51 protein-coding genes, 21 tRNA genes, 2 rRNA genes, 1 riboswitch and 1 other annotated feature (1 of these 76 running past the window's edge) are annotated in these 57671 nt (G+C 43.4%); of the genes, 52 read left to right on the forward strand and 22 right to left on the reverse strand.

What is annotated here, in order from left to right; translation table 11 throughout:
* The 23 genes from J7J00_RS18205 to J7J00_RS18315 all read left to right on the forward strand — a co-directional run.
* Positions 1-115: ribosomal RNA gene (locus tag J7J00_RS18205) — 23S ribosomal RNA — on the forward strand; the annotation flags it as partial.
* 118 nt (positions 116-233) lie between these two features.
* Positions 234-349 (forward strand): 5S ribosomal RNA (gene rrf / locus J7J00_RS18210).
* Positions 350-360: 11 nt separating this feature from the next.
* A tRNA-Val gene (locus J7J00_RS18215) sits at positions 361-436 on the forward strand.
* Between the two features lie 10 nt (positions 437-446).
* A tRNA-Thr gene (locus J7J00_RS18220) sits at positions 447-522 on the forward strand.
* Positions 523-542: 20 nt separating this feature from the next.
* Positions 543-618 (forward strand) — tRNA-Lys (locus J7J00_RS18225).
* A gap of 8 nt (positions 619-626) precedes the next feature.
* A tRNA-Leu gene (locus J7J00_RS18230) sits at positions 627-708 on the forward strand.
* A 6-nt stretch (positions 709-714) separates the two neighbouring features.
* Positions 715-789, forward strand: a tRNA-Gly gene (locus tag J7J00_RS18235).
* Between the two features lie 12 nt (positions 790-801).
* Positions 802-890, forward strand: a tRNA-Leu gene (locus J7J00_RS18240).
* A gap of 9 nt (positions 891-899) precedes the next feature.
* Positions 900-976 (forward strand) — tRNA-Arg (locus tag J7J00_RS18245).
* Between the two features lie 11 nt (positions 977-987).
* A tRNA-Pro gene (locus tag J7J00_RS18250) sits at positions 988-1064 on the forward strand.
* A gap of 17 nt (positions 1065-1081) precedes the next feature.
* A tRNA-Ala gene (locus tag J7J00_RS18255) sits at positions 1082-1157 on the forward strand.
* Between the two features lie 28 nt (positions 1158-1185).
* Positions 1186-1262 (forward strand) — tRNA-Met (locus J7J00_RS18260).
* 10 nt (positions 1263-1272) lie between these two features.
* Positions 1273-1349 (forward strand) — tRNA-Ile (locus J7J00_RS18265).
* A gap of 21 nt (positions 1350-1370) precedes the next feature.
* A tRNA-Ser gene (locus J7J00_RS18270) sits at positions 1371-1463 on the forward strand.
* A gap of 104 nt (positions 1464-1567) precedes the next feature.
* Positions 1568-1641 (forward strand) — tRNA-Met (locus J7J00_RS18275).
* A 6-nt stretch (positions 1642-1647) separates the two neighbouring features.
* Positions 1648-1723 (forward strand) — tRNA-Asp (locus J7J00_RS18280).
* 23 nt (positions 1724-1746) lie between these two features.
* Positions 1747-1822: transfer RNA gene (locus J7J00_RS18285), tRNA-Phe, on the forward strand.
* A 10-nt stretch (positions 1823-1832) separates the two neighbouring features.
* Positions 1833-1908 (forward strand) — tRNA-His (locus tag J7J00_RS18290).
* 4 nt (positions 1909-1912) lie between these two features.
* Positions 1913-1986 (forward strand) — tRNA-Gly (locus tag J7J00_RS18295).
* A gap of 5 nt (positions 1987-1991) precedes the next feature.
* A tRNA-Ile gene (locus J7J00_RS18300) sits at positions 1992-2068 on the forward strand.
* A 10-nt stretch (positions 2069-2078) separates the two neighbouring features.
* Positions 2079-2153 (forward strand) — tRNA-Asn (locus J7J00_RS18305).
* 1 nt (position 2154) lies between these two features.
* Positions 2155-2245, forward strand: a tRNA-Ser gene (locus J7J00_RS18310).
* Positions 2246-2248: 3 nt separating this feature from the next.
* Positions 2249-2320: transfer RNA gene (locus J7J00_RS18315), tRNA-Glu, on the forward strand.
* Between the two features lie 41 nt (positions 2321-2361).
* Here J7J00_RS18315 and J7J00_RS18320 read toward each other — a convergent pair.
* Complete coding sequence (locus tag J7J00_RS18320) at positions 2362-3111, reverse strand: TraR/DksA C4-type zinc finger protein (RefSeq protein ID WP_214793170.1); 750 nt, start codon at positions 3109-3111, stop codon at positions 2362-2364.
* A 145-nt stretch (positions 3112-3256) separates the two neighbouring features.
* Positions 3257-4177, reverse strand: coding sequence for a 1,4-dihydroxy-2-naphthoate polyprenyltransferase (locus tag J7J00_RS18325; protein WP_144529331.1), 921 nt, complete (start codon positions 4175-4177; stop codon positions 3257-3259).
* Positions 4178-4476: 299 nt separating this feature from the next.
* Here J7J00_RS18325 and J7J00_RS18330 point away from each other — a divergent pair, with 299 nt between their 5' ends.
* From J7J00_RS18330 to J7J00_RS18360, 7 genes are all read left to right on the forward strand, one after another.
* A complete protein-coding gene (locus tag J7J00_RS18330) occupies positions 4477-5886 on the forward strand; it encodes an isochorismate synthase (RefSeq protein ID WP_214793173.1) in 1410 nt (469 codons plus the stop codon).
* A complete protein-coding gene (gene menD / locus J7J00_RS18335) occupies positions 5879-7630 on the forward strand; it encodes a 2-succinyl-5-enolpyruvyl-6-hydroxy-3-cyclohexene-1-carboxylic-acid synthase (protein ID WP_214793176.1) in 1752 nt (583 codons plus the stop codon). Before J7J00_RS18330 ends, menD begins: the two co-directional genes overlap by 8 nt.
* Complete coding sequence (menH, locus tag J7J00_RS18340) at positions 7627-8448, forward strand: 2-succinyl-6-hydroxy-2,4-cyclohexadiene-1-carboxylate synthase (protein WP_214793179.1); 822 nt, start codon at positions 7627-7629, stop codon at positions 8446-8448. The genes menD and menH overlap by 4 nt, the downstream gene beginning before the upstream one ends.
* A 7-nt stretch (positions 8449-8455) precedes the next feature.
* Positions 8456-9268: a 1,4-dihydroxy-2-naphthoyl-CoA synthase gene (gene menB, locus J7J00_RS18345; protein ID WP_370662606.1), complete on the forward strand. Its 813-nt coding sequence runs from the start codon at positions 8456-8458 to the stop codon at positions 9266-9268.
* Between the two features lie 86 nt (positions 9269-9354).
* On the forward strand, positions 9355-10833 hold the full coding sequence (locus J7J00_RS18350; protein WP_214793183.1) for an o-succinylbenzoate--CoA ligase: 1479 nt from the start codon (positions 9355-9357) through the stop codon (positions 10831-10833).
* Positions 10830-11933: an o-succinylbenzoate synthase gene (gene menC, locus J7J00_RS18355; RefSeq protein WP_214793186.1), complete on the forward strand. Its 1104-nt coding sequence runs from the start codon at positions 10830-10832 to the stop codon at positions 11931-11933. The genes J7J00_RS18350 and menC overlap by 4 nt, the downstream gene beginning before the upstream one ends.
* A 384-nt stretch (positions 11934-12317) precedes the next feature.
* Positions 12318-12464 (forward strand): hypothetical protein, encoded by a 147-nt coding sequence (locus tag J7J00_RS18360; protein ID WP_179890951.1) that lies wholly within the window; start codon positions 12318-12320, stop codon positions 12462-12464.
* A 47-nt stretch (positions 12465-12511) separates the two neighbouring features.
* Here the strand turns inward: J7J00_RS18360 and J7J00_RS18365 are convergent, their stop codons facing one another.
* Together J7J00_RS18365 and J7J00_RS18370 are read right to left on the reverse strand one after the other, a co-directional pair.
* Entirely contained in the window at positions 12512-13207 is a 696-nt protein-coding gene (locus J7J00_RS18365) for a response regulator (RefSeq protein ID WP_214793189.1), read from the reverse strand.
* Positions 13200-14810: an ATP-binding protein gene (locus J7J00_RS18370; protein WP_214793191.1), complete on the reverse strand. Its 1611-nt coding sequence runs from the start codon at positions 14808-14810 to the stop codon at positions 13200-13202. Before J7J00_RS18370 ends, J7J00_RS18365 begins: the two co-directional genes overlap by 8 nt.
* Before the next feature lie 140 nt (positions 14811-14950).
* Between J7J00_RS18370 and J7J00_RS18375 the strand changes: the two genes are divergently transcribed.
* Positions 14951-16015 (forward strand): DctP family TRAP transporter solute-binding subunit, encoded by a 1065-nt coding sequence (locus J7J00_RS18375; protein WP_214793193.1) that lies wholly within the window; start codon positions 14951-14953, stop codon positions 16013-16015.
* Positions 16016-16078: 63 nt separating this feature from the next.
* Here the strand turns inward: J7J00_RS18375 and J7J00_RS18380 are convergent, their stop codons facing one another.
* Together J7J00_RS18380 and yidD are read right to left on the reverse strand one after the other, a co-directional pair.
* On the reverse strand, positions 16079-17029 hold the full coding sequence (locus J7J00_RS18380; protein ID WP_214793196.1) for a metal ABC transporter solute-binding protein, Zn/Mn family: 951 nt from the start codon (positions 17027-17029) through the stop codon (positions 16079-16081).
* Between the two features lie 121 nt (positions 17030-17150).
* A complete protein-coding gene (yidD, locus tag J7J00_RS18385) occupies positions 17151-17372 on the reverse strand; it encodes a membrane protein insertion efficiency factor YidD (protein WP_396020583.1) in 222 nt (73 codons plus the stop codon).
* A gap of 209 nt (positions 17373-17581) precedes the next feature.
* Between yidD and J7J00_RS18390 the strand changes: the two genes are divergently transcribed.
* Positions 17582-18055: an S-ribosylhomocysteine lyase gene (locus J7J00_RS18390; RefSeq protein ID WP_137019600.1), complete on the forward strand. Its 474-nt coding sequence runs from the start codon at positions 17582-17584 to the stop codon at positions 18053-18055.
* A 38-nt stretch (positions 18056-18093) separates the two neighbouring features.
* On the opposite strand, the gene ytzI is transcribed toward J7J00_RS18390, so the two are convergent.
* Positions 18094-18249: a YtzI protein gene (gene ytzI / locus J7J00_RS18395; RefSeq protein ID WP_214793202.1), complete on the reverse strand. Its 156-nt coding sequence runs from the start codon at positions 18247-18249 to the stop codon at positions 18094-18096.
* Positions 18250-18373: 124 nt separating this feature from the next.
* On the opposite strand from ytzI, the gene J7J00_RS18400 reads away from it, so the two are divergent.
* Positions 18374-18814: a Dps family protein gene (locus J7J00_RS18400; protein ID WP_214793206.1), complete on the forward strand. Its 441-nt coding sequence runs from the start codon at positions 18374-18376 to the stop codon at positions 18812-18814.
* A 95-nt stretch (positions 18815-18909) separates the two neighbouring features.
* Here J7J00_RS18400 and J7J00_RS18405 read toward each other — a convergent pair whose 3' ends face one another.
* Positions 18910-19176: a DUF6154 family protein gene (locus tag J7J00_RS18405; protein ID WP_396020578.1), complete on the reverse strand. Its 267-nt coding sequence runs from the start codon at positions 19174-19176 to the stop codon at positions 18910-18912.
* 226 nt (positions 19177-19402) lie between these two features.
* On the opposite strand from J7J00_RS18405, the gene J7J00_RS18410 reads away from it, so the two are divergent.
* Positions 19403-19753 carry a hydrolase gene (locus J7J00_RS18410; protein ID WP_179890953.1) on the forward strand — a complete coding sequence of 117 codons (351 nt, stop codon included), beginning with the start codon at positions 19403-19405 and terminating at the stop codon, positions 19751-19753.
* 114 nt (positions 19754-19867) lie between these two features.
* Entirely contained in the window at positions 19868-20338 is a 471-nt protein-coding gene (gene ytkD, locus J7J00_RS18415; RefSeq protein WP_214793212.1) for an RNA deprotection pyrophosphohydrolase, read from the forward strand.
* 261 nt (positions 20339-20599) lie between these two features.
* On the opposite strand, the gene J7J00_RS18420 is transcribed toward ytkD, so the two are convergent.
* The 3 genes from J7J00_RS18420 to J7J00_RS18430 are packed head-to-tail and all read right to left on the reverse strand — an operon-like array spanning position 20600 to position 23180.
* Positions 20600-21391 carry an ABC transporter permease gene (locus J7J00_RS18420; protein ID WP_260398182.1) on the reverse strand — a complete coding sequence of 264 codons (792 nt, stop codon included), beginning with the start codon at positions 21389-21391 and terminating at the stop codon, positions 20600-20602.
* Positions 21381-22151, reverse strand: a complete 771-nt coding sequence (locus tag J7J00_RS18425; RefSeq protein ID WP_214793217.1) for an ABC transporter ATP-binding protein — start codon at positions 22149-22151, stop codon at positions 21381-21383. Before J7J00_RS18425 ends, J7J00_RS18420 begins: the two co-directional genes overlap by 11 nt.
* Positions 22152-22178: 27 nt before the next feature.
* Positions 22179-23180 (reverse strand): ABC transporter substrate-binding protein, encoded by a 1002-nt coding sequence (locus tag J7J00_RS18430; RefSeq protein ID WP_396020580.1) that lies wholly within the window; start codon positions 23178-23180, stop codon positions 22179-22181.
* Between the two features lie 135 nt (positions 23181-23315).
* On the opposite strand from J7J00_RS18430, the gene J7J00_RS18435 reads away from it, so the two are divergent.
* The 4 genes from J7J00_RS18435 to J7J00_RS18450 all read left to right on the forward strand — a co-directional run bounded on the left by J7J00_RS18435 (position 23316) and on the right by J7J00_RS18450 (position 25958).
* The gene (locus tag J7J00_RS18435) at positions 23316-24104 is read left to right on the forward strand and encodes an alpha/beta hydrolase family protein (RefSeq protein WP_241594698.1); all 789 of its coding nucleotides are present in this window, start codon (positions 23316-23318) and stop codon (positions 24102-24104) included.
* 41 nt (positions 24105-24145) lie between these two features.
* The gene (locus J7J00_RS18440) at positions 24146-24388 is read left to right on the forward strand and encodes a DUF2584 domain-containing protein (protein ID WP_076370015.1); all 243 of its coding nucleotides are present in this window, start codon (positions 24146-24148) and stop codon (positions 24386-24388) included.
* A gap of 293 nt (positions 24389-24681) precedes the next feature.
* A complete protein-coding gene (locus tag J7J00_RS18445; protein WP_214793333.1) occupies positions 24682-25146 on the forward strand; it encodes a 2-thiouracil desulfurase family protein in 465 nt (154 codons plus the stop codon).
* 41 nt (positions 25147-25187) lie between these two features.
* A complete protein-coding gene (locus J7J00_RS18450; RefSeq protein ID WP_214793223.1) occupies positions 25188-25958 on the forward strand; it encodes a sulfite exporter TauE/SafE family protein in 771 nt (256 codons plus the stop codon).
* 167 nt (positions 25959-26125) lie between these two features.
* On the opposite strand, the gene J7J00_RS18455 is transcribed toward J7J00_RS18450, so the two are convergent.
* Together J7J00_RS18455 and wecB are read right to left on the reverse strand one after the other, a co-directional pair.
* On the reverse strand, positions 26126-26314 hold the full coding sequence (locus tag J7J00_RS18455; RefSeq protein WP_214793226.1) for a Fe3+ hydroxamate ABC transporter substrate-binding protein: 189 nt from the start codon (positions 26312-26314) through the stop codon (positions 26126-26128).
* A 170-nt stretch (positions 26315-26484) separates the two neighbouring features.
* Positions 26485-27627: a non-hydrolyzing UDP-N-acetylglucosamine 2-epimerase gene (gene wecB, locus J7J00_RS18460; protein ID WP_214793230.1), complete on the reverse strand. Its 1143-nt coding sequence runs from the start codon at positions 27625-27627 to the stop codon at positions 26485-26487.
* Between the two features lie 190 nt (positions 27628-27817).
* Between wecB and J7J00_RS18465 the strand changes: the two genes are divergently transcribed.
* The 3 genes from J7J00_RS18465 to J7J00_RS18475 are packed head-to-tail and all read left to right on the forward strand — an operon-like array spanning position 27818 to position 31706.
* Positions 27818-29023 (forward strand): glycosyltransferase family 4 protein, encoded by a 1206-nt coding sequence (locus J7J00_RS18465; protein WP_396020582.1) that lies wholly within the window; start codon positions 27818-27820, stop codon positions 29021-29023.
* A gap of 23 nt (positions 29024-29046) precedes the next feature.
* Positions 29047-30363, forward strand: a complete 1317-nt coding sequence (locus J7J00_RS18470) for a glycosyltransferase (protein ID WP_286201452.1) — start codon at positions 29047-29049, stop codon at positions 30361-30363.
* Between the two features lie 41 nt (positions 30364-30404).
* A complete protein-coding gene (locus J7J00_RS18475; RefSeq protein ID WP_214793233.1) occupies positions 30405-31706 on the forward strand; it encodes a nucleotide sugar dehydrogenase in 1302 nt (433 codons plus the stop codon).
* 530 nt (positions 31707-32236) lie between these two features.
* Here J7J00_RS18475 and pckA read toward each other — a convergent pair.
* Positions 32237-33823 carry a phosphoenolpyruvate carboxykinase (ATP) gene (pckA, locus tag J7J00_RS18480; RefSeq protein ID WP_214793236.1) on the reverse strand — a complete coding sequence of 529 codons (1587 nt, stop codon included), beginning with the start codon at positions 33821-33823 and terminating at the stop codon, positions 32237-32239.
* A gap of 417 nt (positions 33824-34240) precedes the next feature.
* Positions 34241-34402, forward strand: a riboswitch (SAM riboswitch).
* Between the two features lie 162 nt (positions 34403-34564).
* Here pckA and metK point away from each other — a divergent pair.
* A complete protein-coding gene (gene metK / locus J7J00_RS18485; protein ID WP_214793239.1) occupies positions 34565-35758 on the forward strand; it encodes a methionine adenosyltransferase in 1194 nt (397 codons plus the stop codon).
* Between the two features lie 838 nt (positions 35759-36596).
* On the opposite strand, the gene J7J00_RS18490 is transcribed toward metK, so the two are convergent.
* A complete protein-coding gene (locus tag J7J00_RS18490; RefSeq protein WP_063234974.1) occupies positions 36597-37115 on the reverse strand; it encodes a gamma carbonic anhydrase in 519 nt (172 codons plus the stop codon).
* A 210-nt stretch (positions 37116-37325) separates the two neighbouring features.
* On the opposite strand from J7J00_RS18490, the gene J7J00_RS18495 reads away from it, so the two are divergent.
* A complete protein-coding gene (locus tag J7J00_RS18495) occupies positions 37326-38129 on the forward strand; it encodes an alpha/beta hydrolase (RefSeq protein ID WP_214793242.1) in 804 nt (267 codons plus the stop codon).
* Between the two features lie 70 nt (positions 38130-38199).
* Here the strand turns inward: J7J00_RS18495 and J7J00_RS18500 are convergent, their stop codons facing one another.
* The 3 genes from J7J00_RS18500 to mnmL all read right to left on the reverse strand — a co-directional run bounded on the left by J7J00_RS18500 (position 38200) and on the right by mnmL (position 40262).
* Entirely contained in the window at positions 38200-38595 is a 396-nt protein-coding gene (locus J7J00_RS18500; RefSeq protein ID WP_214793245.1) for a hypothetical protein, read from the reverse strand.
* A gap of 138 nt (positions 38596-38733) precedes the next feature.
* A complete protein-coding gene (gene mnmM / locus J7J00_RS18505; protein WP_214793247.1) occupies positions 38734-39306 on the reverse strand; it encodes a tRNA 5-(aminomethyl)-2-thiouridylate-methyltransferase MnmM in 573 nt (190 codons plus the stop codon).
* On the reverse strand, positions 39303-40262 hold the full coding sequence (gene mnmL / locus J7J00_RS18510) for a tRNA modification radical SAM protein MnmL/YtqA (protein WP_214793250.1): 960 nt from the start codon (positions 40260-40262) through the stop codon (positions 39303-39305). Before mnmL ends, mnmM begins: the two co-directional genes overlap by 4 nt.
* Positions 40263-40430: 168 nt before the next feature.
* On the opposite strand from mnmL, the gene J7J00_RS18515 reads away from it, so the two are divergent.
* From J7J00_RS18515 to J7J00_RS29055, 6 genes are all read left to right on the forward strand, one after another.
* Complete coding sequence (locus tag J7J00_RS18515; protein WP_214793253.1) at positions 40431-40937, forward strand: SMI1/KNR4 family protein; 507 nt, start codon at positions 40431-40433, stop codon at positions 40935-40937.
* Positions 40938-41032: 95 nt separating this feature from the next.
* Positions 41033-41296 (forward strand): DUF2524 family protein, encoded by a 264-nt coding sequence (locus J7J00_RS18520; protein WP_214793256.1) that lies wholly within the window; start codon positions 41033-41035, stop codon positions 41294-41296.
* A gap of 155 nt (positions 41297-41451) precedes the next feature.
* Positions 41452-41683: a binding site (T-box leader), on the forward strand.
* A gap of 53 nt (positions 41684-41736) precedes the next feature.
* Positions 41737-44151: a leucine--tRNA ligase gene (leuS, locus tag J7J00_RS18525; protein ID WP_214793259.1), complete on the forward strand. Its 2415-nt coding sequence runs from the start codon at positions 41737-41739 to the stop codon at positions 44149-44151.
* A gap of 326 nt (positions 44152-44477) precedes the next feature.
* Positions 44478-47645, forward strand: coding sequence for a S8 family peptidase (locus tag J7J00_RS18530; protein ID WP_309487202.1), 3168 nt, complete (start codon positions 44478-44480; stop codon positions 47643-47645).
* Positions 47646-47878: 233 nt separating this feature from the next.
* Positions 47879-48109, forward strand: coding sequence for a DUF2712 domain-containing protein (locus tag J7J00_RS29050; protein WP_214793262.1), 231 nt, complete (start codon positions 47879-47881; stop codon positions 48107-48109).
* 3 nt (positions 48110-48112) lie between these two features.
* Positions 48113-48442 (forward strand): DUF2712 domain-containing protein, encoded by a 330-nt coding sequence (locus J7J00_RS29055; protein WP_483861520.1) that lies wholly within the window; start codon positions 48113-48115, stop codon positions 48440-48442.
* A 619-nt stretch (positions 48443-49061) separates the two neighbouring features.
* Here the strand turns inward: J7J00_RS29055 and J7J00_RS18545 are convergent.
* The 3 genes from J7J00_RS18545 to gltC form a co-directional block, all read right to left on the reverse strand.
* Entirely contained in the window at positions 49062-49661 is a 600-nt protein-coding gene (locus tag J7J00_RS18545; protein ID WP_214793269.1) for a hypothetical protein, read from the reverse strand.
* Positions 49662-49790: 129 nt separating this feature from the next.
* Positions 49791-50285, reverse strand: coding sequence for a spore coat protein (locus tag J7J00_RS18550; protein ID WP_214793272.1), 495 nt, complete (start codon positions 50283-50285; stop codon positions 49791-49793).
* A 134-nt stretch (positions 50286-50419) separates the two neighbouring features.
* Positions 50420-51322: a glutamate biosynthesis transcriptional regulator GltC gene (gltC, locus tag J7J00_RS18555; protein ID WP_214793275.1), complete on the reverse strand. Its 903-nt coding sequence runs from the start codon at positions 51320-51322 to the stop codon at positions 50420-50422.
* Between the two features lie 133 nt (positions 51323-51455).
* On the opposite strand from gltC, the gene gltB reads away from it, so the two are divergent.
* Both gltB and gltD read left to right on the forward strand, forming a co-directional pair.
* The gene (gltB, locus tag J7J00_RS18560) at positions 51456-56006 is read left to right on the forward strand and encodes a glutamate synthase large subunit (RefSeq protein ID WP_214793278.1); all 4551 of its coding nucleotides are present in this window, start codon (positions 51456-51458) and stop codon (positions 56004-56006) included.
* 16 nt (positions 56007-56022) lie between these two features.
* Positions 56023-57504 (forward strand): glutamate synthase small subunit, encoded by a 1482-nt coding sequence (gene gltD / locus J7J00_RS18565; protein WP_214793281.1) that lies wholly within the window; start codon positions 56023-56025, stop codon positions 57502-57504.
* Here gltD and J7J00_RS18570 read toward each other — a convergent pair.
* Positions 57437-57671: the 3' portion of a hypothetical protein gene (locus J7J00_RS18570; protein WP_214793284.1), read on the reverse strand. Its footprint extends 140 nt past the window's final position; only the last 235 of its 375 coding nucleotides appear in the window; its start codon lies beyond the right edge, outside the window — the gene reads right to left on this strand; the stop codon is at positions 57437-57439. The two genes, gltD and J7J00_RS18570, sit on opposite strands and share 68 nt — an antisense overlap.

The following is a 57671-nucleotide window of genomic DNA, read 5'->3' on the forward strand; positions in this document are numbered from 1 at the left end:
TTCCCATGGCGCAAGCTAGTAAGATCCCTGAAAGATGATCAGGTTGATAGGTCAGAGGTGGAAGCGTGGCGACATGTGGAGCTGACTGATACTAATAGATCGAGGACTTAACCAACGCTTTAAAAAAATGAAATACCTTCTTATTATCTAGTTTTGAAGGAATGAAAATTTCTTCTTGCATTTTCTCAAAAAGACGTTATAATAATATATGTCTTGAAAAAATGTTAACATTGTTTGGTGACGATAGCGAAGAGGTCACACCCGTTCCCATTCCGAACACGGCAGTTAAGCTCTTCAGCGCCGATGGTAGTTGGGGGTTTCCCCCTGTGAGAGTAGGACGTCGCCAAGCAGGTTTCATATGGAGGATTAGCTCAGCTGGGAGAGCATCTGCCTTACAAGCAGAGGGTCGGCGGTTCGATCCCGTCATCCTCCACCATTTTACACCTGCCGGTGTAGCTCAACTGGTAGAGCAACTGACTTGTAATCAGTAGGTTGGGGGTTCAAGTCCTCTTGCCGGCACCATTTTAAGATAGTACAAGCACGAGCCATTAGCTCAGTTGGTAGAGCATCTGACTTTTAATCAGAGGGTCGAAGGTTCGAATCCTTCATGGCTCACCATTTTATATGCGGGTGTGGCGGAATTGGCAGACGCACCAGACTTAGGATCTGGCGCCGCAAGGCGTGGGGGTTCAAGTCCCTTCACCCGCATCGTTCGCGGAAGTAGTTCAGTGGTAGAATACAACCTTGCCAAGGTTGGGGTCGCGGGTTCGAATCCCGTCTTCCGCTCCACTATTTATTTATGCCGGGGTGGCGGAACTGGCAGACGCACAGGACTTAAAATCCTGCGGTAGGTGACTACCGTACCGGTTCGATTCCGGTCCTCGGCACCATCATAATATGCGCCCGTAGCTCAATTGGATAGAGCATCTGACTACGAATCAGAAGGTTGTAGGTTCGACTCCCGCCGGGCGCACCATGTTTTTATTGCGGGAAGTAGCTCAGCTTGGTAGAGCACTTGGTTTGGGACCAAGGGGTCGCAGGTTCGAATCCTGTCTTCCCGACCACGTGATTTTTAATGAATGGGGCCTTAGCTCAGCTGGGAGAGCGCCTGCCTTGCACGCAGGAGGTCAGCGGTTCGATCCCGCTAGGCTCCACCATTTTTCAATCAGAAACTTATATTATATTGGCGGTGTAGCTCAGCTGGCTAGAGCGTACGGTTCATACCCGTGAGGTCGGGGGTTCGATCCCCTCCGCCGCTACCAATAAATATAAGGACCTTTAGCTCAGCTGGTTAGAGCAGACGGCTCATAACCGTCCGGTCGTAGGTTCGAGTCCTACAAGGTCCACCATATTCACTTTTCAAAAGCCATGGAGGTATACCCAAGTTCGGCTGAAGGGATCGGTCTTGAAAACCGACAGGGGAGTCAAATCCCGCGGGGGTTCGAATCCCTCTACCTCCTCCATTTTTTCAAAAAAGCAGCAAGTTGTTTTGAAACACCCTTACATAATGGATGCGGACAAAACGATATACACGAAAACTTGATGCAAATCGTTTCATTATTACCGTCGCGGGGTGGAGCAGTCCGGTAGCTCGTCGGGCTCATAACCCGAAGGTCGCAGGTTCAAATCCTGTCCCCGCAATTATTAGGTCCCGTGGTGTAGCGGTTAACATGCCTGCCTGTCACGCAGGAGATCGCGGGTTCGATTCCCGTCGGGACCGCCATTTTTAAAATTCAATACATTTGTGGCTCAGTAGCTCAGTCGGTAGAGCAAAGGACTGAAAATCCTTGTGTCGGCGGTTCGATTCCGTCCTGAGCCACCATATAATTACGGCGGTTGTGGCGAAGTGGTTAACGCACCTGATTGTGGTTCAGGCATTCGTGGGTTCGATTCCCATCAGTCGCCCCATTTCGCGGGTGTAGTTTAGTGGTAAAACCTCAGCCTTCCAAGCTGATGATGAGGGTTCGATTCCCTTCACCCGCTCCAAATATGGGCCTATAGCTCAGCTGGTTAGAGCGCACGCCTGATAAGCGTGAGGTCGATGGTTCGAGTCCATTTAGGCCCACCATATTCATTGTTCCGCAGTAGCTCAGTGGTAGAGCATTCGGCTGTTAACCGAACGGTCGTAGGTTCGAGTCCTACCTGCGGAGCCATGGGGAAGTACTCAAGAGGCTGAAGAGGCGCCCCTGCTAAGGGTGTAGGTCGCGCGAGCGGCGCGAGGGTTCAAATCCCTCCTTCTCCGCCATTTGGCCCGTTGGTCAAGCGGTTAAGACACCGCCCTTTCACGGCGGTAACACGGGTTCGAATCCCGTACGGGTCATAACAAAAAAGGAAGCATACATTCATGTATGCTTCTTTTTTTCATTTCTTTTCATTGATATAACTATCTTTTTGTTTATAGGGAATGTCTCCAAGATTGGATTCTATATTTTCTTCTTCAAGTGTATCTTCATATTCCTTTTGCTTTTTGTTCGTTATATTCACTCTATTTTTTCCTTCGATATCATTTGCGGCAAATCCTTCATAGTCTTCAGGAAACCCGTTCGTTTCATCCTCGGTTTTATAAAGGTCATTATAATTATCATGATCTCCTGTGTAATCGGATGGTGTTTCGGATGTACCGAATTTGGCAACTTCACCAAAGCTATCTTCTTTATCCACCATTTCAATTCCATGACGATTTTCAAAATGATCACCCTTGGATGGAATCAGTATTTTCTCTTCCACAGGCCGCTCTTGTGAAAGTGGCCGTTCTGGGGCGTGCTCGACACAGTAGAGGGTGCTTGGGATCGCTTCAAGCCTCTCGATGGGGATTTCCCTATTGCAGGTTTTACAATGGCCATACGAACCTTCCTCCATGGCTTTCAAAGCTTCATCGATTTTCTCCATTTCGGATTGTGCATGCTCATCGAGTGCTTGATTCCGTTCCATCTCGAATAGTTCGGTTCCTAGGTCAGCAGGATGATTATCATAGGCTGATAATTCCCCTACGGATTCGGTCTGGCTTTTCTCCAGAACGGATTGTTCATCATTTTGAATTCTATTACTTAGCTCATTTTTTTCTTGAAGCAGTTCTTTTTTGAATTTTTGCGTTTGTTGTTTCGTTGCCATATCGGATCCACTCCTTCTAAAGTCTAAATCTCATTTTATATTGGTAAAATGGTTGTATTATCTATTACCCGAATCGGGGTATAGGAAAACAATATGGAACGGATGATAGAAAAAAAGACTGAGCGATGAGCTCAGTCCTCGGAGATTATATAAGATAGCTGATGAATAATCCAATGGCCATGAGTAAGCCAAAGAAGGTGTTCGTTTGTGCCGTGGCTTTCATTGCTGGCACCATCGTGATCGGCTGCGTTTTACCTACGAAGCCTTTGATTGCGGCCAGGGCTTTCGGGATGCTTAGGAAGGCAAGGAGGATCCACGCCGTTACGCTTCCGGTAAGGACTAGCCCAACTAGCCATAGATAAGAGAAGGCGAACATGATTGCCATGAATGTCAGGGCGTTTTTCCGACCCATGACTACCGGCATCGTTTTACGGCCATGTGCCTTATCTCCGTCATGGTCACGTAGGTTATTGGATAAGTTGATCAACCCGACCAATATTCCACTTGGAATGGCAATTAAGATAGCTGTTGAAGAAACATCACCGGTTTGAATGAAAAAGGCGATCAGGATTATCAAAAAGCCCATGAACAATCCAGAAAAAAGTTCCCCGAATGGTGTATATGAAATGGGCAGGGGTCCGCCTGTATAAAGATAGCCGACAAGCATACAAACCAGTCCTACTGCAGCAAGCCACCAAGATGATGCGGCACAGATATAAATTCCAATTATCAAGGCGATGGCATACATGCCAAGGGCCAAGTTCATGATTAGTTTGGGGGTCATCCCATGACGGACGATCCCGCCGCCAATGCCTACGGATTCCTCCGTATCCAAGCCTCTCTTGAAATCATAGTATTCATTGAATAAATTGGTTGCAGCTTGAATCAGGATACTTGCAATCATCATGGCAGCGAATAATAACCAATTCACTCCATCTTCCAAAAGTGCAATAACAGTTCCAAGTAAGACTGGAACAAAAGCTGCGGTTAGTGTATGTGGACGAATTAACTCCCACCAAATCTTCCAGGTCCGTTTAAGGGGAAGTCCGTCGTATTCTGTTTGCATTATTTCTCTCCTCAAAATCATTATTGGTTCTCTCGAAATTATAACAAATATTGAAATGTTGCACAAAAGGTTATCCTAATAAATGCAGGAAAAGTGGGCAAGGGTGATATTTGGAATTCATGGATGGTGCATTTCCAGAATCAAGGATATTTCTCTGCATTCGCTAAGATTCATATAATAAGGAAAAAAGCAGGAAAGAATCGTTCAGTAAAGGGGCGTTTTATTGACATGAGGTTCAAGGGAGGTGTATCTTTAAATAGGTTAAAAAGCTTTTAAAATGTACATTTGGGGGGATTTTTTTGGCTATCTCAGAGGAAACTGAACAGTTTCAGGGACTGGCTTCAGCTATACAAAAGGCGAAGGACTTGAATGATCAAGTTCTATTCAGTCATATTAAGAAAGTTAATTGCAATAACCCCCTTTCATTTTATCAAGCTGGAAGAGAACGGTACGCGGGTGAACGCTTTTTCTGGGAGGACCCTGCAAAGGAAATAACCATTACCGGTTTAGGCAATGTTAAGAAACTCAAAGCGGCATCGAATGCCGAACGTTATAGAGAAGTCGAAAAGAGCTGGATCAAACTGCAGAATACTGCTGTCAAAACAGGAGTGACCGATGTAGAAGCGACAGGTCCTTTACTGTTTGGGGGCTTTTCTTTTGATTATGAAACTGACAGTACGCTCCTGTGGAATCAGTTCGGGGACAACCTGTTTTATATACCTGCCTTCATGCTGTCAATAGTGGGGAATCAAGCTTACTTAACGACAAACTTACTTTGTTCGCCTGATGATTCAGAAAAACTCTTCATAGATATGATAAATGAACGGGAAGCTTTCCTTTTAGAAAGCTTGGATGGCAATGGATCGGGTGCAAATTCCCTGGTTATGCAGAGGGAAGTCGAGCCTGAGAAATGGAAGAGGACGGTCGAAGAGGCTGTTCAGGAAATCAAGACGACAGATCTCGACAAGATCGTTTTGGCAAGGGAGCTTAGACTTGTTTTTGAACGTTCCATCGATTCAGGGAAAGTGCTTGAACAATTGATTGCTGAGCAGCCATTAAGCTATATTTTCTGTTTGGAGGCTGGCGGTGACTGTTTTGTAGGTGCCACCCCTGAACGTTTAATTAAGAAACAGGGAAATGAAGTTTTTTCAACCTGTCTTGCCGGATCGATGGGGCGAGGGAAAGATGAGCAGGAAGATGTTTGTCTTGGTGAAGAATTGCTTCATGACCAAAAGAATTTACAAGAACATCAATATGTCGTGTCGATGATATCCAATGCTTTTGATTCTGTATGCGAAAAAGTGATGGTTCCTGCCGAACCCGCACTTATGAAAAACCGTCATATCCAGCATTTGTACACACCTGTCCGCGGTATATCCAAGGAAGGTGTCACGATTTTTGAATTCGTCGAGAACCTCCATCCTACACCTGCTATGGGCGGACTACCAAAAGAAAAGGCCGTTGTCCGGATTCGGGAAATGGAAGGTCTTGAACGCGGCTTTTATGCGGGTCCTTTAGGTTGGGTGGATACGTATGGAAACGGGGAATTCGCTGTAGGGATACGTTCTGCCCTAATACAGAACAATGAGGCATCCCTCTTTGCCGGATGCGGGGTAGTTGAAGATTCGACTCCCGAAAGTGAATTCCGCGAAACAGGGATTAAATTCAATCCGATGTTAAGTGCTTTAGGAGGAAATCTTAATGAATGACCGAGATGCATTGACAGCGTATGCTGCTTCATTCGTCGATGAGCTGGCACAAAATGAGGTGAGGCATGTGGTGGTGAGCCCAGGTTCACGATCCACGCCCATAGCTTTGTTGCTAGTGGAACATCCTGATATCGAAATTCATATTAATGTGGATGAGCGTTCGGCTGCTTTTTTTGCCCTTGGTTTGGCTAAGGCCTTAAAAGAACCTGTCGGACTTCTTTGTACGTCCGGTACAGCCGCAGCAAACTATTACCCAGCCATCATTGAGGCTTTCTATTCAAGAGTGCCGCTTATTGTACTTACCGCTGACCGACCGCATGAATTGCGTGATGTCGGAGCCCCGCAGGCGATCGATCAGATACATCTTTACGGGAGACATGTAAAATGGTTTGTCGAAATGGCACTTCCTGAAAGCACGGATGGGATGATGCGGTATGCCAGAACGGTCGGTGCAAGGGCAGTGGCTACAGCGGCAGCTGGACCTGCAGGGCCTGTACATTTGAATTTCCCGCTTCGTGAACCATTGATTCCGGATCTGGAGAAGGCAAAGGAGTACAGGCAAAATAAAATGACGCCTGCAGTGTTGATTGACAGTGGAGAACGGTCATTGTCCGCATCACAAATAGAAGCTGTGGCAACTACATTGTCACAAGCTAAGCAAGGTATGATCGTATGTGGCGAATTACCGCATCCAGAGATGAAGGAAGCCATCGTCGCATTAGCGGAAAAACTTGCTTTTCCTATACTGGCTGATCCTCTTTCACAGTTAAGGAGCGGAAGTCAGGACAAAGCCGTCATAATTGATGCGTACGATACGTTTCTACGCGATGAAACGGCTACAGCGGCTTTCAGGCCGGAAGTGATCTTGCGTTTCGGGTCAATGCCTGTTTCTAAACCCTTATTGTTATTCATGAAAAAACAAAAACAGGCAATCACTTTGGTCGTCGATGGCGGAGCAGGCTGGCGTGAACCAGCCGGATTGGCAACGAATATGATTTACAGCGAAGAGAAAGATTTTTGTTTGAAAATTGCTGATAAGATTATTTCTTCTCCTGATGATGAATGGCTTCGCTTATGGCAGACCGTCAACGGAGCGACGAAGGATGCCCTGGCCTCCGTCAGGGATGAATCGGAGTTAAGTGAAGGCAAGCTGTTCGCCCTGCTTGCTGATATGATGCCATTGGAATCGACGCTGTTTGTCGGGAATAGCATGCCCATACGTGATTTGGATACTTTCTTTTTGAATAATGGAAAAGGAATCAAAACTATGGCAAATCGCGGTGCGAATGGGATTGATGGTGTCGTTTCCACTGCTCTTGGCGTAAGCACGGTATCGAAAAATACAGTGCTGGCAATCGGGGATTTAAGCTTTTTCCATGATATGAATGGCTTGCTTGCGGCAAAACTTCAAAAACAAAATATCACGATATTGCTGATTAATAATGATGGAGGCGGTATATTCTCCTTCTTGCCGCAGGCGAATGAGAGGGAACATTTCGAAACGCTATTCGGCACGCCTCATGGGCTTGATTTTTCCCATACTTCCCAGCTTTATGGCGGTAAATACAACAAGGTGCAAAGTTGGGATGAGTTTGAGAAGGTATTTACGGAGTCATTCGAAATGAAAGGTCTGAAAATCATTGAAGTACCGACAGAAAGAGAGTCCAATTTACAAAAGCATCGAAATTTGTGGAGCTTTGTTTCCCAGGAAATAAAAATGGTGTTAGATAGGGAAATATCATGAATATTGTCAGCAAGGATGTCAATTATGCTGTTGAAATAACGGGAAATGGAGATCCTCTTGTACTTTTACATGGATTTACGGGAAATCGGGATACATGGAAATTCCTCATTCCGCTACTGAGTGACAGGTATACCATGATAATGGTCGACATCATCGGTCATGGCATGTCTGCGTCACCAGCCGATCATCGAAGGTATGAGATGGAGCGTGTGGCAGAGGATATCAAGTATATTTTGGATGTGTTACATTTCCCGAAAGCCCATATCCTTGGATACTCGATGGGCGGAAGGCTCGGATTGGGATTTGCCTGTTTGTATCCTGAGTATGTTGATACACTGATATTGGAGAGCGCTTCACCAGGCCTTTTAACAGAAGGGGAACGGGAAATCCGAAGGGAAAATGATAGGAAGCTTGCCGAACGGATTCTTGTAAATGGCATGGAAGCTTTTGTGAATCGATGGGAAAACATCCCGCTGTTTGAAAGTCAAAAACGGTTGTCGGCCAAAACCAGGTCGGTCATTCGGGAGCAGCGGTTGGCAAATGACCCTGCTGGCCTTTCCAATAGCCTTCTTGGTATGGGGACAGGCAGTCAGGCTTCATACTGGGAACAACTGCAAACTCTTGATTTCCCTGTGCTCCTTATAACTGGTGAACTCGACCGTAAGTTTTGTGACATTGCGGACTTAATGAAGAGAAAGTTGAAGCGGGCCGAATGGAAAATAATAAATGATGCGGGACATGCGATTCATGTGGAAGTTGGAGAAAAGTTTGGTAAAATAATAAGTGAGTTTTTAAAGCAAAATAAAAGGAGGAATTAAGGTGACGATACAATGGGAAACAATACGTGAGTATGATGAAATTTTGTATGAAAAATATAACGGGATTGCAAAAGTGTCCATCAACCGACCACATGTACATAATGCATTCACGCCAAAAACGACTGCTGAAATGATTGATGCATTCGCAAGGGCGCGTGACGATTCAAGCATTGGTGTCATTATTTTAACGGGTGTAGGCGGCAAAGCATTCTGTTCAGGCGGAGATCAAAAAGTACGCGGAAATGGCGGATATGTAGGTGAAGATAACATTCCGCGTCTAAATGTTCTTGATTTGCAACGTTTGATTCGCGTAATTCCAAAACCGGTCGTAGCCATGGTTGCAGGATATGCAATTGGTGGCGGTAATGTCTTGAACGTGGTATGTGACTTGACGATTGCTGCTGACAATGCAATTTTCGGACAAACTGGACCGAATGTGGGAAGCTTTGATGCTGGTTATGGTTCTGGCTATCTTGCACGTATCGTGGGTCATAAAAAGGCGCGCGAAATCTGGTACCTATGCCGTCAATACAATGCACAGGAAGCATTGGATATGGGATTGGTCAACACGGTTGTACCTTTGGACGAATTGGAAACGGAAACGGTTAAATGGTGTGAAGAAATGCTTGAGAAGAGCCCGACTGCACTTCGTTTCTTGAAAGCGGCAATGAACGCTGATACGGATGGCCTTGCAGGTCTTCAACAATTGGCTGGTGACGCTACACTTTTATACTATACAACAGAAGAAGCAAAAGAAGGCCGCGATGCATTCAAAGAAAAACGCACTCCGGACTTTGGGCAATTCCCTCGTTTCCCTTAATGAAACGCGTGAATCGATGAGACTGACAGCTTGGCGGAAAATCGCCGGGCTGTTTTCTATATCAAAATGGAAGAGGGTAAGCAGCAATGGCAGAAGAAAAGTTGCCGAACTGGCTGAAAAATCGGGCGCATCTTTCACCGGATCGCCCGGCAATTGAGTTTGAAGGTCATACGTATAGCTTTCTTGAACTGCATACATTATCGGAGAAAATGGCTGGTAAGCTGGCAAGCATTGGTTTGGGCGCTGGCGATTCATGTGCGGTTTTGCTCCGTAACCATATTGATGGTGTTGTCGTTATCCATGCACTACTTTATCTCGGTGTGAAGATTGTGATGCTGAATAATAAGCTAACGGCAAAAGAGCTGTCCTGGCAAATCGGGGATAGTGAAACAGCCTTTTTGGTTTCAGAAGGCTCCTTCTCCGGCAAACTCTCTGATATTGGTGAGATTCTCCCCGAATTGAACCTTCATTTAATGGAAGAATTGCCGGATGGCACTGCTGAGATACTTCAAGAGTTTTACCTTGAGGATACCGCGACGATCATGTATACATCAGGTACGACGGGAAATCCCAAAGGGGTGATCCAAACATTCGGCAACCATTGGTGGAGTGCCGTAGGGTCTGTTCTGAACCTTGGATTGCATGAGGACGATTCGTGGTATTGTGCGGTTCCCATCTTTCATATTAGCGGTTTATCCATCCTGATGAAAAATGTGATTTATGGCATGAAAGTCGTTTTGGCGGAACGTTTCGATGAACGGGAGGCAAACCGGAGCATCCAGGAAAATGGCGTGACAATCATTTCGGTCGTGACGGCGATGCTGAATAGGATGGTGCAGGATATGAAGGGAACAAGCTATCCGGAAACCCTTCGCTGTTTCCTGTTGGGCGGCGGCCCTGCACCCGTCCATTTACTTGAGGTATGTAAGGAGAAAGGGATTCCCGTCTATCAATCATATGGGATGACCGAAACGTCTTCACAGATTGTGACACTGGCACCGGAGTATAGCATGACAAAAATCGGCTCGGCGGGAAAACCCTTGTTTCCTTCGCAGTTACGGATAGAGAAAGACGGCACTATGTGTGAACCGGGTGCAGTGGGCGAAATCGTGGTTTCAGGTCCGAATGTGACGAAAGGCTATTTTAATCGGTTGGACGCTACACAGCAGGCCATCACCGATGGATGGCTTTATACTGGGGACCTTGGTTATCTCGATAAGGAAGGCTTTTTATATGTGCTTGACCGACGCTCGGATTTAATCATTTCCGGCGGTGAAAATGTGTACCCGGCCGAGATTGAAAATGTCCTTAGTAAGCACCCTGATGTTTTCGAAGCGGGAGTGACGGGGACTGACGATGAAAAATGGGGACAGGTCCCACTTGCCTTTGTCGTCTTGCATCAAGGTACAGAGCTTGATGAGAGCGAACTGCTGGAATATTGCAGGGGATATTTGGCATCTTATAAAATTCCCCGGAACGTGATTTTTTGTAAGGAGCTTCCCCGGAATGGCGCAAGCAAGCTTTTGAGACGGGAACTGAAGAAGGAAATGGGGGAATGGCAATGAAGTTATCCTCCATTTCCCTTAAGCTCATTAAGGCCCCTTTAAAGCGGTCATTTAAGACACATCTCGAAACGGTAAGCGATCGGGAAGTGATAATTGTCGAAGCCATGGATGAAGACGGATTGATTGGATACGGGGAAGCTGTCCCTTTTACAAGTCCTTGGTATACCGAGGAAACGATCAAGACATGCTTTCATATGTTGGATGACTTCTTAATCCCGCTGACATTGGCCAGTCAGATCAGGCATCCTGATGAGCTGCCGAATTTATGGAGCGGAATCAGACGGAATGCGATGGCGAAGTCAGCTTTAGAGCAGGCAATCCTCGATTTATATGCGAAGCAGAAGGGAGTCTACCTCGGACGGCTGTTTGGCGGCGAACGAAGTGAAGTGGCCGCTGGTGTAGTCGTTGCATCCAATGATATAGAAGACGCGATTCTTCAAATCGAGGATTTTTCCGGATCTGGTTATCAGCGTTATAAAATAAAAATCAATCCAGAAAATGATCTGGAGTTTTTAGGGGAAATACGTCGGGCCTATCCCGATATCCCGCTAATGGCAGATGCCAATTCAGCGTACAGTCTTGATGACATCCCACATCTTCAGAAGCTTGATGTGTTTAAGCTGATGATGATTGAGCAGCCGCTGGGACATGACGACATTGTGGAACATTCATTTTTGCAGAAACAACTGCAGACACCCATTTGCCTTGATGAAAGCATTAATTCATTTCATGATGCCAAAAGTGCGCTGTCGCTCCAGAGCTGTGGGGTGATCAACATTAAGATGGCTAAAGTCGGCGGCTGGAGGGAAGCTGTAAGAATTCATGATCTATGCCTGGGTAATGGTGTGCCCGTTTGGTGCGGCGGTATGATTGAATTTGGCATATCACGTGCACATAATATCGCACTTGCCACATTAAAAGGGTTCACGATTCCCGGTGATATATCATCTTCATCTCGTTATTGGGAAGAGGATATAATCGATCCCGAAGTCATTGTCGAAAATGGCATGATCCAAGTTCCCGATAAAGCTGGAATCGGTTTTGCCATCAATGAAAAGCGGTTAAAGGAATTGACTACATATAGTAAACTGTACAAGTGAAAACATCAAAAGAGGTGCATTACCGCCTCTTTTGATCAAATATTGATAATCCTTCTTTTTACCTCCCACGGTCTATGTAACTCACTCATTTAGTATTTTTTTGGACAGGAATCCCACCCTTTTGGTAAATGATTTTAATAGATAAATAACAAATATCAGTTAGAGGTTTCGATTGGCATCCCGGCTAGCCTAGGCTCTGCTGGAAGCTTGTGGCGAGGCAGGCAGTCGGGCGCAACCCTACAGATTTTAGAAAAATCATTTAAATGGCCGGATAAACCATATTTTTTTTCGGAAAATGGGGTTTTGTCTATTTTTTCTTTATTGGATTATTTTGTATAATGAAATTAAAAGAATGGCAACCAAGGGAGAGGGAGGGGAAAGTGTATGAAAAAACCGTACCTAATTGCGGAAATTCTACTGAGAAGAGGCATGCCTGACTATGTCATAAAAGAAGTGACGGCTTTGCAGGAGTGCGAGCTGTTTCTTTTGAAGAGAAAGTGGGGCCTCTATGACCGGAAGACAGGTGCGTAAAGAATGAAAGTAAAAAGGGAACCGTTCCGAGCCGGTCCCCATGCGTTTTAAGGTTTTTTAAGCCGGTACCTATTGACAGGGCGGCCTATGCTGCCATACTGTACGTCAAGCTGAAGGACTTCTTCGCCATGCAAGTATTCAAGATAGCGCCTTGCTGTAACTCTGGCGATACCAATCCCATCAGCTACTTCTTCTGCAGATAGTGACCCAGGCTGGGTCTTTATGAACTTCGTCACTTGCTCAAGAGTCGCACCATTCAGTCCTTTGGGAACATCATATTTCGGACTCGCTTCAGAATGTGTTTTATTTTGAAAGAGAATTCGGTCGAGCTGGGTTTGAGAAATTTGATGGTCAGGTTCAACCTCCATCCGAAAAGCGAAGTATTGTTCCAGCGTATGTTTTAGCCTATCGAATTTAAATGGCTTGATTAAATAGTCAAAAGCTCCGTTCTGCATCATTTTTCGGATCGTTTTCTGATCATTTGCCGCTGAAATGATGATGACATCCACATCAATTTGCTCTTTTCTGATTTGATAAAGTGTATCAACCCCGTTTAAAGAAGGCATGAAGATGTCCAAAATGACAAGGTCGGGTTTAGACTGCCTGATTTTTTCCAGACCTTCAAGCCCATTTGAAGCTGTATCAACGACTTTAAAGGCAGGCAGGCGCTCGATGAACTGTTTGTTGACCTCTTGGACCATTGGGTCGTCTTCAATTAAAAGTACACGAATTTCATTAGTCATTTTGGTTCTCCCCTATATCGTGCATCGGAAAAGAAAGAAAAAAGCTTGTTCCTTCGTTAGGGCGTGTCGTGAATTTCATTTCGCCGTTCGCTTTTTTTACAATTTGGTCTATTAGATAAAGACCAATTCCTGATCCTTCCGCACCTTTTGTTGTAAAACCATACTCGAATATATCTTTATGAATGTCCTCGGGAATGCCGGGTCCATTATCCTCAAGCACGATTTGACAATGACGTTCATCCTGGTAGATGGATAAATAAACTTGTTTTGTTTCCTCGGAACAATGCTTTAACGCTGCGAATGAGTTTTCGATCAGGTTTCCGATTATCAAAACAAAATCATGATGATCCAAATCAGCGGGGAAGCGGTCCAATTTCGTGTGCTTGTCCATGATGAGCTCAATTCCGAGTTCCCGTCCCAATGAGATCTTGCTTAATATCAGCCCCACTAAATTATCATCGTGAATGTGCTTCGTTAAAAACCTGGTCAATTCCTCTTGTTCTTCCGTGATCTGAAAAATGTAATGCAGCGCTTCGTCAAGATTACCTAGCTGGATCAATCCGGCTATCGTATGAAGTTTGTTCATATGTTCATGGTTTTGAACACGCAGGGCTTCAACGAATGCTTTGACACTAGTCAACTCTTCAGCTAGCTTCGTCACATCGGTGCGATCCTGGAAAATGGCCACGGCACCGATAGTTTTATCCGCAATCTTTATCGGTACCCGGTTGCTTACAATATTCCTGTTTTGAACGGAGATTTCCTGATTGAAGATGGGAGATGTCCGGTCGAGCACTTCCGGGAGACGGGTATCGTTTATAATATCATTGATATTCCTGCCTATGACTTCACCGTTAATATTGAATATTTGCTTAGCCTTTTCATTGAAAATCGTGATTGTTTCATTATTATCTATGGCAATGACCCCTTCATGCATCGCATTGAATGCTGCTGTCCTTTCAACCAGCATCCGTGAAATTTCATGTGGTTCAAGTTGGAAGGTCTCTTTTTTTATCCTTTTTGCCATGAGCCATGAGCCGCATACCCCGAATAGAAGTGTAAGGACCAGGATGATCGCGATTTCGCCTTTCAGATCCTTGATTAACTCCGGTATCGTAGGCAAGATATTCCCTACCAGAACGACGCCGATTTGCTCTCTATCTTTATCAAGGATCGGGACAAAGGCGCGGACGGAAATGCCAAGATCGCCAGCCGCCTTTGAAAGATACTCGTGCTCAGCGAACGCAGGGCTTTCATCACTGCTTTCCGAAGGGGTCCCCAATTGGCTGAACACTGGATGGGAATAGCGTATATGCTGATTGTTAAGCACAACTATATAATCTGCTTGATGGATTTTCCTTAAGTTTTCAATAATCGGATTGAGCTGCGTCCATCCTTCCGGCTCACGGACCAATTTTTGTACTTCAGGGAGTTCGGCAATGGTATGGGCAGTGATCATGGATCGTTTGCCGATTTCATCTTCCCTGACCGAAACGATGTTTCCGAATATAAAAATCCCGCCTATTAGTATCGAAAAAGCGACGATTACGAATGATAGCAGGGTGATTTTAATTTGAATGGGCATATGAAAGGATTTATCCATTGTTTTTCCTCCATTACTTCTATACTTTATAGTAACAGAATTTCTATCACTTTTCGCTATTTTTCGCGCATTGTATTACGACAGTAAAAAGCTGTGATAGAATAGTGATAATGTGAAGTGAGCGGTGAGGAGTTGTCGGTATGCGTGCATTATGGGGGTACTTAGTATTAATTGGCCTGGGGCTGTTGATAGCCGTGTATATATCGTTTCAATCGTTCTTTACAAGCTTCGGTTTCAATTTGCCGAAGGATAAGGAGCAGATCGGGATGAAGGATCAAATCGTGATTAAGTTCAGTCATGTCGTTGCCGAAAATACACCTAAAGGGCTAGCTGCGAACCGGTTTGCCCAACTTGTCGATGAATATACAGATCATCGAGTCAAAATTGAAGTTTATCCTAATCAGTCATTATATAGTGATCATGAAGAAATCGAAGCATTACAAGAAAACAAGGTGCAGATGATTGCTCCAACTACATCTAAAATTACGAGCATATCAAAGAAATGGATGCTATTGGACCTTCCTTACATCTTTCCAACGGACGCTGCCTTGCAGGAAGCATTGAATGGGGAAGTGGGGGAAGAGCTGCTTAAGCAGCTGAACACCATCGATATCGAGGGACTCGCATTTTGGTCGAATAACTATAAACAGATTACAAGCAGTAAACCGATACGGCATCCAAGTGATTTTGCAGGAAAGAATTTTAGAATCATGCCAAGTGCAGTCCTGGAAAGCCAATTCAATCATTTTGGGGCGACAACTTCTGAGCTGGAGTTTAATGAAACGTTTAAAAGCCTTGAAATCAATGAAACGGACAGCCAGGAAAATACGATTTCGAATATTTATTCCAAGAAATTATATGAGGTGCAAAAATATTTAACGATCAGTGATCATGGCTATTTAGGGTATGTCGTCATGATAAACAAGCCGTTTTGGAACAAACTCCCGTTGGACATTCAGCAGCAAATCCAAAGGGCGATGGATGATACAACGAAATGGCTATGGATCAAATCAAATGAATTGAATCAGGAACAGCTTAAGGAAATCCAGCAAAAATCGAATATCGACATCTATAAACTGTCAGATGAAGAAAAGAAAGAATGGATGGATGAGATGACCGTCATCTATCCGGAATTCGAATCAACGATTGGAACCGAATTGATGACGAAGATGGAAAAGATCCGTGAAAAGCATTTAAAGGAATAACGAAAACACCATTAAATAGCGGGGGACAAAAAAAGAGCGGACCCAATGGGCCCGCTTTTTTTCCTATTGTAATGCAGTTTGAAGTGTCTTGATATTATTTTCCATTAAACTGAAGTAATCTTCACCGGCTTCGATATCTTTATCCGTCAACACGGAAAGGTTATGGAGCTCAAGTGATTTCGCTCCCATTTCCTTTTGGATGATCTCGGTTAGTTTAGAACTGATATTCTGCTCAAAGATGACGTAGTTCAAGTCTTCTTCTTTAGCCATGGTTACGATTTTCCCCAGTTCCTTTTGAGAAGGTTCGTTTGAAGATGTTAGTCCTGTGACGCCAATTTGTTCCAATCCATAGCGTTCCTCCCAATAACCATATGCAGAATGGGAAACGATGATCTTATTGGTACGGCCTGACTCGATTGTCGTCGCGAATTTTTCATCAAGTGCCTCAAGCTTTTCGGAAAGCTCGTTGAAACGATTGTTGAAATATTCTTCCTGTTCCGGCATTTTTTTCGTTAATTCATCCTTGATGGTTTTAGCCATGTCAATGGAATAGATGGGATCTAACCACAGATGCGGATTAACGCCCCCATGGTCATGACCGTCTTCTTCATGTGCATGTTCCTCTTGGTGTGCATGTTCATCTTCATCAAGATGAACCGTTTCGCCCACCGCAACCGTCCTGACGCCTTCTTTGCTTAGAATTGGTTCAGCCTTGGTTACAAAGCCTTCAAGATTATAGCCAATATAGAAAAATAGGTCTGACTCAGCCATTTTTACAATATCTTTTTGAGAGGGTTCGAATGAGTGTTCATCCGTTCCGGGAGGATAAACCGTCTCGACATTTACGTATTCCCCGCCAATGGCCTCCGTGAAGTACTGTAAAGGGTAAACCGTTGTATATATATTTAAGGCGTCCTTGGTTTCTTCTTTACTTGATTCTCCCTTTGAGTTGCCGCAGGCTGACAGAAATACCGCAGTAACAAGGAAAAGTGAGAGCAATGCTCGGATTTTCATATGAAATGCTCCTTTATAATTCGTATTGATTACGATTTGAATGTTATATGGTAAAAACGAAATGATTACGATTTGACTTCTGTATGATACAAAAGATTGCAAAAGAAAGCAAGGTTTTTTTCTATTGGTCCTCACTTTTTTCTTTTTTTTCAGGAACAAGGTCAATGCCCCCAGGATGAAACGGATGACATTTAAGAATCCGGATGAGCGCTAACCAGCTTCCTTTTAAAGGTCCAAAACGATTGATCGCTTCCAAACCATAATGGGAACAAGTTGGGTAAAAACGGCAAGTAGGCGGTTTTAATGGAGACATAGCAACTTGGTAAAAACGGATGATTCCCATTAATATTTTTTTCAACACAATGCTTTCATCTCTTTTCGAGTAAATTCACTACCCTTCATTATAGCATATTTTCTAAATTTCCAATAAGGGTAAAAAAGGAATAAACATATGGGTATTCCGATTGATATAATAAGAATTAATTTTAAAGGATGAAATATATTGTTATTCAAGGTAAAATAGAGATGACATACAATTAAGGAGTGAATTAAATGCCTTCAGTTGAAAGCTTTGAATTAGATCATAATGCTGTTAAAGCCCCATATGTTAGACATTGCGGTGTCCATAAGGTAGGAACAGACGGTGTTGTTAATAAATTTGATATCCGTTTTTGCCAGCCGAATAAACAAGCGATGAAGCCGGATACGATCCATACCCTGGAACACTTGCTTGCATTCAATATCCGTAAGCATTCCGAACGTTACGATCATTTTGATATAATCGATATTTCGCCAATGGGATGTCAAACAGGATATTACCTTGTTGTCAGCGGTGAGCCGACAGTGACGGAAATCATCGATGTTCTTGAAGATACATTCAAGGATGCTGTTACAATTACCGAAATTCCAGCTGCAAACGAAAAACAATGCGGCCAAGCAAAATTGCATGATCTTGAAGGGGCTAAGAAATTAATGAATTTCTGGCTTGCACAAGATAAAGAAGATCTTCATAAAGTTTTCGGTTAATAAAAAAGTTCCTGTCATATTTGTGACAGGAACTTTTTTCATTTTTGGGGTTCTTCTTTTTTTCCCTCATCCTCAGGCAAAGGATCGATGGGATCCACTGTATGCTTGTAGCTGTAACCTTTTCCGATTGTTAGGACCGATAAGGCCAATACAATCAGAATCACAATAATGGATATGACTAAAACCGTAATCATACATCACAGCTCCTATCGTTCACAATTTAGATTCATTTTAGCATAAGAACATAATCAGAAAATGTTTCAATTTTGGAATAGCGGGAATTATAAAGGTATAACCAACTTACGGAGGTAGATATTTATGACTCAGAAAAAATTAGGAACTTTAGTGAATAAGGAAATTGCAAACTTCAGTGTTCTTTATACGAAAATTCATAATTACCACTGGTTCGTGAATGGACCGCACTTCTTTGAGCTTCACCAAAAATTGGAAGAGCTATATAAGGAAGTGACATCCAACTATGATGAATTGGCTGAAAGGTTATTGGCCATTGGTGAAAAACCGGTTGCCACCCTTAAAGAGTACATGGAATTAACGACGATCGAAGAAGCGACAGGTAATGAAAATACAGAAGATATGGTTCAAAGCGTCATCAGTGATTTTGAGAAGCTTTCCGAAGAGTTCCTGGAAATCATCGCAGTTGCCGAAGAAGAAGATCCGGTTACGGCTGATATGCTGACAGGCATGAAGAAAAGCTTAAACAAACATGCTTGGATGCTGCGAGCGTATTTAGGACATTAAGATATAGGAAAAGCCCTGCTTCGGTAGGGCTTTTTTTCTGGTTAAAACAATAAAAAAGGCATCCATCAAAAGAGGGACACCTGACAAGGTATGTATTAATGAATATTCCTTGGCGGAAAATGTGTAGGTTTCGTGTCGTCCATACTATTTTGAGCGAACTTCCCTTTTAACGTTTCAATAATGTAAAGGCCCATTAAATTGGTCAGTTCTTGATCATCCATCTCTTGAAGCAATTCGAAAATTTCCTTGCGGTCAAGTTGTTCCAGAACCGCAAAAGTAAGCATATCAATATCTTCTTCATCACCAGTCATCTTATCACGGTACATATTGTATAATTCTTCAATTAACTTCAAAACTCTCACCTCACATTTATTAGAAATCCGTTATCTCTTTATATGTAGGTTATCAAAAAAACCTCTGGGTGCATATAAAAATCTTAAGGGATGCTTGGGCTTATTATATGTTTTACCCTTTGAAAGATACTTTAATCTATTATTTAACATCTTTGTTCTTCTGTAAACAAAATTTTCCATTGTATGAAGTCGGGAAATACGTGAAAAATAAGCGTAGGATATATGAAAAGGGTGGATGAATGTGTCTGAAAACAGGAAAAAATATTACATTTGGCTTCCGAATGGGCAGATAACACAAGATAGGGAAAGTTCTCCATGGAATTTCGAGATCGAGGCGACCGATAATGAAATCATCAAGTTACGTGAATTATTTGATTATAATTATTCTATAGGCGAAGAAAATTTTTACCGGGCACATGTCCCATACCTTCAATACCATTTTGACCGTGAAAATGATAAACAGGATATCACGCTCCAAAAAATTTACGAGATGATTTATGCTCTAGGTACTGATGAAGGAAGGCGGCATATAGAAAGCATGGGGATTTTACAGGCAAAACCAACAGACGATGGCCTCGAATATTGAGGGTCCATCGTTTTTTTTGATGTGATGCAGATTCTGGCTGGATAGTGGTTTTTTTTACCCATATAATGAAAGAAGGTACATAGCATTATTTCTTATACGGAGAGAAGGGGAAAAATGAAACGTTTTCTTGATAAGAACGGATATAAGGTGGAATACTCCGAGGATCCTGTCTTTGGAGAATCTTGGCATGTTTTTGTGCTAAGCAGATATAAGGGCAGGTGGGTATTGACCAAACACAAAGAGCGGGGATTGGAGTTCCCCGGAGGAAAGCGGGAAGCAGGGGAATCGATTGAAGAAACGGCCATAAGGGAAGTGTATGAAGAAACAGGAGGCTTGGTGGGCCAGCTGCAATTTTTGGGACAATATAAAGTACATGATCCAGTGAAGCCATTCGTTAAATCAATATACTACGCTGCATTGCGTGAAGTAGAGAAGAAACAGAATTACCTGGAAACGGAAGGCCCGATCTTTTTGGAAGCATTGCCGGATGTACTCGGTGAGGAGTTTAGCTTCATCATGAAAGACGAAATTGTACCGTTGAGCTTATTAAGACTGGGTGATGCCATTTTGCTGAGAAACGAGTGAACCTGCTGGAACTCACGAGTAAATGGTCGAAATTCACGAGTAAATGACCGAAACTCACGAGTAAACCGCCAAAACTCACGAGTAAATAGTCGAAATTCACGAGTAAACCGCCGGAATTCACGAGTAACAGCCCAATTCATGAGTAAATGGTCGAAATTCACGAGTATAAGCCCAACTCACGAGTAAATCGCCGAAATTCAGCTAAATTCATGTTTTATCTCAGCATGAATGAAAAACTGCCGAGGGTTATCGGCAGTTTGGTTAGTCTTTGATTAATTTTCGCTCGAGCAGTTCTACTAGTTGATACATGATTGTGGCAAAGACGGCAATGATCATCAAGGCAAGCATTACGAGGGTGAAGTTGAAGACTTGAAAGCCATAAATGATGAGGTAGCCGAGTCCTTTGGCCGAAACAAGGAATTCCCCTACGATGACGCCGACCCAGGAGAGGCCGACATTCACTTTCAATGTCGAGATGATCGTTGGGAAGGAGGCGGGTAATATGGCTTCCCGAAAAGCTTGTGTTCTTGTGGCGCCAAAAGTTTGGAGTACCTTCAGGTAGTTCGGGTCGACTTCGCGAAATGCGGTATAGACGACGATGGTGGTGATGATGATGGAGATGATCGCCCCCATCGAGATGATGGATGGAAAGCCAGGGCCGAATGCTACGATGATGATGGGGCCGAGTGCCACTTTCGGCATGGCATTTAAAATGACAAGATAGGGGTCAAGTGTTTTGGATAATCTTGGCGACCACCAAAGCAGGGATGCCAGGATCGTTCCAAGCAGTGTCCCTATGATAAAGCCGAGAACGGTCTCGAATAGCGTCACTCCGGAATGGGATAGCAGTGTTCCATCACCTAGTTTCTGTATGAAAAGATGCCATACTTTAGTTGGGGAGCTGAAGATGAGCGGATCGATCACTTCCGTTCGGGATAAAATTTCCCAACTGCTGAAAAAAACGATGAAAATCAGGATCTGATAAAAGCGGATGAGCCTGTTTTCCTTTTTTAATGAGGTTTTATATTGGTTATGAAGCTGTTCAATATTCAAGGCTCTCAAGCTCCTTCCAGATTGTTTGGAATAGCATCGGATATTGTGGATGGTTTCGTGCATGGAAAGGCGTGAGTTCACGCAGTTCATCGGGCACCTTGAAGATTTTGTGCACGCTTCCTGGGTTCGCGGAAAACAGATAGATGCGGTCGCTCATTGCAATGGCTTCACCGATATCATGGGTGACGAGCACGGCTGTCTTTCCGAAGGATTTCAGGGTTTCAAAAACAAGGTCTTCCAGCTTCAGCTTCGTTTGGTAATCAAGAGCCGAAAATGGTTCATCAAGCAAAAGGATTTTTGGGTCGACCGCCAGTGTCCGTGCCAGTGCGGCTCTTTGCCTCATTCCTCCCGAGAGTTCACGCGGATATGATTTTCCGGTGCCTCCCAATCCAACGTCACTTAAAAGTTTCAGCGTTTTTATTCTTTCAAGGCCTTCATCTTTTTTAATCAGTTTCAATCCTAATAATATATTTTCTTCTATCGTCTTCCATGGAAATAGATAATCCTGCTGCAGCATATAGCCGATTGAAAGGTCACTGTTGGCTTTCACAGGTTTGTTTTCGAGCAGGATCTTTCCTGCAGTGGGCGGAAATAGTCCGGCGATGATGGAAAGCAGGGTGGTTTTTCCGCAGCCGCTCGGACCTAGAAAAGAGACGAATTCACCTTTTTCAATGTCGAGGGAAATGTCCGCTAGTGCGGTCGCTGCCGTCTGATTTGAAAAATAAGTATGGTGAATGTCTTGGATTTTTAAAAAGCTCATCGGACATCCTCCTTACCTTTAGCTATGCTATTTTGTGACTTCTTCAGCAAAATCGGTATTGACCAGCTCATCATGGCTTATACGTGAAGGCAGCTCGCCTGCTTCATCCATGATGTTTTGCAGATTGTTCCATTCTTCTTCATCAAGAATGGGGTCTGTGGCAAAGGATCCTTGTTCTTTGTAGCGGTTGATAACTGTTTCCATCGTCTCGATATTGGTATCTTCAAAATACGGCTGAATGACTTCGGCAATTTCGGCAGCATCATTTTCCTGAACCCAATCCTGTGCTTTCTTCAATGCCCTCGTGAATTTTTCGACAGTCTCTTTGTCTTCTTTCAAATAGCTTTCCTTAGCCATATAAACTGTATAGGGAAGATGCCCAGACTCAGTACCGAAAGAAGCAACGATATAGCCTTTTCCTTCTTTTTCAAACACACTGGCCGTTGGTTCGAACAGTTGAACGAAGTCGCCGGTTCCGGAAGCGAAGGCAGTTGCGACATTCGCAAAATCAATATTCTGGATGAGGTTCAAATCTTTTTTCGGGTCTATGTTATGTTTTTTCAATACGAACTCGCCGGCCATTTGTGGCATTCCGCCTTTTCGCTGGCCTAGGAATGTAGAGTTTTTCAGCATATCCCAATTGAAGTTGTCAATTTTTTCACGTGAAACAAGAAACGTTCCATCCGTCTGTGTTAATTGAGCGAAGTTGATGACAGGTTCTTTCGAATCTTGTGCCTGAACGTAAATCGATGTTTCAGAGCCGACGAGAGCAATATCCGCACCATTGGTCAGAAGCGCGGTCATCGTCTTGTCTCCGCCTGCCGTCGTTTTCAAATCAATGCTTAACCCCTCATCTTTAAAAAATCCCTTTTCAATCGCTACATATTGCGGTGTATAGAAAAGGGAGCGGGTCACTTCGGCAACCCTGACCTTCGTTGTTTCCTTTTCCTTGTTGCCGCATGCTCCAAGCGGGATTACCAGCATGCAGAAAAGTAAAAACACGACACCTGCTTTACACCATTTTTTCAAAAGTCCTTCCTCCTTGATATATAGGTATTTTGCCTACATTATCGTATGAACGGAAGAAAAAAATGTGAATGCCTCTCAGGGGATAAAAACAAGCGGATGTTTTACAATAAGAATAAAGAGAAAGGAGAGTGGAAATTGGAGAACGGAACGATTATTTCAAAACGGCGGTTTCCATCACCGCATCCACGAATCCATCTTTATTCAGTCACATACATATCACAAGGCCTGAAGGTAAAGGGGCTTCTAGCTGAACCGGTTGATGGCGAAATACATGACGCTTTCTTATATTTACGCGGCGGGATAAAAAATGTCGGCAAGGTGAGGCCTGCAAGGATCGTGCAGTATGCTGTAGAAGGCTTCATCGTTTTTGCTCCTTTTTACCGTGGTAATCAAGGAGGGGAGGGAGATGAGGATTTTGGAGGTGAAGATAGATTCGATGCGATATCAGGATTCAATCTTCTTGAACAACACCCGCGGGTGAACAAGGATCACATTCATATCCTCGGATTTTCCCGTGGCGGCATCATGGCGCTTTGGACCGGGATATACTGCAGGAATGCAGCGTCGATCGTCACATGGGGAGGTGTGTCGGATATGTTTTTAACATATGTCGAACGTGTCGATATGCGTCGGATGATGAAGCGGGTCATTGGCGGAACACCTAAAAAATGCCCCGATCAGTATGAATACCGTACGCCATTGTTTGCCATTGAAGATTTGAATGTACCCGTTCTGATCATTCATGGTGAAAAAGATGACAATGTCGCCATTGAACACGCGTACCGTTTGGAAAAAAGGTTGAAAATGCACGACAAAGAGGTCGAAAGCTGGTATTTCCCTCAATTTACGCATTACTTCCCACCGGCCGTGAATAGAAAAGTAGTCGAAGATTTAACATCTTGGATGAAAAGTAAAACCGAATAATGATAGAATGAAGTATATATTGGCAAGAGGAGGAGATTCACATGGGCATGCCTATGGAGCTAAATACCATGATCGTTACAAAAGGGAACGAAACCCGTGAAGAAGAAAACATTTTTCGGCTGTCGAAAGATGGTTACAGGTTATACCCTATCGATATTCCAATCGATGTCCGCAAGACGATTCAATCTGACTCAAGCGGAACAGCCGTTATCCAAAAAATTGAATGGACAAGTGAAAAGACCATCATTACGTACCAACTACTATCACTGAACTCAACTAACTAAATAGACAAGCGCTTGCCGGGAATCGTCTCGCAGCAAGCGCTTTTTTTTATTGTGTTGCATAATTCGACCTGTGCGCCAATAATAGCACCAACGCTCCAATAATCAGAACTAAGCTTCGACATGTACACCAATGAAATCGACCGTAAACTCCCATAATTCGACTTACACGCCAATATTCCAACCAATAGCTTATCAGCGCAAAATCCCTGGTGGATTCAATCTTCGAAATGATTGTCATTAAAAAAATGGTAAAATGGTAAAATGGTGTAAAGCGCATGAGGTTGGGTGATTTGATGATTTTGGTGAGTTCTTGTTTAGCGGGTCTTGAGGTTAGATACAATGGTACACACAGCTTGGATGATAGAATTATGGAATTAGTGAAGGAGAAAAAGGCGATAGCGGTTTGTCCAGAGTTGCTTGGCGGTTTTTCGACACCGAGGGATCCTGCGGAGATAGTTGGCGGTGATGGTGGGGATGTCCTTGATGGAAAAGCGAAGATCATCGAAAAGTCGGGCAGGGATGTAACGGATCTGTACATAAAGGGAGCGAATCTTACATTATTGAAAGCCCAGGAGGTAGGGGCGACGCTAGTCGTTTTGAAAGAAAATAGTCCATCCTGTGGAAGTGCAACGATTTATAATGGGGAATTCAAGGGGGAGAAGAAGGTCGGGAATGGAGTGACCGCGGCTTTGCTTAGTCGGCATGGATTCAAGGTCATTTCAGAGGAAAGGTTATACGATTATCTGGATGAAAAATGAGTAAGGCATTATAGATAGTGCTTTTGAAAGAAGGGGAATACATGGAGGATATCAATCTCTATACTTTGCTATTTTTAGTACTTGCGGGTTTTATTGCCGCATTCATCGATTCCGTTGTGGGCGGGGGCGGATTAATTTCCATTCCTGCTTTATTGTTCACGGGGATTTCGCCTTCAGCGGCACTTGCCACTAACAAGCTGGCGGGTACAATGGGATCTTTAACGAGTACGATTTCATTTATTCGGGCTGGAAAAGTGGATTTCAAATTCGTCATCAAGCTGTTTCCGATTACTGTGATTGGAGCGGCGTTAGGAGCATACGTTGTACATTTCGTTTCCGCAGAGATACTGAAACCTCTCATTTTGATTTTGCTGGTCATTGTCGCGATTTATACGTTGGTAAAAAAGGATTGGGGTAAAGATGCAAAGTATAAAGGGCTGAAAAGGAAGAAAATGATTCTTTTGATAGTCATAATATTTGCGATTGGTTTTTATGATGGTTTTCTTGGACCAGGCACAGGTTCCTTTTTATTATTTTCATTTTTGATCATCGGGTTTGATTTTGTCCAGGCTGCCGGGAATGCAAGAATATTGAATTTCGGGAGCAATATTGCCGCACTTATCATTTTCTTATCTATGGGGACCGTCAATTTTGCCTATGGAATTCCGATGGGTCTGGCAATGGTCGCGGGAGCATTGGTAGGAACGAACTTCGCAATTAAGAAAGGTGCTTCCTATGTACGGATATTATTCATTTGCGTCACGATTTTATTGATTGGGAAAAATGTCCTTACTTATTTTCATGTGTTATGATGGATGGTTTCCGCGAATGATTCCTATTAAAAATGGCCGGAGATACTAAGCGTATTTGTGGCCATTTTTACATTCATTTTGTGAAATCCAAGTCCGAGTGAACACCAAATTGATCCTTGACCTTACCTGATTTTTCATACTAATCCTTCTGTTTCGTGTCATGACTATCAATTCGGCAGGGAGATTTTATCCTCCTTATCAAAACAAATTTCGCAGATGAAGCTTCCTTCATTTTTTAAATATGCCTTTATTTCAGTCATCCCTTTACGCTTCGGATAACGCATTTTCACAAGAACGACTTCGTCCCCCTTAATATCTTTACCACATTTAACACACTTGGGATCTTTCCCGAACATCTAAATACCTCCCAGCAATTTAAAGTTATTGATCTACCCAAACTATCACATATGTATCTAACATTTTCAAAAATTAGGTTTAGTTTTGTACTCATTGTTTTAATCTGGCTGAATAGTAAAAGCCTGCCGCTTACGTGACAGGCTTTTCTCATTATTTTCTTGTGCTTTTTTCATAAAGGAAGTGGGGATTTCATTCCGCAATGCTTTAACAGGATTTCGACAATCCGCTGTGAAGCGAATCCATCTCCATATGGGTTGGAAGCTGTCGCCATTTTTCTATAGGCCTCTTCGCTTGAAAGCAGGTTATTGGTCAATTGATAAATTCGTTCTTCTTCAACCCCTGCCAATAAGAGAGTGCCAGCGTCGATTCCTTCCGGACGTTCTGTCGTATCGCGCAGCACGAGAACGGGAACGCCTAGTGATGGGGCTTCTTCCTGCACACCTCCGGAATCTGTCAGGATTAGATGTGATCTCGCCGCGAAATTATGGAAATCAATCACCTCTAAAGGTTCTATTATATGCAGCCTATCATTATCGTTGAAAACCTCATGAGCGATTTCGCGAACGACTGGGTTTTTATGAATGGGGAAAACAACTTGGATATCCCCGTGTTCATCAAGGAGCCGTTTCACGGAACGGAATATTCCTTCCATTGGTTTTCCGATATTTTCACGGCGGTGTACGGTCATTAATAGCATTTTATCACCATTCAACCCGGAGAGAATCGGATGGATGTAGTCTTTTTGTATCGTTGTTTTCAAGGCATCGATGACAGTGTTGCCGGTAATATGGATATAATCATTATTTTTGTTTTCCGCTAGGAGATTTTCAGCAGCCCTCTTGGTAGGCGCAAAGTGCAAGTCAGCCAAGACTCCGGTCAACTGTCGATTCATTTCTTCAGGGAACGGTGATTGCTTATTCCAAGTACGGAGACCAGCTTCAACGTGACCAATCTGTATCTTATTATAGAAGGCGGCCAAGCTTGCGATGAAAGTTGTCGTTGTATCCCCATGAACGAGGACTATATCCGGTTTTATATCTTTCATGAGCGAACTCAATTTTTCAAGCCCTCGAGTTGTAATCTCTTCTAATGTTTGTCTATCCTTCATCATATCCAAATCGTGATCTGGCTTTATTTGAAAACATTGCAAGACTTGGTCGAGCATTTCCCTATGCTGGGCGGTGACCACCACGATGGTTTCTATTTCTTCTTGATGCTTTTTCAGTTCCAAAACGACTGGTGCCATTTTGATAGCCTCTGGTCTTGTACCAAATACGGTCATGACCTTTATACGTTGTTTAGGCATGCTCATTTCCTCCTCTTCTGAATGTCTCCCCCATTATAACGGGAAGTTCATGGGAAATTTAAAAATGAAACAATAATTAACGGAATTTTTACAATATTAATAAGGACTTTATATTTCTTTAACCTTCAGTTAATATCTGGCATTTACAATATAAAGCAGGAACCATAGCTAAGCAGAATAGAGGTGATAGGCGAATATGAAAAGCGTCCTGATGATCGTACAAAACTTTTATCCGGAAATCGGAAGTGCGGGAAATAGAATGAAAAATATATATCTCCATTTGAAAAGAAACGGATTTGAGGTAACGGTCATCACATTGAAGCCGAGTTATCCTAATCAAAGTTTATATCAAGATACAAAGTTTTGGGATGAAGAAAGCATTGAAGAAGATGTCATCAGGATTAAACCGGACAAAGTGAAGAGGTATACAAGCAATATGGGGAAGCGGTTGCTTCATTATCTTGAAGCCATGTGGCTTTTCATTTATACAATCATTCGTCTCGAAAAAAAATATGATTATGTGTTTGCCACGACCCCGCCGATCTTCCCGACATTTGCGGCGTTGATCGCCAAGAAGAAGATGAAGGCGAAACTCATTACCGATGTCAGGGATTTATGGCCGGAATCGTTGATAGGTGTTGGGGTATTCACTAATAAGTGGGTTTTGAAAATCGCTTTCTTTCTGGAAAGGAAGCTATATCGGCATTCGGATTTTATTATCATCAATAGTCCTGGTTTCAGGGATTATATCGTTGCAAAGGGAGTCAAGGAAGAGACCATCCAATTCATCCCTAATTCGCTTACTGCGGATGAGCTGACGTTAAAGAATTTGCTTACACCCGTATCGGAAAAAGTAATCAAGGTCGTTTATGCGGGGAATATCGGACTGGCTCAGGACTTGAAAAAACTGATAGCCGTGGCTGAAAAGCTAAGGGAACATAAACAAATCGAGTTCTCGATGATTGGATATGGATATCGGATATCCGAAGTGGAGAAGGAGATAAGCTCTAGAGGGCTGACTAATATTAAGATGATTAATGCGATGAATCGAAGAGTGACCCTTCATGAAGTTTCAACGTCCCATATTGCCTATGTGAGCTTGGTTGAAAAAGAAGTCTTCAATAAGGTTTTGCCTGGTAAAATCATCGATTATATGTGTGTCGGAAAACCGATTGTCGGTGATGTGGACGGCAGGGCCAAGAAGATGCTCAATGAGGCAAAATGCGGGTTGGTGGCAGAGAGCAGGAATGTTGATGAAATCTGTCAGCATATCTTGACCATGGCCTCAGATCCAGCCCTTCGTGAAGAACTGGGGGAAAACGGTCATCGGTATGCTAAACAACACTTTCAATGGTCTAAAAATATTAAAGGTCTCATCAATGTGATGGAGGCGTCAGGCTGAAAAATCCGGAAGTGGAGGACAACATGGCGAAGAAAGTATGTATGTTCGTGTGGAATCACTTTACAAACGATGCGAGGGTCCTAAGAGAGTGCACAGCACTTACTGAAGCGGGTTATGAGGTCGATTTAATTGCCATTCATAACTGGAAGATCAAGGATTTGCCCAAAAAGGAGAAACACCAAAATGGTTTCTCCATCACTAGGGTGAATAACCGCTGGGAGGCGCTTAATAGGATTCTCAGGATCGTAGGCAAATTGAAGAAAAAGAAATTTGAAATCGTTCTATTGGCCTTATTGGTCTGGAATACGTTGTGGAACTTGAACTTGATCAACGGCTGGCTGGGATCGGGAATACTGTTCGGTTCCCTTGCACTCCTTGCGATGGGCACCATGATCATAACTAAAACGAAGTTGCCGACCCTATTAACAAGGAGCTATATTTTTGGTCAAATGATCTATCATGGCCGGAAAAGGAAATATGATTTTTATCATTCGAATGACTTGAATACGCTCATGCAGGGAGCGATCAGCAGTAAATGGTTGAGAAGAAAAAAGCTGATTTATGACTCGCATGAGGTACAAACGAGCAGAACGGGATATAATAGTCGAATTTATGGGATGATGGAGAAATTCCTATTAATGTTCGTCGATGAAATGATTGCCGAAAACCATACGAGAGCTAAGTATAACGAAGACTTATATGGTCTATATCCCAAGGTAGTCCATAACTACCCGATTCCAACCAATCCTGAGGAAAGTACGGCCGTGAATTTGCATGAGCTGCTCGATTTGCCAGAGAATGAGCCGATATTGTTATACCAAGGCGGCGTGCAAATGGGAAGAGGGTTAGAGCAATTGGTTGATGCTGTACCGATGATCGAAGGCGGGACGATAGTTTTTATCGGGGATGGAAGGATCAAGGACGAATTAATGAAAAAAGTAAGCGACATGAATCTGGAGCATCGTGTGAAGTTTCTGCCGAAGGTTCCGGTCGACGAGCTGCTCCATTATACAAAAAATGCGTATTTAGGTTTTCAGATATTGAATAATGTCTGCTTTAATCACTACTCCGCATCTTCAAATAAATTGTTTGAATACATGATGAGCGGTGTGCCTGTGGTTGCCTGCAGCTTTCCTGAAATTCAAAAGGTTGTCGATACGGAAAAAATCGGTGTGTGTGTCGATTCACATGATCCAAAATCAATTGCCGAAGGCGTCAATTACTTATTGAAACATCCTGAAAAAAGGGCGGAAATGAGCAATAACTGCCTGAAGGCACGACAAAAATACAATTGGAAACAAGAGAAGGAAATCTTTATCGAAATCTATCAAACAGCCTAACAAATGTGAGTGTAGCAGAAAAATAGATAGGAGTGGTTTATATGAAACTTTGTACAATCGGACTTGGTTATATAGGACTTCCAACTTCTTTAATGTTTGCGAAACACGGTGTCGATGTTGTCGGCGTGGATATCCATCCTGAGATTATTTCCAATTTGAATAGCGGCAGGCTCCATATTGAAGAACCAGGTTTGGAAGAGGTATTGCAAGAAGTGCTTGCTTCCAATAAGTTTCGAGCTGCGTTAAGCCCGGAACATGCGGATGTTTTCATTATCGCGGTGCCTACACCAAATAAAAAGGACATACACCAATCTTGTGATTTAACTCATGTCATGGATGCAACCTCCAACATTCTTCCTTTTATCAAAAAAGGGAATGTCATCATTGTCGAATCCACGATAGCGCCGAGAAGTATGGATGATCATATTAAACCGATGATCGAGAGGACGGGCCTTACCATCGGAAAAGACATTTTCCTCGTTCATTGTCCGGAACGTGTTTTACCTGGAAGGATTCTTGAAGAGTTGGTTCATAATAACCGTATCGTAGGGGGCATCACGGAAACATGCTCATATAAAGGAAGTCTTGTTTATAAAACCTTCGTTCAAGGGGAGATCATTCAGACGGATGCGAAAACGGCTGAAATGTCCAAACTGATGGAAAACACCTTCAGGGATGTCAATATCGCCCTTGCGAATGAGCTCACGAAAATCTGTTTCGAGCTGGATATCAATGTTTTGGATGTCATATCGATGGCAAACAAACACCCTCGTGTCAATATTCACCAACCAGGACCTGGAGTTGGCGGCCATTGTTTAGCGGTCGATCCGTATTTCGTCGTTGCAAAGGCACCAGAGTATGCGAGAATCATTAAATTGGCCCGTGATACCAACGTATCGATGCCTTATTACATCGTTAATTCCGTAAGGATGATGCTAGAGGGGATCCGGAAGCCAAAAGTAGCTGTTTTCGGTCTTGCATACAAGGGAAATGTAGATGATATTCGTGAAAGTCCCGCCATTGATGTCGTCAATATCTTGATGGGGATGGACAATATGGATGTAGCCCTGCATGACCCTCATGTCCAATCCGGAAAGATGCCAGTCGTATCTGTGGAAGACGCTGTAAATGATGCCGACTTGATACTTGTCCTGACTGACCATGATGAATTTAAACAGATGGATTATGATAAGCTATCGAATCTCATGAGCAATAAAATGATATTGGATACACGCAATTGCATTGATGCAACTAAAACAGAGGTCCCGGTGGCCAACCTGGGCAATATATATCAATACAAAACGATTTCCATGAAAAAAGCCAGGAATAAAGCGATCATCTAAAAACTTGGACAAACATCGTTAATGGAATAAGGATAAAGGGGGCGCTGACTATGACAGTGCCCTTTTTCCAATGAAGAAAAGGACCATGCAAGAGCTTGGTCCTTTCAGACTGTAGAAACGTGCCAGTTGGTTTCAGAATTCAGCTTCCTTTCCGCCGAGACGGTCCGTCTGCAAAAGCCTCTCGCCGCGGGCATCTGGCGGGGTCTCGGCAAGCCCGTAATTCGACCGCAGACGCCGTCTTTCGCCATATACGGCATTAATCGACGGCAGACGCCGCCTTTCGCCATATACGGTATTATTCGACCGCAGACGCCGTATTTTCGCCATATACGGCATTAATCGACGGTAGATGCCGTTTTACATCCTGCCCAGCACTATGTTCGACTGTAGACGCCATTTTTCGCCCTACTTGGCTTAAAACCATGAAGGAAAACATACTCTTTTTTTAAAATCAATGTTCGAGCAGAGACATTTCTTGTCGACAAACAGAAAGGACCAAGCAAGAGCTTGGTCCTTTTGTGTAAAATTTATTAAGCTGTCGGTCCGCCAAGTTTCTCGATTTCACTTGGAACGCTTTTGAATTTCTTGAAGTTTGCACGGAATTGAGCGGCAAGGTCTGTTGCTGCTTCTTTATAAGCTGCAGGATCTGCCCAAGTCTTGATTGGTTGAAGCACTTCATCAGGAACACCAGGAACATGAAGCGGGATATCCAAACCGAAGATATCATCTTTGATCGTTTCGATGTTCGCTAATTCACCTTCAAGTGCAGCTTGTACCATTGCACGAGTGTAAGCAAGTTTCATACGGCTTCCAGTTCCGTATGCACCGCCAGTCCATCCAGTATTGACAAGGTATACCTTTGCATTGTGCTCGTCAATTTTATCACCAAGCATCTCAGCATAGCGTGTAGCTGGAAGCGGTAAGAATGGTGAACCGAAGCAAGTGGAGAATGTAGCTTCCGGTGAAGTTACGCCTCTTTCAGTACCAGCCAATTTACTAGTGTATCCGCTTAGGAAGTGGAACATTGCCTGTTCTTTGGAAAGCTTGCTGATTGGAGGCAGAACGCCTGAAGCATCAGCGGTCAAGAAAATGATTGTATTTGGGTGTCCTGCAATACTTGGGTTCACGATGTTATCGATCGCTTGCATTTGGTAAGCAGCACGAGTGTTTTCAGTCAATGAACTGTCATCATAGTTCGCTTCACGTGTATCCGGATCAACAACAACATTTTCCAGTACGGCACCGAAACGGATTGCATCGAAAATTTGTGGTTCTTTTTCACGTGAAAGGTTGATCGTTTTAGCATAGCAGCCGCCTTCGATGTTGAATACGCCGTTAGAAGACCAGCCATGCTCGTCATCGCCAATCAGTTTACGGCTAGTGTCTGCAGACAAAGTCGTTTTGCCTGTACCGGACAGTCCGAAGAATAAAGCGACGTCCCCTTCACGTCCTACGTTAGCAGAGCAATGCATTGGAAGGATTCCAGCCTCTGGAAGTAAGTAGTTCATGATCGAGAAGATCGATTTTTTCATTTCTCCTGCATATTCCGTTCCGCCGATCAGGATGGTACGGCGTTCAAATGAAACGATGATGAAAGTTTCGGATGTAGTTCCATCAACTTCCGGGTCTGCTTTGAAGTTAGGTGCAGAAAGGATTGTGAATTCAGCTTCGTGACCTCTCAGTTCCTCTTCGTTTGGACGGATGAACAAAGTATGGGCGAAAAGGTTATGCCAAGCATATTCATTAACAACACGGATAGGAAGACGTGATGATTCATCTGCACCAGCGAAACCTTTAAAAACAAAAATCTCTTCTTTTGCTTTTAGGTAGTCAACTACTTTATTATATAGTTTATTGAACACATCTTCGGAAATTGGCCGGTTCACTGAACCCCAATCGACTTTATCTTTAACTGATGCTTCTTCAACGATATATTTATCTTTAGGTGAACGACCTGTATATTTGCCAGTTTCAGCTTTTACCGCACCGGTTGATGTTAGAACGCCTTCATTTCTGCTTAATACTTTTTCGACCAATTGAGGAACTGAAAGTTGAGTTTGCACATTGTTTCCTGTTAATAATTGGTGTAACTCATTAGAAACGTCTACAGAATTCATATATGAGATACCTTCCTTTGTTTAAGTTTTTAGATTACAATTAGTATAACACATTCATTTAATTAGTCTATACTATTTCTTTTAATTTGTGATTATTTTCAGTTGGTTATGTTAATCATTTTAATCCGGCAGGAACCGATTCAGGATAATCGCATAAACTTTTTTGAAGAAAATTTTATTTTAATAGGAAGTAAGTAAGCAATAAAAGTCAGGTTGTCGTTTCTTTTCGGATGCTGTTTAGATTATTATTAATGGCAAATTACAACATTTCTATTCGTATTTTGCATTGTAAACCCTTCTAGGACGTTGTATCAACATGTTTTTTCAAATGAACGCCATTCTGGGTGGAAATGTTCTTTTTAGAAAAGCATTGACAAGTTCCAGCCAGATACGATAATATCTTAAATTGTACGGATTCTCTTATCCCGAGTTGGTGGAGGGACAGGCCCTTTGAAACCCAGCAACCTGCCATATTGAACTTGACTCCAAGATCGATCGCCGAAAATAAAGCGAAGGTCTTCAAGGAATAGTGGTGATGGTGCTAACCTGAGCAAGGTAAAAACCCTTGAACGATAAGAGTGAAAGGATAGAAGATAGAATGTTAAACCTTTCCTCATTTGCCAGGGAAGGTTTTTGTGTTTTTTTAAGTGATTCTGTGTCTATAGTTGAAACTAATGAGGGAAACGAGTTCCGTAAAAATCAGGCTTTTGCCTGCAACATACTAACTTCCAAGGAGGAAATATGATGTCAAAGAAACGTCTATTTACTTCTGAATCTGTTACAGAGGGCCATCCGGACAAAATTTGTGACCAGATTTCAGATTCCATTTTAGATGCTATCCTAGCTAAGGATGCAAATGCACGTGTTGCGTGTGAAACTAGTGTAACTACAGGTCTTGTACTTGTTGCTGGTGAAATTACAACGTCCGCTTACGTGGATATTCCGCGTATCGTTCGTGATACGATTAAAGGAATTGGCTACACACGTGCGAAATACGGTTTCGATGCTGAAACTTGTGCCGTGTTAAGTTCCATTGATGAGCAGTCTGCCGATATCGCAGCTGGTGTCGATAAAGCATTGGAAGCTCGTGAAGGAAACATGTCAGAGGAAGAAATCGATGCAATCGGTGCAGGGGACCAAGGTCTTATGTTCGGATTTGCTTGTAATGAAACAGAAGAGCTTATGCCGCTTCCGATTTCATTGGCGCATAAACTTTCATTCCGCTTAGCTCAAGTTCGTAAAGATGAAACTCTTGCTTACTTACGCCCTGATGGTAAAACACAGGTAACTGTGGAATATGATGGAAATAACGTTCCTGTACGTGTAGATACGATCGTTATCTCTACACAACATGATGCAGAAATTACGCTTGAACAAATTCAAGCCGATCTAAAAGAACATGTAATCAAAGCAGTCGTTCCAGCTGAATTGATCGATGCCGATACTAAGTACTTCATCAACCCGACTGGCCGTTTCGTAATTGGCGGACCTCAAGGGGATGCTGGTCTTACTGGACGTAAAATCATCGTTGATACTTACGGCGGATACGCTCGTCACGGCGGCGGTGCATTCTCTGGTAAGGATGCTACTAAAGTTGACCGTTCTGCTGCATACGCTGCTCGTTATGTTGCGAAAAACATCGTGGCAGCCGGCCTTGCCGACAAAGCGGAAGTTCAATTGGCATACGCAATTGGTGTGGCAGAGCCAGTATCTATCTCAATTGATACGTTCGGAACTGGTACAGTTAGCGAAGAAGTCCTTGTTGACCTAGTTCGCGCTAACTTCGACCTTCGTCCAGCAGGTATCATCAAAATGCTTGACCTTCGTCGCCCGATCTACAAACAAACAGCTGCATACGGACACTTTGGCCGTACAGATGTTGATCTTCCATGGGAACGCACGGACAAAGCAGAAACATTAAAAGCACAAGCGTAATCCATATAAAAAAGGTGTCCCGCAATTAGCGGGGCACCTTTTTTATGGATTGATTTTGCCTTCAGCGGGAATAATTCAAGAAATCCCAAAGAAATTCATCTTACGTGCAATACTCCGTGAGTAAGGGGCGCTTACAAGTTTGTTTGGGTCAAATACTCGTGAGTAAGAGCGGTTTACTCGTGAGTTAGTAGCATTTACTCGTGATTTTTTAGCATTTACTCGTGAGTTAGAGGGTTTACTCGTGAGTCAGAGCAATTTACTCGTGAGTTAGAGGGTTTACTCGTGAGTTAGTAGCATTTACTCGTGAATTAGAGCAGTTTACTCGAGAGTTAGAGCAATTACTTGTGAATTTAGAGCAATACTCGTGAGTCAGAGCCATTTACTCGTGAAGTAAGAGCGGTTTATTCGTGAGTAAGAGCGGTTTATTCGTGAGTAAGAGCGGTTTATTCGTGAGTAAGAGCGGTTTACTCGTGAGTAAGAGCGGTTTACTCGTGAATTAGAGTAGTTTACTCGTGAGTTAGTAGCATTTACTCGTGAGTAAGAGCAGTTTACTAGTGAGTAAGAGTAGTTTACTCGTGGGTTAGAGGGTTTACTTGTAAATTTAGAGCAATACTCGTGAGTAAGAGCGGTTTATTCGTGAGTTAGTAGCATTTACTCGTGAGTAAGAGCAATTACTTGTAAATTTAGAGCAATACTCGTGAGTCAGAGCGGTTTACTCGTGAGTTTGTAGCTTTACTCGTGAGTAAGAGCATTTTACTCGTGAATTAGAGCCATTTACTCGTGAATTTGTAGCAATTACTCGTGAGTTTCAGTACAATACTCGTAACTTTCAGTCAATTTACTTTATTCGTTCCGCCGTTTTATAGTATTGGCCTTTTTCGGCATATTCGCGAACGATGCGTTCCATATCCTGGCGATCTTCTTCGTTGATTTCGCGAATGACTTTAGCTGGACGTCCGAATGCCAACATGTTCGGTGGTATGACTTTACCTTGGGGAACGAGACTGCCGGCACCGATGAAGGCCCCTTCGCCGATTTCGGCTTCATCTAGTACGATCGATCCCATGCCAATCAAAGCTCCTTTGCGGATTTTACAGCTATGTAAAATGACCTGATGGCCAATGGTTACTTCATCCTCGATGATCAATGGATTATTTGGGCTTTGGTGCAGGACGCTGTTATCCTGTATACTGACTTTTTTCCCGATGATGGTTGGGGATACATCACCGCGAATGACGGAATTGAACCAAATGGATGTTTCGTCGCCGATTTTGACGTCACCTGTCACGACAGCATTTTCAGCAATATAAGCGCTTTCAGCAATTTCAGGTTCTTTGCCTTTATACGGATAAATAATCATTTTCAATCATTTCCTTTCCGAAGTGAATGTTTTTATGTATTATTTTAATATACCGTATGCAAATACACTTGGCTATTTATAATAGCAATGTACAACTTGTTAGATTTCTTTTTTGTCGAAAATCACGAATATGGTTATAATTTATATATATTATTTTGACTATCATGGATCGTATACATCAAGAGAAAAGTGAAAGGGGGATTTCGAATGTGGAAATGGGAGACAGAAGGAGACGCAAAGGGCGTCATTGTCATCATTCATGGGGCAATGGAACATCACGGACGTTATAAGTGGGTAACACAAATGTGGCTTTCAGCTGGATACCATGTCGTCATGGGCGACCTTCCTGGGCAGGGTATGACAACTCGCGCCTACCGGGGACATATCGATTCCTTTGATGAGTATTTGGACGAAGTGAAAAGCTGGATAGAAGAGGCTTACGAATATTCGTTGCCTGTCTTTTTACTTGGACATAGCATGGGCGGTTTGATTTCGATACGCCTTCTTCAGGAAGAGGAATGGGACATTGCAGGGGTGATTCTTTCTTCTCCATGCTTGGGCCTCGTGACGAAGCCGCCGAAGTTCCTTACAACCATCTCGCATGGTTTGAACATCGTGACGCCTATGTTCAGGGTAGATTCCGGATTGACACCTGAAATGGCGACGAGAAGTGCGGAAGTTCGTGAATCCGATAGAAACGATACATTATATATCACAAAGGTTTCGATTCGCTGGTATCGGGAGCTTGCACAGGCCATGAAGGATGCTTTTGAAGAGATTCCTGAATTTCAGGATGTGCCGCTTTTGGTCATGCAGGGCGGAGATGACCGAATCGTGAATAAGAAGGCGGTTCGTGAGTGGTTTAATTATAACTTGGCCAGTGAAAAGCAATATAAGGAATGGCCGAAGCTTTATCATGAAATCTTCAATGAACCAGAGCGTGATGATGTATTTCAATATGCGCTGAGTTTTGTTGAAAACCGTTTAAAGATATTAGGGTATGTCGTTTGATCAGTACATACTGTCACGATAAATGAAAAAGCTGCCGAAGTTAGATCTCGGCAGCTTTTTTTTATTTGGTTCAGCCTGCGTTTTTAAGCATTTCGTTTGATTTGATGACCGGTGCCCAGAAAGTAACCGGATACATAAATTGGTTTAAATGTGTAAGTTCTTTTTTATTGGATAATGCGGTCGATAGAAGATAAATGGATTTGAAGGTCAAGTCATTGGCGAATAGGTCCAAAAGCGTCGCTTTCATATTCATGACCGCTTCATGGTTTTGGGTGGAAATCATTAAATCGAGCTGTGGCAGGAACTTATCAAAATGATGATCGAATTGTTTGAGGTCCTCCATGGTTTTTTGTTTTTCTGTCAACGAGTTAAGCGAGCTGACAAAATTCCCGTATTGCTCACTTGAATCCCTTTTGATTTTTTCAGTCAGTATATCCGTCAGTATTGAAGTAGGCAAATGTTCCATTTTCTGCACCCTCTTATCTATTTTCTATCATTATAATCATTATAGACGAAAAATTCAAAAAGTTATGATTGGTAATTCTGCTGCCTACGAGTTGGGATTGAAAAAACACCGTTCGTATTGAACGGTGTCAAAAGTCATTCATCTCTTTTCAATCGCGACAATGAATGGCGGATTGTTTGCTTGGTTGATGAACCCGTATTTCAGGATATGGGCTTTCTGTTGAGGGAAGTTCTCTACATAATCCATCAATGCATCCCGTTCTTCCGATCCCCCCGGATGACCATGGTAAATGACAAGGATGATGATGCCTTCAGGCGCCAGCAGTTCGAACAGCTGTTCAATGGCTGATATCGTCGTATCGGCTTGGGTGATGATTGATTTGTCTCCGCCAGGAAGGTAGCCTAGGTTGAAAATGGCACCTGTGATCTTTCCGGAATGTTCTTTCCTGATGTATTTGCTTAAATGTTCATGCCCATCGTGAATGAGTGTGCAGCGCTCTTGTAAATTCTCCGCGTTCAGTTTCGACGCTGTGGTTTGGATCGCTTCTTTCTGAATATCAAAACTATAGACATGTCCGTTTACACCTGTAAGCCCTGCAAGAAAGGCCGTATCAAAACCGTTGCCCATCGTGCCATCTATGGTTATATCCCCGGGGCGGACCGCTTTTTCCAGCAGAATCCTGGCGAATGACAAAATTCGATCAAGCTTCATGATTGTACCTCCGTGTGATGATTCTTTCCCTGCCAGCTGTTGCGGCGTTTCAATTCGGCGTCAATGGCAGTCAAGACATCCCATTTATTGACGCTCCACATTGGACCGATCATCAAATCGATCGGACCGTCACCCGTAATGCGATGAACGATCATTTCTGGAGGGATTATTTCGAGCTGGTCACATACCAGGCTGACATAATCGTCACGGTCAAGAAACTCGAGCAGGCCTTTTTCATATTGTTTGACCATCGGTGTTCCTTTTAATAGATGAAGTAAATGGATTTTTATCCCCTGCACATCTAGTTTGGCAACTTCACGGGCTGTTTCCATCATCATGCCGTAATCTTCCTGAGGAAGGCCATTGATGATATGGGAGCATATGCGGATGCCGTGTTTGCGCAGTTTATCGATGCCTTCTTTGTAGCAATCGAAGTCATGGGCACGGTTGATCATCGTTGCGGTCTTTTCATGAACCGTCTGGAGACCAAGCTCCACCCAAAGGTAGGTGCGTTCGTTCAATTCCGCTAAATACTCGACTACATCATCTGGAAGGCAATCCGGGCGTGTCGCGATCGAGAGTCCGACGACACCTTCCTGGGTCAATACACTTTCATATTTCTCGCGAAGCTCTGCCACGGGTGCATGCGTATTCGTGAACGCTTGGAAATAGGCCATATATTTTCCATCTTTCCATTTATGATGCATCCGTTCGCTGATCTTCTTAAACTGGACGTCGAGGGGTTCAACCCTGTTGCCCGCAAAGTCACCAGAGCCTGAGGCACTGCAGAAGGTACAGCCGCCATGTGCGACGGTGCCATCACGGTTCGGACAGTCAAAACCGCCATCCAGGGCAACTTTAAAGACCTTATGTCCAAAATGTTCCCTCAGGTGGTAATTCCATGTATGATATCGTTTGTTATCCGTTGCATATATAAACGGGTTTGCTTGATTCAAATCAGCAACCTCCTAAATAAAATAAAGCGCAACATATATTATACAACATTCTCGAAGCTAGGTCTTTTTTTGAAAAATAAGCGTATACTGTATACTTGAGGGCTAAACATTTTGCTGCTATTTCCAGTATATCTTTGAATGACTATATCCAATCGGGAGCTGATGGACATGACCGGTCAAGTTGAAGAAGCGATTAATCAAATGAAAAAGAAATTAGCCGAAAATAATCAGGTGATCGAAGTAAATGAAGATGGGTTCATATACAAAGCCACTTGCACCTTCAATTCACCTGCTTCGGATGAACAAATTCATTCCTTTGAAAAGAAAACCGGACTGCTTCTGCCCGAGGATTATAAGGAGTTTTTAAAAATAACCAATGGATGCCGTCTGTTCGATAATGTGGAATTGGGTGGGGAAAATGATTTATACAGTCTGGATGATATTATTAATTACACATATGAAAATTCCTACGAGGGATGCTATAAAGTGGCCTGCATTTATCAAGATAATATCGTCATCGATGGGGAAGCCGTCGCTAAAGGCGATAAGGAGTATTTAATGGTAAAAGGCCATATCGATGATTTTGAAGAAGGCGAGAAACTCCATATGGGCTTTGCCGAATGGATCGAGCAGTTCATTTCCCATCACGGTGAGAAGTTTTGGGATAAAGGTTGATTGCACAAAAAAAATGATAATCCAACCGTTATTTGCTCAAACTAGACAAGATGATTCCGAATCATCCAAATGAGACGCGAAGGAGAGGGTTTGAAATGGCAACCAGACAATCCGTCGATCATTTTTTAGAGCAATGTGAAGGGGCTCTCCATTTTGCAGAGTTTGAATTTAACGAAGCCTCACGGCAGGAGCATTATGATGATGAACAATTTCAAAATTCGCAAAGGTATATCGAAGAGGCTTTAACGGATATGGAACGATTGTATGCCAGTTCGAATGACCAGCAACGGGAAATGCTTTCGCGGATGAAGCAGCAGATGAATCAATTGAGGAATGAAATGGTTTTACTGCGACATTAAAGGGAAGCAAGGGAGCTATGAATGAATAGCTCCCTTTTTTTGCACAATTTTTCTTGAATTCGCATATATAATGAAAAACCTGTCGATAATGTTTATGTACGGCTATTGCAATTATCGGTGAAATTGACTAGAATGAAATAAAATGCAATATTCTCATAAAGACTATGATGAGGAATAGTAGCGGTATAAACCAGTAAAGAGAGTTGACGGGTGGTGCAAGTCAACCTGGGATGGTCGTGAACTCGCCTTGGAGTCCCGGGTGTGAAGGTGAAAAGTAATGCCTGGCGTTTCAATCCATGTTACGGATATTTTAAGCTGGGCGGATTTTAGCTATCGCCAATGTGGGTGGTACCGCGGGAAGATATACATAATCCTCTCGTCCCTATTTTGGGATGAGGGGTTTTTTATTGTTTTTTATACGGAAATTAGGAGGAAATCATATGAGTTTTGACCATAGAAGCATAGAAACGAAATGGCAAAAGTATTGGGAAGGCAATAAGACATTCAAAACGGGTGAAGAAAGCGGCAAACGCAAATTTTACGCCCTGGATATGTTCCCGTATCCTTCAGGGGCCGGTCTTCATGTAGGGCACCCGGAAGGTTATACGGCAAGCGATATCCTGGCACGGATGAAACGGGCGCAGGGGTATAATGTATTGCACCCGATCGGCTGGGACGCTTTTGGACTTCCTGCAGAGCAATATGCGATCGATACGGGAAATGATCCGGCTGAATTCACGGAGCACAACATCAACACGTTCCGCCGCCAAATCAAAGCCCTTGGTTTTTCTTATGACTGGGATCGCGAAATAAACACGACAGATCCCGACTATTACAAATGGACGCAATGGATCTTCTTGAAATTATATGAAAAGGGCCTTGCATATATTGATGAAGTGGCCGTTAACTGGTGTCCGGCACTTGGCACGGTATTGGCTAACGAAGAAGTCATCGATGGGAAAAGTGAGCGTGGGGGCCATCCGGTCGAGCGCCGTCCGATGAAACAGTGGATGCTTCGTATCACGGCGTATGCGGACCGCTTAATCGACGATCTGAATGATGTGGATTGGCCGGAAAACATCAAGGATATGCAGCGTAACTGGATTGGCCGTTCCGAGGGAGCGGAGGTTACATTCAATATCGATGGCTTTGATGAAACATTCACGGTGTTCACGACTCGTCCGGATACGTTATTCGGTGCAACATATGCCGTATTGGCACCTGAACATCCATTTGTCGATAAAATTACGACGGCTGATCAAAGGAAAGCAGTTGACGCATATTTAGATGAAGTGAAACATAAAAGCGACCTGGAAAGAACAGACTTGGCAAAGGATAAATCAGGCGTGTTTACGGGGGCTTATGCCATTAATCCGGTAAACGGCGAAAAAATGCCGATCTGGATTGCTGATTACGTGTTGATCAGCTACGGAACAGGAGCAATCATGGCCGTTCCTGCCCATGATGAGCGTGATTATGAATTTGCAGTCAAGTTCGACTTGCCGATCAAGGAAGTCGTAGCTGGCGGAGACGTGACAAGTGAAGCATATACAGGCGATGGACTTCATGTGAATTCGGAATTCCTTGATGGATTGAATAAAGAAGAAGGCATTTCAACCATGATCAAATGGCTGGAAGAAAAAGAAATCGGTACGAAGAAAATAACATACCGTCTTCGCGACTGGTTATTCAGCCGTCAGCGTTACTGGGGTGAACCGATTCCAATCATCCATTGGGAAGACGGCACGATGTCTGCAGTGAAGGAAGAAGAACTTCCATTGATTTTACCGAGAGCGACAGACATCAAGCCTTCAGGTACAGGCGAATCACCACTTGCAAACATTACGGAATGGGTGAACGTAACGGATGAAAACGGACGAAAAGGGCGCCGTGAGACAAACACGATGCCACAGTGGGCAGGCAGCAGCTGGTACTTCCTGCGTTATATCGACCCGGACAACAAGGAAGCACTTGCAGATCCTGAAAAATTAAAAGAATGGATGCCGGTCGACATTTATATCGGCGGCGCCGAGCATGCGGTGCTTCACTTGCTTTACGCTCGTTTCTGGCATAAATTCCTGTACGATATCGGTGTCGTGCCAACGAAGGAACCATTCCAAAACCTATTCAACCAGGGAATGATCCTTGGCGAGAATAATGAAAAAATGAGTAAATCCAAAGGGAATGTCGTGAACCCGGATGATATCGTTGAAAGCCATGGTGCCGATACACTTCGGATGTACGAAATGTTCATGGGGCCATTGGATGCTTCGATTGCCTGGTCCACAAACGGATTGGACGGTTCTCGCAGATTCCTTGACCGGATCTGGCGTTTATTGGTCAACGATGACGGTACGATCACAGATAAGATGACAGAGACGGATGACACGGGCAGGCTCGAAAAAGTCTATCATCAAACGGTTAAAAAAGTGACCGAGAACTATGAGGAATTGAAGTTCAATACGGCGATTTCACAATTGATGGTATTCATCAATGATGCTTATAAAGCGGATTCGCTTCCTAAAGTATATATCGAAGGCTTCGTAAAGCTGCTTGCACCAGTTGCACCGCACATCGCCGAGGAAATTTGGTCTAAACTTGGCCATTCCGAAAGCATCACGTACGGAACATGGCCGGCTTTCGACGAAGCGAAGTTAGTGGATAACGAAGTCGAAATCGTCATCCAAATCAACGGAAAAGTCAAAGCGAAATTAATGGTGCCGACTGACACTACGAAAGAAAAACTGGAAGAAATCGCGATGGGTGATGATTCCATCAAAGAACAAATCGATGGGAAAACCATTCGTAAAGTGATTGCTGTGCCAGGCAAATTAGTCAATATCGTCGCAAACTAAATAAAAATGATTGCAAGCTGTCCCGCATATTTTTACTGCTGGGGCAGCTTTTTTTTTGCAGTCATTGGCCGGCCATAGGAAATAGGTCATGTTAGGATTTTCACCGATTTGAATCTATCGAATATTGGCAACGACTATCGTCATGAGATGACCATCGGAAAACAAATATCTTGCTTAATTGGTACATGTGAATCATTTTTCGGCTTGTTGGACAAATAAATCAAGCATTTGACATAAAAAAGGGAAAAAATTGGTTGATAAAATTTTACAGTGTGATAGTTTGGTATAGTACTGTTATTTTTTAACCAATTATTGGAGGGGAAACCGTGAAATTTAAGAATGTGAGTCGAATTACGGCGTGTGTACTAATTTTTGCACTGATTTTCAGCTTGATGATTCCGCTAAATTCTCAAGCTGCACCTGCAACACCCATTGAAAATGTAAAAACGATCAAAAATGGGGACACTCTGGACGGAAAGTTTGATAAGCCGGATGTTCAATGGTATCAAATCAGTCCCACAACAGAAGAAATACAAAAGTTCTCCCATATTGAGTTCGAAGTCAATTCGGACAAAATCTTGAATATCTCCGTATATCAAGATAAAGAAAAAGCAGAAAAAGATGAGAGCAATTATATTGTCTCTTCTTATCCTGATGAAAAAGCCGTAGTCGATTTCCCATATGCTTGGGAAGGCACATATTATGTTAAAGTTGAATATTTCGGCGATACGGATGATGAGGGAAATCCGATCCCGGATGCGGAAAATGTAGCTGAATACTCCATCAATGCGCATTCAGTAACATTGCCGCCATCTGCCGGGGACGAAGGGGAGGATCTCGAATCATGCCCGGTTGAAGTGAGTGTAAACGATAAGAAAACGGGAGAATCCATGTTGAAAACACTCCGCGTGTTTAGAGATGAGGTTCTCACGAAGTCGCCTGAGGGACGCACCCTTTCCTCTTTATACTATAAAGCTTCGCCATTCCTGGCTCTTCATCTTGCCGGGAATAAAACGGCAAGGGAAGCCGTTTATAATCACTTAGTCGAGGTTAAGCCTCTTATTGAGGATCTTAATGAAAATGGAGCAAGCAGTACGGCAGTCATTAGCAACAAGCAACAAGAAGCGATTAAGGCCTTATTCAAAAAGTCGACTGACGTCGCTCCAGCCGGATTGAAAAAGGATATGGAAGCCATTGCAAAGAAAATCAATCTTGATAAGCTTGCAGGTGAAAGAATCGTCGACATCGCAAGCAAAGCGGGAATCGAACTTCCAGCTTCGAAAAATGTAAAGAACAAATATATCGTCAAACTTAAACCAGGGAAGTCATTAAGCGCTGTCCAATCCAAGATAAGTGGAAAAGGATATGGAACATTATCGGCACCTAAGCAACAAGAGGTTCTGTATGATGATATGTATGTAGTAGAGTTAAAGAATCAAGCTAAAATGAGCACAGCAGCACTATCAGGTATCGAAAAACTTCCAGAAGTGGAATATATCGAACCGGTAAAAACGTACAAAGCATTTTCTGCCGACATTCAATCACCGTATCAATGGTCTTTAGATAATGCCGGTGGGGAAGAAGGCATAAAGGGAGCGGACATCGATAACGAAAAACTGCAGAACCTAATTAAGAAACGTAATTTAAAAGATACATTGGTAGCGGTTATCGACACAGGTGTCGATGATTCACTTGCAGATCTACAGGGTGTCGTTAAAATGGAGTCAGGTAAGAACTTCATCGATAAGAAAGAAAAAGCAATCGATGACAATGGTCATGGTACACATGTATCCGGCATCATCGCTGCCAAAGCGGATAATGGATATTCCATGGAAGGAATCAATCCAGTAGCTAAAATCATGCCTGTGAAGGTCTTGGACTCTTCAGGATATGGAGACAATGAGAAAATTGCACTAGGCATTAAATATGCCGTGGATCATGGTGCAAAGGTCATAAACCTTAGCTTGGGCGGAGAATATAGCAGGACGATTGAATATGCCTTGAAACATGCAGCTGCCAAGAATGTAATGGTTGTTGTAGCAAGCGGTAATGATGGGATGGATGGTCTTTCTTATCCTGCATCATCTAAATACGCCATATCCGTCGGTGCAACCAATGCCCTTGATTTAGTATCCGATTATTCCAATTATGGATCGAAATTGGACATGGTCGCTCCAGGGACAGGCATCCCGAGCATTGTGCCTAATGGGAATGTTACCTACATGGATGGTACATCAATGGCAACTCCCCATGTTGTGGCAGCTACAGCTCTGTTATTATCCGGAAACCCTGGGTTGAAAGTGAATGAAGTAAGGGAAATCCTTCATGAGACATCGGAATATGTCGCTTTTGAAGAAGAAGATAATGTAGACCCTTATGAGGACTATCAACCAGAAGATGGAGAAATCATAATCCCGGAAGAAGAACTGCCTGTCGGAAAAGATTTAGTATCTGGATATGGAAGGCTTAATGCGTACAGTGCTCTTAGTGCCGTGGATTTACAAGCTAAAGTCAATCTTGTGATGGATACGCAAACAAAACTGACTGGTTCAGCTAAAAAAGGTTCAGTAATCGAAGTGAAAAGCGGAAACAAAACGCTCGGTAAAGGAACGGCGGCAGCTAACGGAACGTTCACCGTTACTATTCCGGTCCAAAAAGCTGCGCAGCAGCTTACTGTGAATATCTCTGATTCTTCCAAACTAGCAGTATCTTCAATCAAAGTATTCGTGAATAAGGGTGCAACCCCTAACAAACCAACTGTTAAAGCTGTAAGTGACAAAGATACGTATGTAACGGGTCAATCACAAGCGGACATGAAAATCTCGATCAAAAATAGCGCAAAAAAAGTGATTGGTTCAGGTAACACGGACAGCAAAGGGAATTTCAAAGTGAAAATCAGCAAGCAGAAGGCCGGCACTAAACTTTCAGTCACAGCTACAGACTTAGCAAAACGTGAAAGCAAGGCGGCAACCGTGACTGTTCTCGATAAAACAGCCCCAGATGCACCGAAAGTGAATGAAGTAAGCGATAAAGCTACTTCAGTAACTGGTAAAGCGGAAATCGGTTCAAGCGTAACCGTAAAGTACAGCAATAAAAACATCGGAACGGCAAAAGCTGATAGTAAAGGGAACTTCTCCATTAAAATCAGCAAGAAAAAAGCAGGATCCGCATTATACGTCTCAGCAAAAGACAAAGCGGGCAATACAGGAAAAGCAGCAAAAGTAACGGTTAAAGATAAAACCGCTCCAGGTGCACCGAAAGTGAATGAAGTAAACGACAAAGCAACAAAAGTAACTGGTAAAGCGGAAATCGGTTCAACCGTAACCGTGAAGTACAGCAATAAAAACATCGGAACGGCAAAAGCTGATAGTAAGGGGAACTTCTCCATCAAAATCAGCAAGAAAAAAGCAGGGTCCGCATTATACGTCTCAGCAAAAGACAAAGTGGGCAATACAGGAAAAACAACAAAAGTAACCGTTAAAAAATCTAAATAGCATTGAAGGCCGTTTAACTTACATGTTAAACGGCTTTTTTGTGAGAAAACGAATGAAAACACCGCTCGATGATGAGCGGTGTTTTTGCCATGCTTTGTTTAAGAGTATACATCTGTGCATTGTCACTCCCATGATTTCAGATCTGGAGTTTCGCGTTTTAATTCTGAAACTTCACGTACTCGCCGTTCTTATATCATTAATTTGTTCAATAATAAATTTCAGGAGGAAATATAATGAAAAAAGGAAGAGTAATAGCATTAGGTACTATTTTAGCTTGCTCAATTGGGTTAGGAACGCTTTCGGTTGAGGCTGGGAATGAGAATTCGGGATATTCCTTTAATAGTAAGAAAGAGCAAGGCAACAAATATACAGGTACAAAGTATCGCCAGACGACTACGAAGCGGAATACATGGAAAGTGAGAATGTATAAATCAGAAGAAGGAACTAATACCTATACGACTTAATGGCTGAAGAAGAGTAATGGAACGAATGTATCTCCTTCAGTGAAAGTTAAAGCTGGTAGCGGCGGTTTAAATAGTGGGCGTAATTATTATATTAAAGGCCATTCGGGTGCTAATGCCACTGAGGTAAGATTAACGGCAGAAAATAATAATTATAGCTCTAGCAGCTATTCCGTAAAAGGATATAGGGATGAGGAGACAGGGAGAATATTACCTGGACAGTATTTGGATAAACCAACAAATGCAATCGATGAAGAAGGTGTCATTCAAGTCTATCAAATCTTTGAAAGAGGAAAAAGAACGCGGGGCACTCATCATTTTGACAAGTCATCATAAACAGGATTTGGAAATGTTAGCGGATAAAATATATAAAGATGGATAATGGGGGAATCATTCTTGACTCTAAATAAAAGAATGGCGGCATTAAGCTTACTAGTATTAGTTTGGCGGATTCCTTATTTTAAATGTATATACCTATGGCGGGATTTTCGAGGGTCCAAATATCCGCCGTTTATTTGATGTCCGAGAGAGCTCGCAATGACTACTGCTGCGAAGAGGAGGATGATTTTCTTCAATTAAATATCTTCTTTCCGTTTTTTTATTTTTAAAGATTACACCCAAATGCCTTTTCCTTCAACCCCCTTTTTATGGATGTTGGATTAATTGTGACAAACATTAAATGACCGTTTTTAACTAATGTATCAAAGATAAAGTAGCTGGTATTAATTTAGAAGTGAAAGACTTAAAAAAAATTCACTAATATAGATAAGAATAATAAGATGATGTGTATTTATAGGAGTCAGCTATTGGCGGACTCTCAATTGCTTTTGGATCAGCCAATTCCCCTACTTCGATCTTGAATTGCCCTTAAAGCATGAGTTTTTCTCTAGTAGGGCAGAATGAAAAAAATAATGAAGGGGCAAGTTCGATTTAACTTGCCCCTTCATTTGTCAGCTCATTTAGTGAATTCACTTCTCAGGAGATAGACGACATCGTATTTCTTCAACTCGTCCATATGGCCATCACTATCACCATAAAAGTCAGTGGAAAGTGAACGTATGCCTTCATTTCCGTTTGAAAAACAAATACTCACCAATGCAAGCTTGTTTGTGCTGTTTATTTTGAGTTTGCCAGCACTGCCCCATACGCTGGACTCCATTTCATCAATGGTTTCAGGATAAGTAGCTGTATCCGTACCATCGTCGTTTTGAATGCTGATGTTGAACATCGATTGATTTTGATCAGCAACCGTTTTGGAAGTTGTAAAGATGATTGTCCCATTATCTTTGACGGCAGTTGTCATGCGTCCCATTTGAGGTTCGACAAGTTTGCCAAATTCATATTTTTCGACCCAGACGGACATCTCCTCGTATGTATCATCAACATTGAAATCGATAAGAAAGGAATGTTCACTTGAATTCTCCAGGATGGCTTTTTCCCTTGCCGTCAACTCAGGAACTGAAAGGTTATTCCCGGATTTTGGCTCATTAGCCTTACAGGCGACTAACGAAAATGAGATCAGGGATAGGATGATGGATAAAAAGATCTTTTTCATGATTTTCACCTCTTGAATACTATTTACCTAATTAAAACCAATTCTTATATATTATAACATTATATTGAAAAACGGAATCGGAACGCGGCAAAAAGGCAAGCAATCGATATGCTTGCCTTTTTGTTGCATTTAGAATGGTTGTGAAAGAGCTTTATTGGCATCATCGACGTCATCTTGAAGCAATTGGTTCAAGTCGTATGCAGGATAGAGGTTTCGTTCATAAAGGTAGTGGAATATCTTGGCATGGGTATCGATGGCTCCATATAAATGTTTCTTGAATACTTTTCGAAGGGAAGGGGTGGCTGTTTCAGTAATGGCACCAGCATAATTTTTGATGGATGATTTGGCAAATCCAAGCAATTCCCCGGCAGCAACGGCCGATGCGTCATCCCTTGTTACATCGTCATCCCGGCCCGTCTTAGGCGTCAATAGGTAAAATTGCAGCAGCTCCATGATGTTTTGGGTAAGGGAATCAATCGTTTGCCTATATATCGTTTTTAAAATGGGGTCTTTTATTTTCGGATAAGCTTTTTTAAATTTCATAAGAGCATTGGACTGGGCGGCGACCAATTCATGAAGCTCGAGTATTTCATGCCAAGCAAGATGTGAATGGGTGGGTTTCATGTAAATTCCTCCTGAACGAATAATTGATACGTTATTCGTTCAGTGGGCTATAGGTAAGGTGTCTAGTGAAATTGTTTATGGAAAAGGTTGTCCCATCTACCTTTACATTCACAGTTTAGAAGGATCGCCATGTTTTATTGATATTGCTCGAGAACAGAGAAGAACTTTTTGGCAAATTGGTAAAAAAGTTTTTCTGATGGTGCCAAGTCCCTGTTTTTGGGAGTGATGATGCCGACAGTCCGTTTGACTTCGGGAGTATCGATCGGGATTTTAACAGTCAGTCTAGGAATGACTTCATAAAAGGTACTGTCAGGGAGCAGACTGACTCCGATTCCGGCAGATACGAGCCCTTTTATGGAATCCATGTCTTCACCTTCCGAGGCGATGTTCGGTGCGAAACCGGCTGCTTTGCATGCATCGAGAGCGATAGTGTGAAAGATGTATCCTTTTGGAAATAAGACGAAGGGATCATTTCGCAAGTCACTTAGACGCAGACTTTTCCTTTCGGCCAATGGGTGCGTTATAGGCAGTAAAGCGGAAATGTTTTCCGTGAACAGGATATGACCTTCGATATCTGGATCGTTTGTCGGGATAGGTCCAAGGAAGGCTAATCCGATTTCGCGATTTTTGACAGCTTCCTTTAAAGAGGAATAAGATCCCTGTCTTAAATGGAAGCCGATATTCGGCTGCTCATCTTTAAAAGCGGAAATGACGGTAGGAAGTAAATGGGTGGAAAGGCTGGTCGGGAACCCGATTTTAATGCTTCCGTGTTCAGGGTCCAAAAACTCATCAATTTGATATTTGGCATATTCTATCGCCTGTATCGCCGTTTTTGCATGAATCAAGAAAATTTTCCCAATTGGGGTTAATTGGATATTCCGGCCGATTTTCTCGAACAACAAAACGCCGAGCTCATCTTCCAGTCTGGATATTTGCCGGCTGATTGCTGATTGCGCAATATGCAGGTGCTCTGCGGCTTCAGAGACGTGTTCTCTCTCAGCGACTTCAACAAAATAACGTAATTGTCGTAGTTCCATTTATTCATCCTCCTGGCATTCATCTCAAAGTGAGATAGATTCTACTAGAATTATATATTGTTTATATCGATTTGAAAACCTAGAATAAATGTAAGTGACATAACGGTGTAAGAATACGATGGGGGCGATTAATATGACATACAATCAAATACCAAAAGCACAAGGGCTCTACCATCCTGAATTTGAACATGATGCATGTGGGATCGGTTTATACGCTCATTTAAAAGGGCTTGCTACACATGACATCGTCAAACAAGGACTGAATATGCTGTGCCAATTAGATCATCGCGGCGGACAAGGCAGCGATCCCCTTACAGGAGATGGCGCAGGATTAATGGTGCAGATTCCTGATGAATATTTCAGGCTGGCATGCCCGGAAATGAACTTGCCGGCAAAAGGACGCTATGGTGTAGGCATGCTCTTTTTCTCTAACAATGATGTTGAACGGAATGAAATCGAGACTCGTTTGAATGCATTTATCGAAGAAGAGGGCCAAACGCTATTAGGCTGGAGAACGGTTCCTGTTGATGCAACGAAAATCGGGGAGGTCGGCAAGGAGACATGTCCGACGATCCGCCAAGTATTCATCGGGGCAAGCGTTGGGATGACAGATGATATAGCTTTTGAGCGTAAATTGTTCATTATCAGAAAACAAGCTGAAAACTGGGCTCGTGAACGCGGCAATCGTTTTTATTTTGCCAGCCTTTCAAGTGCTACGATCGTATACAAAGGATTATTGACGCCAGAGCAGGTGGATGCTTTTTATCTTGACCTTCAACAAGAGTCTTTCGTTTCGGCTTTCGCTTTAGTGCATTCCCGCTTCAGCACGAATACTTTTCCTAGTTGGGAACGGGCACATCCAAACCGTTATCTGATCCATAATGGCGAAATCAATACGCTTAGAGGTAATGTGAATTGGATGAAAGCGCGTGAGCAGCAGTTTGTATCGGAAGCATTCGGGGATGACCTGCAAAAGGTCCTGCCTATTCTGGATATAGACGGCAGTGATTCCTCGATTCTTGATAATGCACTTGAATTCTTCGTGCTTGCCGGGCGTAAACCGGCACATGCGGCGATGATGCTCATTCCTGAACCATGGACGGAGAATCCGCATATGACGAAGGAAAAGAAGGCATTTTACGAATATCATAGCATGCTCATGGAGCCATGGGATGGTCCGACGGCCATATCCTTTACGAATGGCAAGCAAATCGGTGCCATCCTTGATCGAAATGGTTTAAGGCCGGCAAGGTATTATGTGACAAAAGATGATTACATCATTTTCTCATCCGAAGTCGGCGTGATCGATGTGGAGCCGGAGAATGTATTATATAAAGATCGTTTAAGCCCAGGCAGAATGCTTTTAATAGATTTAGAGGAAGGCCGTATTGTTTCCGATGAAGAGATCAAATCGGAAATGGCTCAGGAAAATCCGTACCAGCAATGGCTGGACGAACAGCTTGTTCAATTAAGTGACGAAGAACCTGTGCTCGAAGGGGAGCCAGTGAGTGATTTGTTATTCAGGCAAAAAGCGTTCGGATACACGTATGAAGATGTCCAAAAATATTTGCTGCCGGTCATTAACGAAGGCAAAGATCCGCTGGGCAGCATGGGGAATGACATTCCATTAGCGGTCTTATCAGATCGCCCGCAATCGCTATTCAATTATTTCAAGCAATCCTTTGCACAGGTAACCAACCCGCCAATCGATTCGCTTCGTGAACAGATCGTCACGTCAACGATGACATTTCTGGGTGCGGAAGGAGATTTGTTGAAACCGGATGAAACGAACAGCCGCCGCATTCAATTGGATTCACCTGTTTTGACTCCAGGTCAAATGCAGCAGTTGAAAGAAAATGCCCATCCCGAATTCAGGAGCAAAGTCATTCACACTTTATTTTCAGAAGATTTAGAGAGTGAACTCGATCGCATCTGCCGTGAAGCGGAACAAGCGATAGCTGATGGTGTCAGCCTTTTGATATTATCTGACAAGGATATGAGCAAAGAAAAAGCTGCGATTCCTTCCCTGTTGGCTGCGAGTGCCCTTCATCAAGAGCTGATCCGTCATGGGAACCGTACAAAAGTGAGCATTATCGTTGAATCGGGGGAAGCAAGGGAAGTCCATCATTATGCGTCCCTGATCGGGTATGGAGTGGATGCGATTTACCCGTACCTTGCTTATGAAACATATAAGCAGGCGGTATTGGAAGGCAGTTTGGCCATCAGCTACGAAGAAACGGTAAGGAAATATGTACGCTCGTTGACAGAAGGCATCGTAAAAGTGATGTCCAAAATGGGGATTTCAACGATTCAAAGTTATCGCGGTGCACAAATTTTCGAAGCGGTCGGAATCGGTGCTGAAGTGATCGAACGCTATTTCAGCGGTACGGCATCGCAGCTTAGCGGGATCGATTTGGAAACGATCGCAGATGAAGCGTTGATTCGCCATAGGAAAGCTGCAGTCGATTCACTTGACCAAACTCTTGAAAGCGGAAGTGATTTTCAATGGAGAAAAACAGGGGAACATCATGCTTTCAATCCTAAAACCATCCATACACTGCAATGGGCCTGCCGGAAAGGCGACTATAATTTATTTAAGCAATATTCAAACTTGGCGAATGAAGAGAGACTCGGGTTTTTAAGGAATTTATTCTCGTTCGATCAAAAACGCCAAAGCATTTCTATAGATGAAGTGGAATCCGTGGAATCCATCGTCAGCCGATTCAAAACGGGCGCGATGTCATTCGGTTCATTGAGTCAGGAAGCACATGAAACATTAGCGATTGCGATGAACCGTTTAGGCGGAAAAAGCAATAGCGGTGAAGGCGGGGAGCATCCTAGCCGTTACCAACTGGATGAAAACGGCGATGACCGCCGCAGCGGAATTAAACAAATTGCATCCGGACGTTTTGGAGTGAAAAGCCATTACCTTGTTAATGCAGATGAACTTCAAATCAAAATGGCGCAAGGTGCAAAGCCGGGTGAAGGCGGCCAGCTGCCAGGGAACAAAGTATATCCTTGGGTCGCAGAGGTCCGTGGTTCCACACCAGGTGTCGGCTTGATTTCACCGCCTCCGCATCATGATATCTATTCGATTGAAGATCTGGCACAGCTGATCCATGATTTGAAAAATGCGAACCGTGATGCCAGGATCAGCGTCAAGCTTGTGTCAAAAGCAGGCGTAGGCACGATTGCAGCCGGTGTGGCCAAAGGGGCCGCAGATGTCATCGTTATCAGCGGGTATGATGGAGGTACGGGTGCATCACCAAAAACGAGTATCAAACACACAGGTCTTCCTTGGGAGCTGGGCCTTGCCGAAGCACACCAAACATTGATGCTGAATGGCCTGCGCAGCCGTGTAGTCCTTGAAACGGATGGAAAGCTAATGACGGGACGCGATGTGGTCATGGCGGCTATCCTTGGAGCAGAAGAATTCGGCTTTGCTACAGCGCCGCTTGTGGTTCTTGGCTGTGTCATGATGCGTGCTTGCCATTTGGATACATGCCCAGTCGGGGTAGCTACTCAAAACCCTGAGCTTCGCAGCAAATTCACAGGAGATCCGGATCATGTCGTGAATTTCATGCGCTTCATCGCTGAGGAAGTGCGGGAAACGATGGCTGAGCTTGGATTTAGAACACTGGAAGAAATGGTTGGCCGCACTGATGTTTTACAAGTGAGCGAGCGGGCACAAAACCATTGGAAAGCGAAGCATCTTGACTTGACGACACTTCTTTTCCAACCGGAGGGGATACGCACGTATCAACTTCCTCAAAATCATAAAATTGATGAATCCCTGGATATCCGTGAGATTTTACCGGTTGTGGAGCCTGCTTTGAATGATCAAACCCAGGTGGATGTCAGCTTCCCGATTACAAACGTGAACCGTGTGGTCGGAACGATTGTCGGCAGTGAAGTATCCAAACGCTATGGAGAAGAAGGGTTGCCTGAAGATACGATCACACTTCGTTTTACGGGATCGGCGGGCCAGAGCTTCGGTGCGTTCATTCCTAAAGGGATGTCGATGTATTTGACAGGTGATGTCAATGACTATGTTGGGAAAGGCTTATCTGGCGGAAAGATCATTGTCACGGCACCTGCTGGCAATCAGATTGAGGCTGGGGACAATGTAATTGCCGGAAATATCGCCTTATACGGCGGAACAAGCGGCGAGGCCTACATTAATGGCCGTGCGGGAGAACGATTTGCAGTACGGAACAGTGGAGTCAACGTCGTCGTTGAAGGAATTGGAGACCATGGCTGTGAGTATATGACAGGCGGACGCGTGGTCATTCTGGGCGACGTCGGGAAAAACTTTGCGGCAGGCATGTCAGGCGGCATCGCTTATGTACTTGCTGATGATGGAGAAGAATTCAAGGCATTATGCAATGGTGAAATGATAGAATTCGAGACGCTTGATGATATGGATGATGCAAACGAGGTAAAAGAAATGCTTTACAGCCACGTTCATTATACAGAGAGTGCCAAAGCATCGTATGTACTGGAGAACTGGGCGGATTTCGCTAAGAAATTCGTAAAAGTCATTCCGAAAGATTACAAACGGATGATCAAAAGCATCAATGAGCAGAAGCGTGCAGGGCTAACGGATGAAGAAGCGATCATGAGTGCATTTCAAGCAAATGCCGTTCAAGATAAAAAAATCACTAAACAAGCTGTGATGCAGTAAGGAAGGGGAGAGAAAGATGGGAAAAGCAACAGGATTTATGGATTATCCGCGAGAAAAACCAAAAGAACGGAATCCTCTCACTCGTTTAAGCGACTGGAGAGAATATACAGCTCCTTTCTCTGATGAAAAGTTAAGTACACAGGGAGCGCGGTGTATGGACTGCGCCACCCCTTTCTGCCATATGGGCATGGAACTGAACCGGGTCACAACAGGCTGTCCGATTCATAATCTGATCCCGGAGTGGAATGATTTGGTGTACCGCGGCAGATGGAAAGAAGCATTGGACCGTTTATCGAAAACGAATAATTTCCCTGAATTCACCGGGCGCGTCTGCCCGGCCCCTTGTGAAGGGTCTTGTACGGTAGCGATAAACGATCCTGCCGTTACCATCAAGAACATTGAACGGACCATCATCGACAAAGGATTTGAAAATGGCTGGATCACGCCTCGCATCCCTGAAAGCAGGACTGGCAAGAAAATTGCCATCATCGGTTCAGGCCCGGCAGGATTGGCGAGTGCCGACCAGTTGAATCAAGCAGGTCATTCGGTCACGGTTTATGAGCGCTCAGACCGTGCAGGCGGGCTGTTGACATACGGCATCCCGAACATGAAACTTGAAAAAGATGTCGTTGCACGCCGAATTAAATTATTGACCCAGGAAGGCATCGATTTCATTACCAATACAGAAGTAGGCAAAGATATAACAGCCGAAGAACTGCAAGATCAATATGACGCAGTCATCCTTTGCACAGGTGCCCAAAAGCAGCGTGACCTGGTAATTGAAGGACGCGAGGCATCAGGCATTCACCTTGCAATGGATTACTTGACGACTTCGACTAAAAGCCTGTTGGACTCCAATTTTGAAGACGGCAAGTTTATAGACACTAAGGGGAAGGACGTCATCGTCATCGGCGGCGGGGATACAGGAGCTGACTGTGTCGCAACTGCCCTTCGCCAGGAATGTAAGAGCGTCGTACAATTCGGGAAGCATCCAATCCTTCCGACCGCCCGTACATCTGATAATATGTGGCCAGCCTACCCGAATGTATTTTCCCTTGATTATGCGTATGAAGAAGCGGAAGCGAAATTCGGTGCAGATCCGCGCCAATATTCAATCCAAACAAAAAAAATCGTAGCCGATGAAAATGGCAACGTTAAAGAACTGCACACAATCTCAATGGAAAAAATCAAAGGCGAAGACGGAATGTACATTTTCAGGGAAGTTCCAGGAACTGAAAAAGTATGGCCTGCACAATTCGTTTTCATCGCAATCGGATTTGAAGGAACCGAAATGCCGCTATTAACTCAATTTGGCGTAGAAACATTAAATCAAAAAATTGATGCCGTCTATGGCGAATACAAAACGAATGTCGAAGGAGTTTTCGCTGCCGGAGATGCAAGGAGAGGGCAAAGCCTCATCGTTTGGGCAATCAATGAAGGCCGTGAAGTAGCGCGAGAAGTGGACCGCTACTTGATGGGTGCAACGGTATTGCCTTAATAGAAAAAAAGAAGTGCCATATGGTGCTTCTTTTTTTATGGTGGGAAAAGTGGAATTCACGAGTAAATGGCTGAAACTCACGAGTAAGTGCACAACTCACGAGTAAAACGCCGAAACTCACGAGTAAATGGCCGAAACTCACGAGTAAAACGCCGAAATTCATGAGT

This window comes from Bacillus sp. ISL-4 (assembly GCF_018613275.1).
Taxonomy (GTDB): domain Bacteria; phylum Bacillota; class Bacilli; order Bacillales; family DSM-1321; genus Peribacillus; species Peribacillus simplex_E.

Coding starts and splice junctions, on each gene's coding strand:
- J7J00_RS18320 (WP_214793170.1), bottom strand. CDS start 3,111: ATGGCAACGAAACAACAAACGCAAAAATTCAAAAAAGAACTGCTTCAA.
- J7J00_RS18325 (WP_144529331.1), bottom strand. CDS start 4,177: ATGCAAACAGAATACGACGGACTTCCCCTTAAACGGACCTGGAAGATT.
- menD (WP_214793176.1), top strand. CDS start 5,879: ATGAATGACCGAGATGCATTGACAGCGTATGCTGCTTCATTCGTCGAT.
- menH (WP_214793179.1), top strand. CDS start 7,627: ATGAATATTGTCAGCAAGGATGTCAATTATGCTGTTGAAATAACGGGA.
- J7J00_RS18350 (WP_214793183.1), top strand. CDS start 9,355: ATGGCAGAAGAAAAGTTGCCGAACTGGCTGAAAAATCGGGCGCATCTT.
- menC (WP_214793186.1), top strand. CDS start 10,830: ATGAAGTTATCCTCCATTTCCCTTAAGCTCATTAAGGCCCCTTTAAAG.
- J7J00_RS18360 (WP_179890951.1), top strand. CDS start 12,318: ATGAAAAAACCGTACCTAATTGCGGAAATTCTACTGAGAAGAGGCATG.
- J7J00_RS18365 (WP_214793189.1), bottom strand. CDS start 13,207: ATGACTAATGAAATTCGTGTACTTTTAATTGAAGACGACCCAATGGTC.
- J7J00_RS18370 (WP_214793191.1), bottom strand. CDS start 14,810: ATGGATAAATCCTTTCATATGCCCATTCAAATTAAAATCACCCTGCTA.
- J7J00_RS18375 (WP_214793193.1), top strand. CDS start 14,951: ATGCGTGCATTATGGGGGTACTTAGTATTAATTGGCCTGGGGCTGTTG.
- J7J00_RS18380 (WP_214793196.1), bottom strand. CDS start 17,029: ATGAAAATCCGAGCATTGCTCTCACTTTTCCTTGTTACTGCGGTATTT.
- yidD (WP_396020583.1), bottom strand. CDS start 17,372: ATGGGAATCATCCGTTTTTACCAAGTTGCTATGTCTCCATTAAAACCG.
- J7J00_RS18390 (WP_137019600.1), top strand. CDS start 17,582: ATGCCTTCAGTTGAAAGCTTTGAATTAGATCATAATGCTGTTAAAGCC.
- ytzI (WP_214793202.1), bottom strand. CDS start 18,249: ATGATTACGGTTTTAGTCATATCCATTATTGTGATTCTGATTGTATTG.
- J7J00_RS18400 (WP_214793206.1), top strand. CDS start 18,374: ATGACTCAGAAAAAATTAGGAACTTTAGTGAATAAGGAAATTGCAAAC.
- J7J00_RS18410 (WP_179890953.1), top strand. CDS start 19,403: ATGAATGTGTCTGAAAACAGGAAAAAATATTACATTTGGCTTCCGAAT.
- ytkD (WP_214793212.1), top strand. CDS start 19,868: ATGAAACGTTTTCTTGATAAGAACGGATATAAGGTGGAATACTCCGAG.
- J7J00_RS18425 (WP_214793217.1), bottom strand. CDS start 22,151: ATGAGCTTTTTAAAAATCCAAGACATTCACCATACTTATTTTTCAAAT.
- J7J00_RS18440 (WP_076370015.1), top strand. CDS start 24,146: ATGGGCATGCCTATGGAGCTAAATACCATGATCGTTACAAAAGGGAAC.
- J7J00_RS18445 (WP_214793333.1), top strand. CDS start 24,682: ATGATTTTGGTGAGTTCTTGTTTAGCGGGTCTTGAGGTTAGATACAAT.
- J7J00_RS18450 (WP_214793223.1), top strand. CDS start 25,188: ATGGAGGATATCAATCTCTATACTTTGCTATTTTTAGTACTTGCGGGT.
- J7J00_RS18455 (WP_214793226.1), bottom strand. CDS start 26,314: ATGTTCGGGAAAGATCCCAAGTGTGTTAAATGTGGTAAAGATATTAAG.
- wecB (WP_214793230.1), bottom strand. CDS start 27,627: ATGAGCATGCCTAAACAACGTATAAAGGTCATGACCGTATTTGGTACA.
- J7J00_RS18465 (WP_396020582.1), top strand. CDS start 27,818: ATGAAAAGCGTCCTGATGATCGTACAAAACTTTTATCCGGAAATCGGA.
- J7J00_RS18470 (WP_286201452.1), top strand. CDS start 29,047: ATGGCGAAGAAAGTATGTATGTTCGTGTGGAATCACTTTACAAACGAT.
- J7J00_RS18475 (WP_214793233.1), top strand. CDS start 30,405: ATGAAACTTTGTACAATCGGACTTGGTTATATAGGACTTCCAACTTCT.
- pckA (WP_214793236.1), bottom strand. CDS start 33,823: ATGAATTCTGTAGACGTTTCTAATGAGTTACACCAATTATTAACAGGA.
- metK (WP_214793239.1), top strand. CDS start 34,565: ATGATGTCAAAGAAACGTCTATTTACTTCTGAATCTGTTACAGAGGGC.
- J7J00_RS18495 (WP_214793242.1), top strand. CDS start 37,326: ATGTGGAAATGGGAGACAGAAGGAGACGCAAAGGGCGTCATTGTCATC.
- J7J00_RS18500 (WP_214793245.1), bottom strand. CDS start 38,595: ATGGAACATTTGCCTACTTCAATACTGACGGATATACTGACTGAAAAA.
- mnmM (WP_214793247.1), bottom strand. CDS start 39,306: ATGAAGCTTGATCGAATTTTGTCATTCGCCAGGATTCTGCTGGAAAAA.
- J7J00_RS18515 (WP_214793253.1), top strand. CDS start 40,431: ATGACCGGTCAAGTTGAAGAAGCGATTAATCAAATGAAAAAGAAATTA.
- J7J00_RS18520 (WP_214793256.1), top strand. CDS start 41,033: ATGGCAACCAGACAATCCGTCGATCATTTTTTAGAGCAATGTGAAGGG.
- leuS (WP_214793259.1), top strand. CDS start 41,737: ATGAGTTTTGACCATAGAAGCATAGAAACGAAATGGCAAAAGTATTGG.
- J7J00_RS29050 (WP_214793262.1), top strand. CDS start 47,879: ATGAAAAAAGGAAGAGTAATAGCATTAGGTACTATTTTAGCTTGCTCA.
- J7J00_RS18545 (WP_214793269.1), bottom strand. CDS start 49,661: ATGAAAAAGATCTTTTTATCCATCATCCTATCCCTGATCTCATTTTCG.
- J7J00_RS18550 (WP_214793272.1), bottom strand. CDS start 50,285: ATGAAACCCACCCATTCACATCTTGCTTGGCATGAAATACTCGAGCTT.
- gltC (WP_214793275.1), bottom strand. CDS start 51,322: ATGGAACTACGACAATTACGTTATTTTGTTGAAGTCGCTGAGAGAGAA.
- gltB (WP_214793278.1), top strand. CDS start 51,456: ATGACATACAATCAAATACCAAAAGCACAAGGGCTCTACCATCCTGAA.
- gltD (WP_214793281.1), top strand. CDS start 56,023: ATGGGAAAAGCAACAGGATTTATGGATTATCCGCGAGAAAAACCAAAA.